This is a genomic window from Vibrio sinaloensis, from assembly GCF_000808535.1.
GTDB lineage: Bacteria > Pseudomonadota > Gammaproteobacteria > Enterobacterales > Vibrionaceae > Vibrio > Vibrio sinaloensis_D.
The window spans coordinates 1-45,348 of sequence record NZ_JWLV01000027.1 but is presented as its reverse complement, the minus strand read 5'-3'; the positions used below and the strand labels follow the sequence as shown (position 1 = coordinate 45,348).

Below are 45,348 nucleotides of genomic sequence, written 5' to 3'. Positions count from 1 at the left end.
TTGTGGCGAACAGAGGATACCAATGATAACGCCGAGGCTTTTGCAAAGCCTACCAATCGTGATGGTAAAGAAACACAGTACCCTCAGCTACGTATGGTGTGCCAGATGGAACTAAGCAGTCATCTAATCACAGGCAGCGCTTTCGACTGTTATACCGTGAATGAAATGACGCTGGCCGAGCAACTAATGGAAACGACTCCCGACAACAGTCTAACCCTTTTCGATAAGGGCTTTTACTCTCTTGGGTTACTTCAAGAGTGGAGCGCTAAAGGTGTAAATCGACATTGGCTCATCCCAATGAAAAAGGGATTAAATTATGAAGTCGTTCAGTCCCTTGGTCGACAAGATAAACTCATTAAACTGAAGAGTAACCCGCAAGCTCGCAAGAAATGGCCAACGCTAGAACATGAAGTTGTTGTCCGTCTAATTACGAGGGTCAAGAATGGCAAGTCATATGATGTTCTTACCTCAATGACCGACCCGATGCTTTACCCAAAATCAGACATAGTTGGTCTTTATGGATACCGCTGGGAAATTGAGCTCGGATACCGAGAACAAAAACAATATATGCTTGGCAACCGACTTACACTAAGAAGTCGACTTCCAGAATTAGTGAAGCAAGAGCTTTGGGGGATCTTGCTAACGTATAACTTAGTCAGGTATCAAATGGTTCAAATGTGTCACACGTTGAATGGAGATTACCTGCCATACCAACTAAGCTTCAACGGTGCATTAGCCCATATTATGCGCTTGCTAGTCGGCCTTCCATACTCGTCACTAGGAGCAATACCTAGGCAACTTCAGAACTTTTACTCAATAAGCGAGAGTTTAATATTAGAGCCAAGACGGGAAAGATCCTTCCCTAGAGTAGTGAAGAAAAAACCAAGCCGATACCCTAGAAAAAACAATGCCGCTCACCTTAAGTGAACGGCATTAGCGTGGTGCTCCCCTTTTTTATGCAATGCTATTTACTCACGAGCATTAAATCACACGGCGGGTTGGCCAGTAACACATCCACGGTACTGCCTGACCAATACCGAGAGAGCGCGATACGTTTGCAAGCGCCCATGGCTAGAATGGATGCGCCAATGGCATCGACGGCATCGGGTAAACCTTCTTCAGGGTTGGCTTTAATCAACCGCAAAGGCAGTTGGTAGAACTTGTTGCTATTGAGAAACTCTTTGATGGCGTGCTTTTGATTGGCGAGAATTTCTTGTGAATAGCGATTTAAGTATGGCGCGACATATTGGCAATATACCAGTGTGGTCGAGGCATTGAGCTTTGCGCCAGTCTCTAAGCTGCGGTCAATAATCGCTTTATCAATGTCCGCATTTTTGTCTCCGCGGTGGAGTGGATCAATGGCGGCGGCAATTTTTATCTCTTGTCCCCATTTGTTCTCCGTCAGTAACAAGACATCGTGACTTTGACGCGCCAACTCCCTAAGTAGCTGCGGTGCTAATACGCCTCGAGAATAATCGACCAAGAACACGTCGGCGCAGTTTTGGTGGTCTTTCGAGAGCTTCTTCTCCCAATTGTTTCCAGAGAGTAAGTCGAAATTAACATCCATTTCTGGGAACTCTATTTCCGCGCAAATTTCTTCAACTAACTCTATTACGGAGGTGCACCACTGCATGAAATAGTCATTATATCGGGCGCTGCTCTCTTCGCCTTTGAGCAAAAAATCGATAAAGGTATGTTCCTCGCTTCGACGGTAATCTTCGGCGTAAATATGAAGCGCTTTATTTGCTGCGTGGGCAAAACGAACGGCTTTTCTTAGCACCCGTCTTGAAGGCTTGGAGGTAACTCTGGTTAACAGATAGATTGAATCCATTTCAATGTCCATATCGTATGAGGAGTCCCCATAACTCCCTATCAATTGATGTATGCGATCGGTTAAGTTTAGTCAAGCCTTATTGAATCTGATGATAAGAAAGCCCGCTCGAACGCAGGCTTTTGAAGAGGTTGGGTTATTTGATTGCGGTGCAGAAACTCACATCCGCATGGTGGGTTTGCGGATCGTAGCTGTGGTAGAGCTCAAAGCATGGTCTGCAGTCGTTTTCCAGTCCAGACTCAATGACTTTGCCCATTAGCTCATCCCACATTTGCGCATATTGATTGACGTCCGTGATGCTCTGGCGCATTACCGCGTATTGGCCGCCTGGGAAGTCTTGCAGTTCGATACCGTTTGCCACTTGTGTATCTTCTGGCACCATCAAGCAGATGTCGGTACGACACTTCTCATCAGGGGTGATTTCTGGGTTGTCATGGTAGATGAAGATGCAGGTATTTCCTGCCAAGCCTTTCATCCCTGCCCATTGATACAAGCGGCCAGATGGCTCTTCATAACCTTGGCCGTAAGGGCCGTTTACGCGAATGTAAGCCAGTTTTGATTTTTCAAAGTTTTGCGTTTCCATTGTGCTGCTCCATGTTGTTGGTGTAGAGCCAGTATATGGATCGCTTGTTGATACTTCGTTTCCATTCTTGCGCAAGGTGTGTCCAATCTTGCTGTTTCGAGCCAGTAAGGCAAACTCTTGATAGTTATCGCAATCTCGAAATGCAGTAGGGGTCACGCCAAAATGCTGTTTGAACGCTTTCGCTAGGCTTTGGGAGCTAGAAAATCCATATTCTAGTGCGACATTTAAAACCGGTTGCTTGGATTTAAATAGCTCATCTGCCGCGGCTTCTAAACGCAGTCTGCGAATAAAATCCGCCAGCGTTTCACCTTGAACTGCTTTAAAGGTGCGATGAAAGTGATACGGTGAAAGATTGGCAAGCGCGGCGACCTCTGGCAGATTTAACGGCTCGTTAAAATGCGTTTCTAGATAGCGAATAACAGGCAATAGTCTTTTTTGGTAATCAACGCGCATTGGTTAGCTCATCCTTGCTAGAGTTGCTCAAAGCCTACCGAATTGAATCAATGTTTCAAGAGTGGTTAGTGAGAAATGCGTGATAGAAATTGGTTGAGTTTGGAGCGCAAAAAGCCGTTAACCCAAATGTTCGGGCGAACGGCTTTTTCTTGATTGAGCGCTAAATGGCTAAGACTTAATTGCGAAAAATTAGTTGCCTTGGCTTTGGCTCTGAAGTTTCTCTTTTGCTTCTTCAACTTTAGAGAAGTCTAAGCCTAGTTCGTCAACGGCTTCTTTGATGAGCGCAGGGTTTTGCATCACTTGTGTCATCAGCATTTGTAGCTTCTCTTGTGGCAAACCCAGTTGGCTGATGGTTGCCATTGCCGCAAGCGGGTTCTGCGTCAGAGTCTGGAAGATTTCGTTGATCTGTTCATCGCTGATGTTGTTCTCTTTCAGCAAGGCGATAATTGGGTTCATCATATTTCCTTTCAATCATTGGATGATACTGCAGCGCAGTGTATGACTTGGTTGCCAGTATTTGTTCTAGCAGAATAATTGGGGCTCCTGCTCAACATTTCAATACCCCGTTAGTTCCATATAGCCAGTCCCAGAATGAGAGCCCTCAATACGTACTGGGCCCTCCCAATAAGGCACTGAAAGCGGCATTTTCGCGTTCTGGTTGAGAGCAGAAACCGTAAGCTCAATTTGTTGATTTGGAATCGACACTTGCCACTGGGTTGGATACGTTCGCCCTTGGATTTCTGTTTGCTTAGTCGCCTTTAACTGAATGTCTTTTTGTGGGATAGCAATGCCAGAGCCCTCTTGGTGCATCAGCTTTGCGCTGGAGTAACTGGCTTGACCGGTTTTGGAATCTCGCAATTGGAACACCACCAAGCTGGTGTCGTCACTCAACCTTAGGGCAAACCAGTCCCAGCCTTGTTGTGAGTCGAGTAAGAATTGCGAGCTCCACTCTCGGTCTATCCAACCTTTGCCGGATACTTGATGGTTTTTGCCGTCGATGGTGACTTCACCGGAGACTTCAATAAACGGTTGGCTGTAGTAATACGAAGCCACCTGACCATCGGCGCTTTTGGTGCTGTACCCTTGCTCGCCTTGCTTTTGATACGGTGCGCTGCTGGTCAGTTTTAGTGAGTAGCCAAACTGCTCTGAATTGGCATTTAGCGTAGCAGGGAAGAGGTCGTTGCTTGAAGAAGTCCACTGCCAATCATCGAGATAAACCCGAAATGGTGAAGTGTCGACGCCGGCTAGAGAGGCTTGAGCGCGTGACCATTTTTCATCGGCGTAGTGTTTGTCCGCGGTCGTGACCGCGCTGTGTGCCATGTAGATTTGCTGAGTCTGCCATTCGGTTTTCTTCACGTCATCTTCGCCCTTTGGCGATGGCGGTGGCGGCGGCGCAGTAGCAAAGCGAAATTGTGTCCATTGAATGCCAAGTGGGTTGCTGTCTTCATCAATTAAGTTAGCGGTTAAGTACCACCATTCATGACGAAAATTCGGGTGCGCTTGATGGTCTGCTGGGAAGGTGAGTTCAACCCCTTTTTCCACGGGTGTGAATAAGTTGCTCTCGCTTTGCGTATCTCCGCTTCCCAGCAACGTGCCCATATTTTGTGTGCTCATATTTTTTTGTTGGGGATCTTCACATCCAAATAGGAATAAGCTGCTTATAAGTAGAGTAAGTTTGCTTGCTAATCGAACCATCACAACACCTCGCTTTGCAAACTGGAGACGACAGGCTTACTGACCAATCGCCACAGCGGAATCAAGGTTGCAATCACTGCCACCAAGATGGTGATCGCCGCAATGCTGAGGGCATCACTCCAATTCCACAGATAATTTAAGCTCCAACCAAAAGCGCGCAAGGTGACGATGTCTGTCAGCACGTAACCCACCATCGCACCGAGGGGCAGGGCGATAACCAGAGTAAAACTGACCAAAGCAACGATCTGTCCGACTACCATGGTCATTAATTTACGACGGCTGACGCCAAGTGCATACAGCCTTGCAATGGCGGCTTTGCGCGCGTCGAGTAACATAAAACAAGCACTGAACAAGCCAATCACTGCGACCATCAACGTCACGCCGTTGAGTGCGCGTGTAATGGCGAAGGTCTGCGAGAAAATATCCAACGCGATGGATTTGATTTGCGCCTGATCGTAGAGCTGACTTGGATGCAGATTCAGTTGCTCGCGCAGTTGGTCGTATACGATTTGTGGGTCACCCGAGACTTTAATGCCAAGGCTTGTCGGCAAGTCGGTAAATCCGCTCTCTTGCCATAATTTAGGTGCTAATAACACTTCACCGTTGGGTGAGCCGTAATCATGGAATACCGCACCCACAAGCAGGTTCTTACTTGGAACGGCATCAAGCGTGAGCTCGCTACCCAGTGATAGACCCAGTTTGACCGCGGTTGGCTCACTGATAGCGACTAACTCACCTTGGTAAAAGCGTGACCAGAAGTTCTCCAAATGCGATTTGAACACCATGGTTTGCTCTAAGGTGTCTTTGTCTTTGGTGCCAAGCAAAATCGGTAAGCCTTGCAGGTTATCGTCGACGTAGTATTGCTTGTAGACGGTCTCAACCTTGTCGAACTGCCCTAATGCGCGCTCTACATCTGCGATTTCCCCTTGGGCAGGGCTGACGTAAATATCGGCGTGCAGTCTTTGTTCTAACCACTGTTTTAGGGTGGATTCAAAGCTGCCCACCAAGGTGTTCATCCCCATATTGGCCGTAACGGCGAGTAACAGCGCCATCATGGCGAGAGAAAGCGGAGAAATCAGCTCACGCAGCTCAGCAAACAGATACTGCATCAAACCAGAACTGGTGCGCTTTTCACACCAATTGGCTAATACGCTGAGTGTTTTGGGCAAGTACAAAGGAATCGACACCACAAGCACGCCGAGCCACGCCATGGTGAAGCGGTGGTGTTCACTCAGCCATAACCCTGCGAGAGCGAGAGTTGTCAACGCAGCACCTATCAAGAACAATTGGTTTTCGTTAGAGGCTTCAGGTGCTTGATAGAATCCACCATGAGAAGAGAGCGGCTGGCGCACTCGCTGTTTAAAGTGCTGCCAACATGCCAATAGGGTGGCAGCTAAAGTGAGCAGCAATGCTTGCGCCCACCATTGCCACTGCCAAGTGCCGGGCAGCAGTGTCGCGCCATAAAGTTGTTCTAGAGTCAGTGCCACGGTCGGATGTAACCAGTGGCTAAGCTGCATGCCCAACACAAAACCTAGCGAAGCACCGATGGTAACCAGAATTGTGAGTTCAACTAACAGCGCAGAGAACACAATGCTCGGCGCAACGCCTGCCTGTTGAATCTGCACTAACAGGCGATTGCGCTTAAGCAAGCTGTACTTTACGCCGTTGTAAGCAATGAACAGCCCGACTAAAAAGGCGAGTAAGCTCATTGCCGTGAGATTGAGGTGAAAGCTGTCGGTCAGCGAGCCAAGGTCGGTACTTTGATTATTGGAAATCCATTGTCCTTGCTCACCAATGATGCTTTGCCATTTTGCTTGCGTGTCTTTATTCCCCTTATCACTCGAACGGAAAACTGCAATATAACTGAGCTGTCCTTGTTTATTGAGCAGTTGCTGGGCAAAGCCAATGTCCATCAACATTCGGCTACCTAACTGCCATTCGTCAGGTAATACAACCACTTGGGTTGGGATGTCGTCTAACGTTATGGTTTCTACCTCTCCTAAGTTTTGATGTTGAGATTGGCTCATCATCACGATTGGCGTGCCGACCAAAAGCTCAGGCAAAGGTAAAGCACTGTCGAACAAAGAGACGTTTTGTTGGTTTTCTGATGACTTTCCGTTTGCAGAGTACCGAGAACGCGATGAGATGGCGGCAATCAACTCGCTGCCTTGTACTGACCAGCGACGCCCTTGTTCATCTCTCACTCGCCCTTCGATTACAGGTAGCGCTGCACTGAGCCCGTTTTGTCTAAGGGTGAAGTAGAGCGATTCAGGCAGATAGTTTTGCCCTGCGGGTGGAATGATTAAGTTCTGAGCTTGTGCGCTAAGCTGCTCGGTAGACTCCGCATAACTGCGCTTGGCATTGAGGTTGATGGCTTGCACCGCAACAAATAAGGTCACAGCCAGCACGATACCGATCAGAATTGCGGCGGCTTGCAGTGGCGCTTGTCGGTAATGTGCCGCAAACAGATTCAGGGCGAGTCGAGTATGAGTGAATCTGGTGTTTGATAGCTTAGCTTGCTTCATGGCGAAGCTCGTGTTTGTCTACTTGATGACTGTTCTGTAGCTGGCTATTTTCCAAGCGCCCATCCTTCAAACATAATTGGGTTTGCATGAACTCAGCGCACTCATGGCTGTGGGTGACTAACAGCACGGCAGTGTTACCTTGGGTGGTGATTTCACTGAGTAGTTTCATCACTTCTAACCCTGCTTTTTGGTCGAGGTTTCCTGTGGGTTCATCAGCAAGCAGAAGTTTGGGTTTGTGGGCAAGTGCACGGGCAATAGCGACGCGTTGTTGTTGACCGCCTGAAAGAGCAGAAACATGCCTGTCGAGAAGTTGGCTGATGCCTAGAGTCTCGACTAAATAATCGCACCAGTCGTTCCATTTCTGTTGATTCAAATTCAGAGGGAAGGCGATGTTTTGCTGCACGTTGAGCGGCGTTAACAGGTTGAATTGCTGGAAGATAACACCGAGTTTTTGGTGTCGAAATCGGCTCCATTGTGGGTCTTTCCAAGCCGCTGTGTTATCACCATCTAACCACAATTCACCATCGGAAAGTGGCTCAAAGCCAGCGATGACATTGAGTAAGGTACTTTTGCCACTACCACTGGCGCCCGTCAGCGCAACACTTGCTCCTGTGTTCAACGTAAAGTCGACGCCTTCCAACACGCGATGTGTCTCTTTGCCATCGACAAAACTTTTGCTGGCGTGTTTAAGTGTGACAAGTGGGCTTTCCATTTCCTCTCCTGACTCTTTTAAGTGTGGCGATCAAAAACTCTTATACTGGCTTTAAAGAAACGTGAGTCACAATCGATGTTAGTTTAAAGATAACGTAGCACACTATGTAGACATGAGAAGTCATTGATTTGCTGGTGATGTTGAGTGCGGTTGCCGACGATGACTAAGTTTATTCCCAACTCTTTGCATGCTTTCACATCCCAACTCGCGTCACCAAAATAGGTCACGGGCAGTTCAGCGCTTTGGTCAGCCTTAGATTGCGCCACGCGCATAATTTGAGTGCGGGAGTGATGATCGTTAGAAGAGGCTATCATTAAGCCATTCGGGTTGAACCCCGCTGACTCCAACTTGAGTTTAGCGGTTTCTCCCCAGCCGCCTGTGGCGATTGACACTATGTGTTGGTCGCTTTGCAGTAGATAAGAAACAAAATCTCTTGCACCTGGGATTTCTTTAGCCGGCTCATCTCGTAGCGTATTGGCGATGTTGCGAATGAAGACGGGTTTTACTAAACGTTCTAACGTTTCGAAAGAGTAGTGGGGAGCCTGTCTTTCGACAAAGGTTTGCAGAATGCCTTTGTCGGTTGCGTGGGGATAAGCCTCCCAATCGCTCGAAAGGGTTAGGCCTGTGACTTCTTGTACCGCGGACACAAAACATTGCTCATCGAGCTCGTAGGACTGAATCAGCGTACCATCAATATCTAGCATGACATGGTTCATAGCGGGCTCCTCTAATTATCGAGCGACGGAGTAAGTCAAAAGATCGTCAAACTCGCCATAGAGTCCGGTATTGGGATCTGCTGTCATTCCTAGTTTTTTGATGATCGCCAATGAGGCTAAGTTTTGCTTTAAGGCGACACCATAAATCTTGTCTAGCGCTTGGGTCTTGAAGGTTTCCGAAATCACGGCGTTGGCGGCTTCAAAGACATAACCTTTGCCCTGATAACGGGGAAGGATAGCGTAGCGCACATCACTAAACCTTGGATCGGCGCATTGTTCTACACCGACATACCCAATCTTAATGTTAGGTTTTGCTTTCTCATAAATGATGTAGGTGCCATAGCCATGCTGCCAATGAGCAAGGCGTTTTTCCGTGTATAACTTAATTTCATCTTCCGTATACGCGCTGCCTTTGGGAAGGTATTTGGTTAAAGCATCTGAACCTAGAATCTCAAGGAAGATATCGAGATCACCTTCTGTTGCAGGTTTGAGAATTAGGTGCTGAGTGAAGAGCATAGATGTCCTTATTATTACTGCTAGAGCGCTGGGCTATGGATAGAGTTCTAGCTCGTGCTCAAATTTGTTTTCACCTACTTTCTCAAAACCGAGTCGTTGATACAACTTGTAAGCGGGATTGGTTTTGATAACGCTTAAACCAACCACTGCATTGGTTATTTTTGCTTTTTCTATCAGTGAGTAGATCAGTTGGCTACCAACTTGTAAGTTCTGATAGCCTGGGTGGATTTGAATTTGGATCAGGTACCACAGGTTTTGTTCTTTTTGGTACTCGGTTTTAAACAACCCAATCGGAGTGTCATCAAGGTTGATGATCTGCGCGCAATCAAATTTGTATTGAATTCGGTCTACATAGGCTTCGTAAGTGGTTGGCATACCGGCATCTTCGAGGTAATCGCGCATGGTTGCATGGCGTAGATTGATCAGAAAGTCCAAATCTGAGGGGAGCGCTTTTCTCAATGTAAGCTTCATATCTTCGTCCGTAAAGTTAATATTCATTTTGGTGCATATTGCCATCATTGAGTTTGTGAAACAAATTTTGTTTGAAATCTGACCAAAGAAAAAGCGCACGTAGACGAGAGCCTAACATGCGCTTTGTGCTTTTTGCTGAGATGACTGCTGCTTAGTTTGGAGCGTAGTCGAGTGAGTTTACTGTAAGTGGCGACGCTTGCGGCTTACTTAGCTTGAGTGTCTCTAGCATAGTTAAGGCCGCTTGGCTTATAGGACCTTGATACACTTTATGACCATCTGGGTTGGTCATTGAGGTTTCACCAACGTTCCATGCGTTGAAAAATTCACTCAAATCGTAGCCTGATACGTAAGAGCTACATACCATCATTAAGTCCCCGCCAGACAAGCCGGTTTCTGAAGAACTGCAGTAGTTTTTGCCTTCATCTCCTTGCGAATCACCACGCGCTTTACGGTGCATTAGCTTGAACATGTTCCAGCCTTCATCGCTGCCATACACCGCTGGTTTTTCGGCGTCTGGGTACCAGTTATCGATTTTGAAATGGTGTTTAGCCCAGATTTTCAGTTGACCGAACATCACCAGACGCATACCCGCATCGCCGTGAGACCAAGCGTGTCCATTGTTAGAGCTTAGCCAAATTGGTGCTTTTTTGATGTCGGTGCGAATACGATCCATCTCTGGGTTGTTGTTGCGACCTTCAAGCTCTTGCATGTACAGGGCCAGCACATTGTTGGTTACCTCTGTACTTCCAGCAGCCGTGAAAGGTGCGGCAGCGAGGTTGTGACCGACTTCATGCCACAACAACCAATCGTCCATTGCGTTGGTCGGGACGTTAGTGCTATTGGCATTGAAACCAGAGTTCATGACCGGATAGCCCGAGTGAGCGGCGCCGATAGAAATCTGCACGTCATTGACGAATCGATGTCGAAACTCTTTGAGCTCTGGGTAGGTGAAGCGGCGATGTAGGCCGTCTGCCGTGGTCTCATCCCTGCCATAGAAGTCACTTGCCGCATCTGCGAAGCGGTTCATCTCCTTGGCGAATTTATCCAAATCTAGGTTTTCTAGATTTTTAACCGCCGTGGTGTAGATGAATGAACCCGTATCCACTTCGGCGATCGGTGCCGTTGCCAAATCTGGAGAGTTTATCCACTCGCCTTCTTTCCACCACGCTGCTTTTTCTACGCCTTCGAAATTGAAGGTGACTTCACCCAGTTCTGTCTCTTTGGGTTGAACATAGATCAAGCCACCGTATGGAGCCTTGAAGGTCAACGTTGAACCATCGTAGTGATAGCTTGTTTGCATTCTCGGCGGGCGTTTCAAGCTTACTTCATGGCGTGGTTTACCCGTTAAATCATCGGCCATCATTACGGTAATGGTTGCCGCTACGCCGCCGCTTACAGAAACGTCTTGCAACTGAGGTGCCCATAGACCTGTGGATTGTCGGTTGCCTGCCGAGTAGGAGACCGCTTGCCCGTCGGTTTGGATATTGATTGATTCATTGCCACCAAAGCCCGGCGTTTTCCCTGGGTATTGAGTGGTGTCTACCGTAATGTCGAAGTCCCAGAATGAACGCCCTAACATAATACGAGTCAGAGGTTTTTCCATGTAGTTAAGGGGGTAGCTAGGGTTGAGTTGTCCTGCAAACTCACCTTCACCATGAAGCATGTTGTTTGCAACCAGCGATGCTTTGAGATCAACGGGGCAGTTTGCTTCGCCAGCGTTTGGCTGATGTTTGCCATCGGTATAACAGTTGAGGAACTGAACGGCTTGCTTAAAGCCAAGTTCGTCTTGAATATTACTCTCGTAGCGGTAGGGGTTGTCGTTCCACATCCAGATAGAGAGGTTGTCGTAAGTTTGGTTTAACTCTGTACTTGATAAACGCACGCCCTGTTTACCTTTAGTTCGGTAATAGATCTCGTGGTTGTACAGAGCGGTAAAGTTTGCCCCTAGATTCGCGGCTTTAACCATGCTACTGATAACCGATGGGCTGACTTCATAACGGTCGAAATCGGCACGATAGTAGTTACCACGAACAGTGAAACCATCCCCTTGGCGTGTCTCAATACAGTTAAACTCGTATTGATAGTCGTTACTACAAACGGGTGTCCCCTCGAAAGCGGTTTGTAGCTCTTCAATGGCGGCTAAGCGTTCTGCTTCGCTCTTAACAAAAATACGAGCGTGCTTAGTTATTTTGACTATTTGCCCTTCATCATCCAGAACAGGCTTGCCGTTTTCGTCCAGCTTGACCACTTCATAAGTCGGAATTTCGAACTTGATCTTGGTTTCATCTTTTATCCATTCAACACTGCCATTTTGATGGACGGTGAACGGCGGTTTGCCATCCACATCTTGGAATCGCTCTAACACCACCATATCGTGTTGGCTTTTAACATGTAGATTTGGGTACATGCTTTGGCAATAGTAAGACGAGCCGCAGAAAGCTTGGTTGGTTGGCGTCACGTTTTCTCCGCCAACGGATATACCGGCAGCGTCCGCTAAGCGGCCAATTGGCTCAGGGTTTGCGGTTTGCAGCGCTTCCATAAACAGCACGTTGCCGCCATCGTTGATGTACTTAATCAACGCCGTGATGTCACGTTGGCTGAGGTTGGGGTTGTCTAAGTCTGCAACGAACTGGTAGGTCATACCGTCGCCGATGATGCGTTTTGGATACGCCTGCAGCAACAGGATAGGTGTTTGCTTTGCATCAAGCCCGCTGAGTCCATTTTTACCCAAGGTGGTCAATGCGCCAAAGCCAAATTCTGGATTAACAAAGAAGTCGTATTCTAAACCCGACTGTGAGTTATGGTGTGCGGCGTACGCTTTGGTTATGTTGGTCGCAATGTTTAATCCGGCTACCGATTCGCCTTTGTTAAACCATTGGAACAGGTTAGAGAAGAACCGCTTCATTGCCCCGTTATCGTCATGCAATGTATTCACTGCACTGTTGATAGAACATGTTTGTGTTTTGCTATCGATCTTTAAGGCGCGATCTGCCCAATAACTCTCAGGGCACGACAATATACTCGGGTACAAGCCGTTACCCATAAATACCACTTTGCCTTGGCCAATTTCACCCGCTGTAACGAATGGAAATCCGTAAGTTGCATTGTCTTCAGACACGGTTGGGATCGCTGGCATGTCTATGGTTGGATGCTCCGCAATGTATGGTCTGCCCTCGCGTGTCCATGCTTGTTGCTCGCCAAAATTGAGTTCTCGGTTTTTGTCCGCGCGAGGCATCATGATTGGGAAAGCACGGTTAGACAGGTTGAGAGCACGCATACCGCGTGTGTAACCCGTTGCCCCATAGAAGCTGCCGTTGTCATTGAATACATGGAAGGTGTTCACGTTGCGAAAGATAGCATTCAAGGATTCAGTCACGTATTTACCACTGTCCAAGGAAAGCACCGCTGGCTGGTGGAAAGCTCTGCTAAATGGCGTGGTTTGATTGAGCTCCCCATCAATATCTGCGGTTAGCCCGCTACTAAACTGGGCTTCAAATTCGTTAGGTAGCGCAAAATCAGAACCGTCAATAATGCCGCCATTCGGTAGGCTTAGATTAATGAGTTCGTTGATGACATTTGGATAGCGAGCAAAGGTTTGTTGCACCTTCTCGCTAATTTCCAAATTGTTTGTGTTAGAGGTGGCGTAACGATCAAGTAGCGATTGGATGTTGGCTTTTACCACCTGATTATCGGTGACATCTGTGAGTTTATAGTCGATTTGGTTGCCTGTTAGTTTGCCAAATTCAAACGTATCGATACCGAATGTGATGGTATCGCCCCACAAGTATTCGAATTCGCCATTTTCGTCCGTGATGCCTGTAGAGTTGGCTGAGAAATAACTGATACCACTGATGGCTTGGCCGTTTTCATCCGTCAGCTTGCTTCGCGTCAGCACTTTACCTTCGCTGCTTGGCTTATAAACGTAGCTCTCTTCCGCAGATGCAGAAACAAAGTTAGAGTGCAGGTTGTTACTTGCGTCTGGATCGACTGCTGGCACGACATCTTCATCGACGTGAGAGCTTGGCGCTTTATCCACTTCATCGGTCGACTCTTGTTTCTTATTGTCTAGGTAGTCATCAACAACTTGATTGTCATTAAGGTGCTGATAAACATCTTCAATATCGAAAGCGTCTATTTCGTTAAGGCAGATTTCACTGTTGCTGTCGCAGGCATCGATCGATTGAAGGACTTTGGTTACGTTTTGGCCATGTAACTGACTTAAATCAAACGATGTTGTGATGTTGTCATTGAATGTGGCGTTGCGCGAATCACTTGGGAAAGGTGCAATAAATTCACCGAGTTGGACATGTCCCAAAGTACAACTGAACGAGGTGCCCTGTTTAACTTCAAACGTACCTTGGCTAAGAACGCTGCCATTACACTCCACTTCTCCCGATACCGTTTGACCTGAAGCAAGCAGTGAGCCGATGTAAGTGACAGGAGGGATGATGTCTGTCGGAGGAATGGTTTCTATTGGCGGTTGAGGATCAGGAGAGACAGGAATGTCGTCTATGGTGATTTTGTCGTGACAGCCTGTCATGGTGATGGTGGCTATCGAAAGTGCAAGTAAGGTTCTTTTCATAATCTACTGGTTTTATAACGTGAACCAGTATTCTAAGTGCTTATTTTATCTATATTTATCAAATGTTTTAATCATCACAAGTAAAGATCTTTATGGTTTGAAAAGATGGCTTTTTGCGACGAACAAAAAAGCCACTCAACTGAGTGGCTTTCGTTAAATTAGGCTAAGTCTGACTTAGATGTAGTACGCTTCTACTTCGCCTTTAAGTTGGATAAGCATAGGGTTACCGTAGCGGTCTTTTGCTTTTGGAGACGCAATTTTTACCCAGCCTTCGCTTACGCAGTACTCTTCAACGTCTGTGCGCTCTTTGCCTTTAAAGCGAATACCGATCTGGTGATCGAAGCACTCTTTTACAAAGAATGGGCTACGTGGGTTGCCTGATAGGCGATCTGGTAGAGCTGGTTTAGCTGTATCTGTCATTTTTTGTGACCTTGAAGTCCGTAGAAAAAGTGCGCCATTGTAGTCATAGCTTGGTCTTGGTTCAAGCCATCAAATGACGCGAATTAGAAGCGAGCAAAGCTTTTGTTATAACCCCTTTAAATATTGTGCGTTTGCCGTAGGTTGAATTATATCGTTGAGCGTTTGGGCACGCTCTGAGTTTGGTTCTTTTAGCGCAAGTAAAAATGCATCGACTAACTCTGGCTTACTCACCGATACTTTGGTTTCTGTTTGAATATCGCGCAGGTCAATCAACACGTCAGTCAACAGCTGCGGTAAATCTTGCAGCACTTGCAGATTGAGGACGTTGTACTCGCTGTAGATCGCGTTATGACTGCCTTTTTGCTTTTGTACCACGTACGGGTTGTCTTTTAGGTTGATGATGGACGTGCGCTTGTCGCAGCGCTTCAAACAGCCTTTATTGACTTTAATCTTGCGACAGCCTTCGGTTTGTTGGAACAAACATTGGCGACTGGTGAGCAGAGTGTTTGGGTGGTAAATGCTGTAGTAGCTGCGCATGTTGTGTGGTCGCTTAATGTGGCGCATCTGCTTCATGTTCAGCTCGTTAGAGATAAACGCACCGCTTGCGGCGAACTCTTCTTGTAAACACTTGAACGAGTACGAGTTCACCGTGTTCATTTGCGGGCCTGCAACCCAACCTAAACCTAGCTCTTGAGCCAACATGCCCACGCCAGAGTTATTGGTGATCGACAGCGCTGGTTTTACGGCTTCTAAGAATGCACGTGCGGCTTGGTAATCGTCACCAATCAAAATGGCGGGGAACCAAGGTTTCAATCTTGGGTTTGCTTGGAACAATTCAATCATCGCATTCAGCTCACCGGCCAATCCCATTGGTAGCTGGAAGTAGACATCGACATTGCTGTTTTCGCATAGTGCGGTATCTTCTACTGATGAAATCAATACCGATAGCCTAGGAGCGCCTTCGCGCATTTGTGGCGCAGGCAACGTTGGCAAAGTGGGGACATCAATTGCGCCTTTTAGGCTGCTGGCATAGCCTTGCGTTGAAGTCACATCAAAATCTTGAGTCTTCTCTGCAACCTTCTCAATGATCGCGGTTTTGTCGTCGTAGAGCTTCTTCTTCACGCCTTGTACATCATCGGCGGATTCGCATTTGTAGATCTTCGAGAAATGTTTCACCGCGTGGTCACGAGGGTTGTCGATGTACATCGCTTTACCAAAGTCGCCTTGCAAAAACGCGTTGGAGAAATCGCGATTGAAAACGGTGTAAAGCTCAGTGGTGTCGCTTGACAGTTCTACTCCATCACACAAGCGGTCAATCTGTTTACGCCAGTTATCGACCACGGTGTAAACGTAGTGAGATTTCTTAATGCGGCCTTCCACTTTCAACGAATACACGCCCGCATCGGCAAGGGCTTCTAAATCGCCAAATGCCGAGTTGTCTTTCATATTGAGTGGGTAACTATTGCCTGTTTTGGTGGTTTCGTACTGCTCACGACAAGGTTGGCTGCAACGACCACGGTTGCCCGAAGCGCCGTTACGTGCCGAGCTGATGTAACAGATGCCAGAGAAACCAATGCAGTATGAGCCGTGGACAAACACTTCCATCATCACATCGTGTTCACGACCAAACTGAGCTAAATGCTTAATCTCATTGATGTTCAATTCACGAGAGAGATTCACGCGGCTGGCCGTTAGCTGGTTAAGAAACAGGATCTGACCTTCATTGTGCGTATTGAGCTGGGTCGAAGCGTGTACGTCTAGATCTGGGAAATGATTCTTGAGGATGTAAGCCAAGCCAAGATCTTGCACGATGACGCCATCAATTGCGGTTGTGTTTAATTGGCTGAGCAAACGCACGATGGCTGGAATTTCGCTTTCCAGAATCAACACGTTTAGAGTCAGGAAGATCTTACAATCGTGCTGATGCGCGATCTGCAACACGCCATTTAAGTTATCTAAAGTGAGGTTGGTCGCTCGGTTGCGGGCATTAAAGCGGTCTAGTCCGCAGTATATGGCATCGGCACCTGCAGCAATAGCGGCTTTGATGGAATCCAGATCGCCACCCGGGGCTAATAACTCAAATTGATCGCGTGTCACTATTTATCTCTTACTCAACATGAACGTGAGCACGCATTCTACGGGGTTCAAAAATGTGATGTTGGTCTAGTTCACTTTTTATTAATCTGGGTCAATAAGATTTTATTGCTTCTGCAGTGTCAATGAGAGGTAAATCATAGCTAATAACTTTGTTTGAGCAATCTATGGGTAAAAGTGTATGGTGTCTGTATCCCCTTATCGAGAGTGTAAACAGTAGCAATGATGAACCTAAACTTTATCAAGCATTTCTTAGCGGTTTATGATTTTGGCAGCATTACCAAGGCAGCTGAACATCTGGATATGACCCAACCTTCTATGAGTAGTGCGATCAAAAAGTTTGAAGAGAGTTATGGTCAACCATTGTTTGTGAAACTTGGCAGGACAATCCAGCCAACTGCGGCAGCGGATTCCCTTGCTTATCAAATGCGGCCGATTATGGAGCAACTGAATCAAGCGCTTTATATGCCGCGCCAACTGATTGTTAGTGGGCCTGAGATTATTCTCCAGTCACTGCCGAACATGCAGGGCGTATTGTTAACAGAAAGCCCCGCGATTGAGTATCGCATGCTAGATAAAATTCGCTCTGGTGAAGTGGATATGCTGTTTGATGATATCACCGTGGATGATCATACCTTTGTAACAGAAGAGGTTCGAGACTATAAGATTGGTTTTGCTTGTCGTAAAGATCACCCATTTATTGGGGGCACACTCTCTATGGCGCAGTTCGATCAAGCTGATCACATCCGCTTGAGGCTCCAAGACCGAAATGTCGGCGCACTGGAGGCTCGAACCGAGCAATCTTTTAGGCGGCGTATTGTGCGAGAAGTCACTGGGCCGTCGAACCTTCTACTGAGTGTTAGAAATACGGATGCAATCTGTATTGTGGCGGAAAGCATGTTTGGTTTAGCGCAGGAGCTTGGACTCAAGGTTTTAGAGCCACCATTCCCCATCCGCCCGTATCAACTGAAACTCATCTATCATCGCCGGAATCTGACCAATCAAGCTCATAAGGATGCCCGAGAGAGCATCAAACGCTGCCTAAAACAGCCACTCAGTTGAGTGGTTTTTTTTAGCCGAGTTAAATAACAACACATAGATAATAACTATGTATTGAATAGTCGCTGGTCAATGGTTAACCACACGTCACCATCTTAATATTACCTCATCAACAACGCAGACGGATTTGAAGCGAATTGGTAAGGACACCCGAATCGATTAATCCAAAATTATTGTTTCAGGGTAATATTATGAAAAAGTCTATCGTTGCTTTATCTATCTTGGTTGCTTTTGGCGCATCAGCACATTCTCATGAAGCGTCAGAGCGTTTGACTCATGGCGACCACAGCCACGCTTTCGACATCAGTGACTACAACATCATCATTTCAGATAACTATGACCCAGTGAAAAATGGTGTGAAATTTGTTGAGCCTAAGTTCTCAGCAGAGAAAAACAGCTATGTTCAGCTTTCTGATAAAGATGTCTCTGGGCAGTTCCCTGAAATCATCTGGCGCGGTGAGCCTCTGTTTACACCTCAGTACTCAGAAGAGAACATGCAAGCGGCATTGAAAGAGGGCAAAATCCACCCAGAACTTGCTGAGATGGAACAGCACCTGACACAGCCTGTTATCTTCAAACTTAGCGACCGTATGTACAACGCCTATGGTTTTGAAGGCGCATCAATTACCTTTATTCAAGGTGATGAAGGCTTGATTATTGCTGATGCTGGTTCGGCGAAAGAGACAGCAGAAGCCATGCTAGCGGCTTATCGCCAAGCAACTGGAGATGAGCGTGAAGTGCACACTATTTTCTACACACACCACCACCCAGATCAGTGGGCTGGTAGTGAAGGTTTAACGACTCGTGAGCGTTTTGAAGCGGGAGAAATCAATGTAATTGCTCATGCCGATTTCCAACGCAAAATGAACGAAGAGTCGGGTATTTACCTTAACCAACAATCAATTCGTACTGGCTATGCATTTGGTGCATTCCTACAGCGTGACAACGAGTACGACAAAGGTGTGAACCAAGGCGTAGGCTACCCGTCAGAAGTGATTATGCGCTCTCAGAATAAGAACTTCTTTGCGCCAAATATCTTAGTTGATGACTTGCTGATTCTTGAAGTGGATGGTTTAACGCTTGAGTTCTTCCATACCCCTGGTGAAGCACCAGATGGCGTAGGACTTTATGTTCACGAAACTGGCGACATGGTTGGCGGCGATACTATCCAAGGTGAAACGCTACCAAACCTCTACACCATTCGCGGTGCAGAATACCGTGATGGTCTAGAGTGGGCAGATTCTATCGACCGTATGCGTCGTTACCACCCGTCAGCTTTGTCTTTGCACCATGGTCGTTCGGCGGTAGGGGTTGACCGTGTAGAAGATGTGATGAAGGCGTATGCAGACAGCTTACGTTACATGCAAGACCAAACCGTACGTTTCATCAACAAAGGTTACACCATGCATGAGCTTTCTGACTCTATCCGTTTACCAGAAGAGCTGAAAGACCATGACTACTTGCGCCCGCTTCGTGGCTCTGAGTACCAAAACGTTGCCAACATCTATGCAGGTAATGTGGGTTGGTTTAACGGTGACGCATCAGAGTTTGCTAAGCCTGCTCATAAAGATATGGCACAAATGTACGTTGATATGATGGGCGGTGATGCCAAGATCAAGAAAGCGGCAGAGCAGTTCATCAAAGAGCACAAATACGGTGAAGCGATGCAAGTGCTTACTCATGTTATTCGTGTTGACCACCAAGACATGGACGCTCGTGAACTGAAAGCACAAGCGATGGAAAACTGGGCGTGGGAGCAATCGGTACCAGGCTGGCGCCACTGGGGTTTAACCGGTGCAGCTGAGCTACGTGGCCAACTTGATGGTGTGCTCGATACGATGAACTTCTTTGGTGACGCGAGCAAATTTGTCGATGCGCCAACCGATGATGTGATTAGCTTAATCCCAACTCGCCTGAAAGCGGAAGAGTTAAAAGCTGATGAAACCATCGTTATCAATATTGATATTGAAGGGGCGAGCTACTTGATTAATGTGTCAAATCGCACCATGGCAATCGACAAGATGCACGCAGACAATGCCGACTTAACGGTGAAAGTATCGAAAGCTGATTTTGTTCACCTGTTCTTAGTCAAAGATTTGAGTGTTAAAGAGTCATCGGCAAAAGCAGTCAAAGGAGACTTAAACAAGCTGCAACGCCTAGTGGATGTGACAGACGTATTTTCTCCATTCTACCTACACGTTCGATAACCCAATTATCGGATACCAGATGAGGCAGGGATGCCTCATCTTTCTTTTATTGGGAAATCAAATGGGGTAAGACAGATGAAATTTGATAAAAACACCTTCGTTCCACGTGCTACCTTCGCCGCTATATTCGCCACGCTCATCATCGCACCACAAATTAAGGCCGAAGACGTTCAAGACATGAGTGACCCACTTGCGGTTTATACCCAAGCAGGAGCGGGTTGGACCACAAAAGGGGCCAACATTAAGCTGGGCCAATCTTATGATACAGGCCATGAAGAGACGATGGCTCAACATGTATTAGAGTTAAAAGGCATTGGCGGTGATTTACTGGGCACATCATCTCAGGCAACTGACTCGGTTGACTCGATGCGCTATCGTCATTTCCATGTTGATACCACTAACGGTCGAGGCAACCAAATTGACCTCAATTGGAACTTTGAGGCAGGAGTAGGTAACGCGTCTTACAGCTTGATCCAATCTTTGCCTAAACTGGGTGCGGTACAGCTTTATCCTTTAGCGGGACTTGGTTTAACGGTTGATGAAAGTGACTCTGGTTACTCGGTACCGTCATCATTTGGTTTAGTCGGCATGTACGGTAAAGTTGAGATCACCGACTCCATTTGGCTTAACTACAACCCTATGTACACCACTCAGCTTGGCGGTAATGACGGCTATCAAGAGAGCTATGGATTCGTCAACGAAGCGGCGATCGGCTATCAAATAACACCGAGGCAAAACATCCGCGCATTTTGGAACTGGGGTGAGACTCTAGATGGAACAGACTTTCGCGTCGAGATGAACTATCAGTTTTAACTCAGCTATCAGGCTTCGCATCGAGTGTGCCGAAGTCTGATATTTCTTTATCGGCTCCTTTAGCTTGGAAATTGAACAAGTGCCTATCGTCCGCTCTATCCTAGAGCTCTGGACTATGCCTCAGTATCAGCCTCTCTATTATCAAAAAATAATTGATAATAATTCAAAAATTAGACGCTTTATCGCGCTCTTATCCTGCCTTAATATCACTCTCAAGCAAACATAAAGCTGAAGCAATCAAAGTGGTTGCGGACGATAAATATCAAGGCTAAGTCGATGAGCAAATTGACAATTGTGGCAAATATTATTGCTAAGCAAGACAAAATCGAAGTGGTGAAAAGTGAGCTTATCAAGCTGATAGAGCCAACTCGCTTGGAAGAAGGCTGCATAGATTACAATTTGCACCAAGACAACGAGAATCCAGCGCATTTTGTCTTCCTGGAAAATTGGACATCACGCGAGCTGCTGCAAAAACACCTGCAAAGCGAGCACATTGCCGCGTACAAAGCCGCAACAGAAGTCGCGGTTGAACGGTTTACTCTCGACGAATTGACCCATATTGCGTAACGCAACCCCTATTATATTGAGGCACGAACATGACACATCCAATCATTAAAGACTTAAACACTCGTTACACCGCGAAAAAATACGATGCGACGAAACGCATTTCTGCTGACGATATCCAAGTGATCAAAGAGGCGCTGCGTCTATCGGCTTCGTCTATCAATTCGCAGCCTTGGAAATTCATCGTATTGGAAAGCGACGATGCGAAACAGCGTTTCCACGATACGTTTGCCAATAAGCATCAATTTAATCAACCGCACGCGAAAGAAGCTTCACACACTATTCTCATGGCTTACGATCCAAAATTCACCAAAGAGAAATATGCCAAGCGTGTCGATGCCGAAGTGACATCAGGCCACTTACCGGAAGAGCGTTACCACATGATGCTTGATGGTGCCTACGGGTTTGCAGAAGCGAATACCGACGAAAATGGCTTTAACGGCAATTGGACAAAAGCACAAGTCTACATTGCACTGGGTAACTTACTGCACACTTTGGCTCGCCTTGGTATTGATTCAACGCCAATGGAAGGGGTCGATCCAGAGCTTATCGGCCAGATCTTTGAGCAAGAGTTAGATGGGCATGTCTGTGAAGTGGCATTGGCGATTGGCTACCACCAAGGTGGGGAAGATTACAACCACGGCCTACCGAAAGCGCGTATGCACATGGATGACGTGATTGAAGTGCTTTAATCACAATATCCCTGAAAAAGACGACAAAGCCTGACCTTAGCGTCAGGCTTTGTCGTCTTTGCAATACTCAACACTTAAAACGGGTGATGAGTAAAAATATCGTCGATCATTTCTTCAAGCAGCGTGTCATCGTCGTTGGCTTTCGCGTAGGTACGCAAACCCGCAATTTGCACTTGGAGATGCCGAGCAAGTTTGTTGGCATCTTTCTCTGGAGAGAGTTCACCATGCTGCTGCGCTTGAACAATCACTTGTGCAAATGTCTCTTCCATCTTGCGAAAACAGGCTTGTGCTTGTTCTAGCAGTGCTTGGTGTTCATCGGTCAATTCTGCGATGGTTTTGGCCAACATGCACATTCCATTGGGCGCATGATGTTTCGTATTTATAACCACTTGTTTCACAAACGCTTTCAGACCATCCAGTGGCGAAGAGGAAGCTTCTAGGCAGGCGTTTAAGTTCTCAATACCCATCTGCGTGTAGTTGTTCAACGCTTCCTTAAACAGCCCATCTTTGCTGCCAAATGCTGCGTAAATGCTGCCTGGGCGCATATCGATCACGTCTTGTAAGTTTCTCATTGAGGTGGCGTGAAAGCCTTTTTGCCAATAGAGATCGGTGGCTTGATTGATGACCCACTCTCGGTCGAATTTTGCGGTTTTGCCCATGCTGTAGAAACTCAATGTTGAACGACAGTTCAAATTATAGGTGGTTTGTTAGGGGCGGTAAAGCTGTGATCAAGCATCTTTATCGTCTGTGATACTAGGCACATAAAAATAAATTACTGATTTTTAATGGCTTTAAAATTATTTGAACGATTGTTCAAATTAATTATTGAACGTTCGTTCAAATAGATCTATCGTATGTTCATCGCTAGGGCGTATCTAGCACTGAAAAACAAAGACAGGAAGGAAAGAAAATGAACGAGTTCAAACGCCACACTATTGAATCAGCACCAGAAGAGTCGAAAGCCATCTTGCAAGGTGCGCAGCAAAACATGGGCGCGGTTCCGAATTTACTTGCGACATTGGCTGAATCACCAGAAACGCTTAAGGCGTACAATCAGCTTCATGCTCATTTCGCCAACAGCTCATTTACCGCTGAAGAACTCACTGTTGTTTGGCAAACCATCAACGTAGAACACGAATGCCGTTACTGTGTTCCTGCGCATACATTGATCGCTAACTCAATGAAGGTGGATGAGAATATTACACAGGCGCTGCGAGACGGGACTCTGCTACCAACAGACAAACTTCAAGCCTTGCACGACTTTACCTTGAGCATGGTTCGTGCGAGAGGTAACGTGACTCAGGCTGATCTGGAAGCGTTTTATGCAGCGGGTTACGGCCAGCAGCAAGTTCTAGAAGTGATTCTGGGTTTGTCGCAGAAAGTGATCAGTAACTATGTCAATCACGTGGCGAAAACGCCATTGGATCCTATGTTCCAACCTTTTGCGTGGGGCAACTGATTCACTCGATTACTGGTCATAGATCAGTAATGCATATTTTTAGTAAGGCCCAAAGAGTTTGGGCCTTTTTTTGTATTTGCTCGATCAAGATTCAATCGGTACCACGAGTATATCCACAGGAGACTTGTTGATGAGGTGCTGCGAGTAAGAAACAATGCGACTCCAAAAGTCTTGGTGGTGGCCGCATATTAAAAGATCCACTCGGCTGTCTTGAATCACACCATGCAGCTTGTCGCTCAAATCCCCGGTTCCGATAAAAAACTGGCTGATGGGGAAGTTGGCATTGTCTTCAAATGCCTTGAGCTGCTCCATTTTATGGCTATCGAGTGGTCTTAGATCTGGGGTCGCTTTGATGTCGACAATATCAGGGTAGATTTCGCCGTGCGTCCCGTCGATATGAATAAAGGAGATACGTGAATCAAGCTGCTTAGCAAGAAAAACAGCGCGCTCAATAAGGATGTTACTCTCTTCTGAAATCTCTAATGCGACAAGGATATGTTTGTAATGCATAACCAGCCTCTTCCTAATCAATACACACATATAGAGAATAGACGCTCCAAAGAGCAAAGATTGCTAACTCGATCTCGCTCCGAATAAATACTCAATCTATTTCATTTGATATTGATCTTTGTCAGCTTGAGCTTTTCATCAAAGGCGGTGTAATCTTTCGATAATTATCAAACAGGAATAGATAATATGTTGCTTGAAGATCTGCACGTAGTACTGAAAGTGGCTGAGATGCGCAGTATTACTAAAGCTGCCACCGCGCTAGATATGAGGACTGCAACGGCGAGTGCAGCTGTGAAACGTGTTGAAGCGTCACTTGGCAGCGAGTTGTTTATCCGCACAACACGGCAATTGAGGCTCTCAAGTGCAGGTGAGCGCTATATCCCAGAGTGCGAAAAGGCGCTGGAGCTATTGTCGCAAGCGAAGCAGCTTATGCGAGAAGAACAAGGGGAGATCGACGGCGAGGTGAGAATTTCACTCTCCTCAGACCTTGGGCGTAATGTTGTTGTCCCTTGGTTGGATGAGTTTTTAGACGCGCACCCTAAGTTGTCGTTGCGCACCCACTTGAGTGATAGCAATGTCGATCTCTACCGTGATGGCGTGGATATCGCACTGCGTTATGGTTCACCGACAGATTCAAACCTGTATGGATTTAAGATATGTGATATTCGAAAAGTATTGTGTGCCAGCCCTGAGTATTTAGCCAAACATGGCGAACCCAAACACCCTGATGACTTAAAGCATCACAATGGGCTGTTTTATCAGTTACGTGATGTGCTGAAAGATGAGTGGGAATTTGTCAAAGATGGGCAAGAGATCAAAGTAAAAATGTCGGGAAATCGGGCATCAAACGATGCGGATTTGGTAAGACGCTGGTGCGTGGCCGGAAAAGGGATCGCGATAAAATCTTATTTGGATATGTCGAACGATTTGCTGGCGGGAAATGTCGTGGAAATCATGCCTGACTACCAGCCCACAAGCAGTGAATTGTGGTTGGTCTGCCCAAGTCGTCGCTCTATCACACCCACTGTGCGCTTGCTGCGCGATATGTTCCGCGAGAAGACACAACACGTGTGCGACCTGCTTAATCAACGGGGCATTATACGCTCGTAATCGTCTTTTTGCTTAGGTCTTGCTTTGAGTCAGAGAAACGCGAAAGTGCTTGTGTTACATGTGAGGTTTATTTCGCTTAAAACGGCACGACTATGTTTCGTAAAATTATTCAAACCATAAAACGCTTAGGCTCAACGAACAATAACTATGAGCAAGAAGTCACCGAGATCGTCGACGCGATTGGCGGTCTTGACAATATTTTGGAACCTGGCGCGTGCGCGACTCGCCTTCGACTGACACTTAAGCAGACCGCTTTGATTGATAAAAAACGTCTGACGGACAGCGGCGCATTTGGCGTTGTGATCTTAGATGAGCAACATGTGCAAATCATTTACGGGGTTAAGGCGAATAGCTACTCTCAGATCATTGAAGAGCGTCTACAAACTAGGAAAGGGTAATCTAAAAAACCGGCCCTATTTTGCGTCGAATATCGGCGTAGACTAATCCAAACAATCATTCGAAGAGCACAGATTATGTCATTTCCAAAACACTTTCTTTGGGGCGGCGCGATTGCTGCCAACCAAGTCGAAGGCGCCTTCAATCAAGATGGCAAAGGCTTGTCTACCTCAGACATGTTGCCAAACGGTATTTTGAGCCCTCACCAAACACGGGAAGAACGAAACGAAGGAATCAAAGATCTCGCCATCGACTTTTACCATCGTTACCCAGAAGATATTCAGTTGTTTGAAGAGATGGGTTTCAACTGCTTACGTTTGTCCATTGCTTGGACGCGCATTTTTCCAAATGGTGACGAGTTAGAACCCAATGAAGCCGGTCTTGCCTACTATGACAAGTTGTTTGATGAGTTAGCCGCACACGGGATGCAGCCGTTTGTCACCTTATCGCACTATGAGATGCCTTACGCATTGGTGGAAAACTACGGCGGCTGGGGGAGCCGAGAGCTCATCACCTTTTTCGAACGTTACGCACGCACGGTGTTTGAGCGTTATAAAAACAAGGTCAAACTTTGGCTAACCTTCAATGAAATCAACATGTCTTTGCACGCGCCTTTTACCGGGGTTGGTCTTCAAGAAGATGCGAGCGAGCAAGCGATCTACCAAGCGATTCATCACCAACTTCTTGCCAATGCCAAAGCGGTGAACCTGTGTCATCAAATCATCCCAGATGCCAAAATCGGCAATATGCTGTTGGGGGCGCTTTATTATCCGTACACCTGCAACCCAGATGATGTTCTGGCAGCGAGGCATGAGAACAATCAATGGCTGTTTTTCGGGGATGTGCAAACACGTGGTAAGTACCCTGGGTACATGCAACGTTATTTCCGCGAAAAAGGGATTACCATCGATATGCAAGAGGGCGATCTCGAACTGCTGGCCAGCGCGAGTGTCGATTTTATTTCGTTTAGCTATTACGCCAGTGGCTGTGCTAGCGCCGATCCCAAAGATAAAGAAGTCGGCAACATCGTTTCAGGTGTGCCGAATCCTTACCTTGAGAAAAGCCAGTGGGGTTGGTTGATTGACCCGAAAGGGCTGCGAGTGTTGCTCAACTTTTTATACGACCGATACCAAAAACCGTTGTTTATTGTTGAAAACGGGTTGGGCGCGCGTGATGAAGTGACACCAGAAGGCGAGATTATTGATGACTATCGCATCGCGTACTTAAATGATCACCTCGTACAGGCTCAAGAGGCGATACTCGATGGTGTTGATTTGATGGGCTTTACCAGTTGGGGACCGATTGACTTAGTCGCGAACTCGACTGCCGAGATGAGTAAACGATACGGCTACATTTATGTGGATCGCCATGATGATGGAAGCGGCACGCTTGAACGTAAGCGCAAGAAAAGCTTCTATTGGTATCAGGACGTCATCCGCAGTCATGGTCAGACATTGAGCAAATAAACGAATGAGGAGCCAATTGGCTCCTCATTTTGTTTTTTGGCAGGACAGAAAAAAATCAATGGCAGATTCTAAGTTGCGTTGTCGCTCGCTCAGATCATTGGGTGCCATTCCCAAGAAAACAGGAAAAAAGGTTCGCCCTTTGATTAACGCCCATAAATTGGTCGCCAGCTCTGCACTGTTTTGCTGCGGCAGAGCACCATGATGAATGGCAGAATCTAACCAAGCCTCCATTGGGCAGGTTTTAATGCTCTCAACATTATTCAAATGACATTGACCTTGGCACATGGCTTCAATCGTAATGGCAACCAGCAAACGGCGTCTTTCGCACTTCATCACTCGCTCAAGCTGAGTGGAAAAAATGTCGATCAGCTGTTGGCGTAAACTCTGGTTGGGGTCGAACGGCGGCAATGCGTGATTAAGCTTCTCTTCTTCCATGATGTGCTCAACAACCGCTTGGTAGAGATTCTCCTTTGACCCAAAGTGAGAATAGACCGTTGGTTTGGTTGTTCCTGCTTGCTTGGCGATGACCTCCAAAGAGGCGCCTTGAACGCCAAGCTCTTTATAACATTCAATTGCCGCTAAAATAATACTCAGCTTGGTTCGTTCGCTGCGTTGACTTCGTTTATCCATACCTTTATCCGTACAGGATGGGGAAAGCTGAGAAGCTACCATAGTTTGTCGTTCCTTCTACTATTGGCGCGGTGTTTTGAGAGTTTTTTCATCTTTTAGTCGCTCGTTCGCTGCTTTTAGCATCAAGGTGCGCGATTGAGTATTTCGTTAAGCTGGTTGACGATATTGACCATAGGGTCGATTTTTTTACCAACGAGTTGCGGCGCATCAGGTGTCGATAACACAAAGTCGGTCGCTTCAATCCCCTCGGCGATGGGCACATAACCTGTATAGCGCTCTTTGATTGTTGCAAGAGTCACTTGCTTTGGCCGCACAATCCGTTGTTCGTCAAGGACAAAGAGAGTCGGGATGCCGTCCTCAGTATGTAGCGCGATTTCTGGCACAAACAGCTGGGGTTTTGGCTCTGGGCTATTGAGGTAGAGTGTCGTCTTCGAGCCAATCAGGTGTTCGCCATTACCATTGTCAAACACCGCATAGGCGGATAACTTTGCATGTTGTTCAGAGAGGCTTGAGTCGACGTACTTGAGCTTGCCATCAATAAAGCCCCCCTCCGCTGATTGAAGCGACGCTTTTAAGGTGTCGGGCTCGTTATTCAGGACTTGGCGGAAGGTATTGAGCACCTCTGGTGAGGCCATAAAGTGCACTTCAACCGTATCAGTGGCCACCAGTTCAGAAATTAGATCTCCCGCATTGACAAGGTTGCCCGTATTAAAGCGAATTTGGCCCATTTTGCCCGAAAATGGCGCGTAAACCGTGGTCGACTTCAGCGCCTTTTGCGCATTGAGTAAATTGTTTCGTGTTGCGTCGACGGCTTTCACAGCGGTATTGATCCTTGGATCGTTTTCATGAGCGGTACGGGTGAGCTCTATGATGTTTCTTGTCGCCATTTGATACTCATACTCTGCCGCCTTAACTGCGAGGGCGGGCAAAGCATCATCAAAGCTAAATATCGGCTCTCCTTGGTCAACGTATTCGCCATCCTGAACATAAATCGTATCGATTTTTGCGCTATGCTCAGCAATGATTTGGGTGAATTGCGATGGCTTAATTTCGCCATCGAGTGGGGTTAACTGGGTGACTTGGCGCTCGATTGGAAACTGAACCACGTAAGCGGTGGGCTGCGCGTTTGGTCCAGCTTCTGAACGCTGACAAGTAAAAAACAGAATCGGAGCAAGAGTAAAAGTAAGGCCAACAGAAAGGGCGAGTTTGTTCATGTCTGTCCCTGGATTATTATTGTTCTGGCTTATTGGATTGGTAAATGGTGCTGATTTTATTATCGCTCCCAAGAATATTTTAACTTTACCGTTAAGTAAAGTTATTGGCAGGTTCAAGAGTGAGACAAGGTTAAGACCAGAAAACAGCGGTACGGGTTAATTCTCGGATTATGAGAAACTATTGTGACTAATGCTTATTAATTCCTACAGGATAAGAATACAATTTGATCATCAACCAATTCTAGCGATACAACAAGAGCGTGAACTCTATGAAGCAGAGTAGTGGACAAGTAAACGAGAAGGTTCTGCAGTTATTAATGCAAGTGGCGGTGAATGATGAGCCGGTGACTGCCAAACAGCTCAGCGAGCAGGTAGGAACACCAATCAGTAGCTTATATCGCCATCTTAAACTGTTAAAAGAGTGGAACCTGATTGAAGAGAGTCCATCAGACAAGACCTTGATCATCGGTCCGGCTGCATTGATGCTAATGCGCAGTTACGAAACCAGCCAGCACGATTTGGATGCGGTTGATGTGGTGCTAAATCGGCTGCAAAAACAGACCGGTGAAATGGCGGCGTACATGGTGCCTGTAGGCTACAGAGCGCTGTGTGTGAGTCGTAAAGAGAGTATGCAGGCGCTTCGTTGCAGCTACGTCCAGGGTCAAAGTCAACCTCTGCTGCGAGGCGCCTCATCAAAGGTGATGCTTGCGTATATGCCTGCGCAGCGATGCGAAAAGATCTTACGTTACTTTGGCGAATACAACCATATTTCGCAGTGGCAAGAAGAGTTGGCGCAAATCCGCAATCAAGGATACGCGCTCAGTACTTCGGAGATCGACTCAGGGGTGTCAGGGATCAGCGCACCAGTGATGAAAGGAACAAAATTGGTCGGAGCGATTTCGGTCATGGCGCCTGCCCATAGGGTAGAACAAAACCGGCAAAAGATAATTTTGCACGTTCTTCAAGCAGCAAGGGCTTTGCCCCCAGAAAGGTAATGCGATGTTTGGGCTATTTCGACGTAACAAAACACACAGTATCACAGGTATTTCTTCACATCGGTTAGCGTTGTTGACCGTATCGGAACGAATTAAGCCAATGAAACAGGTGGACTTTGAGATAGCCGATCAGAGCTTAGAAGAGATGTTTGACTGGCTAATGTCGTTGGATCAATCGCACTGGTTAAATGGTGGTCACTACAATCTCATGGAGCAGTCTGCCAATCAGTTCCAGTTGCACCTCAGCCGTTTTCTAGGCTCTGATACTTTGCCCGTTGTGCTGACAAACAATAGCGAGAGTTTGCTCTACAGCTTGCCTCTTCTTCATTCTTCGCAGCGAGATTTAGGCATAATTCATATTGGTCGGCAGTTTGAGTTAAAAGCGTCACTAGAGCCTGACCAAGGCTCGGCCTTTCACTTCGCATTGTCACGCTACAATGAATGCCGATTGTTCTGTTTGGGGATTGACAGTGCCAACATTGACGAGCGAACCATTGAGTATGCAGAAGATCTTGGCTGTGATTGGTTAACGTTGCCAGAGTGCAATTTTAGTCATCGTTTTCAAGTGAAGCAGCAGATCGCGACGTATCTTACCCATTGTGAAGAGGTGATACTCAACATTGATCTTGCGTGCTTATACCCAGTTTCTCGTTTGGAGCAGGGTAGCGCATTGGATATTCAAATGGTCAGCCGTATGTTGAGACAAATCTTGATTTCAGGAAAGGTGCGCCAAATTCAGTTGGTCGGCTATAAAGATAAACACCTGTTCTCCAAACAAACTCAGGCCATTTTCCATGAGCTTGCCCAAATGTTTCCATCGAACAACTGCGCAGCTTAATGTTACTTTCTAACATCGCAATTTTCTTGTGCGAGGCAAGGCTAAGCGATGTTAGCGCTAAGCGTAAGTGATGAATTGATGAGTAATAATGAGCCTTGCTTGTCGGGGCTCAAGCCATTCACGGTTGCACATTCTTCTTGTTCAGTTTTGTCCCTTTTCCCATCATTCCCCGTCCTTTTCGAGTGTGACCAAATTCACTTTTTAGCAACAAAGTCCTTACTCTTTGTGCCGTGTTACTTTTCTCCCAACTAATTATACCTTTGTCACTAACCCTTTGATCTGGCGTGTCTCGCGCAATGTTACTTTTTAACAATCAAGTTAATCTTCATAAATCGCCCAAAAACTAAATTTATTTAAAAACAATAGTTTAAGTTTGATTTGTTGGTCTCGTGTTAGAAACTATCACACAAATTTATTTTTGTGATCGTGAACACTTCACCACAATTATCTTATCGGTATGGTTAATTTATCCGCACTTCAGTGAGCAAAACTTATGCGGAAGCGCCTCCAAGGAATGCTGTCAAAAAGGAAGGACAATGGGTTTATGACATTACCGAATAACATCATTGCAACAACAAAAAATCGGCTAAATAAAGCCAATCAATTTGCAGTGGGAATTTTGACTGTCTTATTGATATTGGATGTTTGGCTAGGCGTGTTGGATCGCTACGTACTCAAGCTGCAATTGGTGTGGGTTGAAGAGCTGGCACGTTACATCATGATATGGGCAATCTTAATGGCGGTGCCATGCTGTACCGCAGGAAGAGAACATATGGGGTTAGAATTTGTCACTAAGCGTTTTCCCTATGTCGCCCAACAAGTGGTTAAGATTGGCGTTGGCGCGCTGACTTTTAGCTTCTTTGGCTACATCGCCTACTTGGGCTATACCTTTGCAGAAAAGGGCGCAAATCAACTTTCAACGGTTTTCTCTATGCCAATGGCTTATGCCTATGCGGCAATCCCCGTCACTTTTGCTCTGTCCAGTTTCCAAGCTTTGTTGGTCTGGCTTGAAGATATCTACGCGCTGAAGCTGTACTTAGCGTCTGAAAAGTTTGATGTGCAAGGAGAGCAGTTATGATTGTCGGCGTAGTGTTTTTATTATTAATGCTGATTGGCGCTCCGATTGCTATCGCGTTAGGTGTGGCAGGTATCACCGGGATGTACGATATGGGCGGTGCACACTTTGCGTCGCTGGCACCAAGTAAGATCTTTAATGGCTTAAATATATTCCCTTTCTTAGCGATGCCGTTTTTCATCTTAGCGGGTGAGATCATGAATCACACAGGCATCACTAATCGACTCGTCTACCTGTCGGAAGCGTTGGTTGGTCACTTTCGTGGTGGTCTCGCGCATTCAAACATGGTGGCATCGGTGTTTTTCTCAGGTATTACCGGTTCAGCCACCGCGGATGCCGCGGCATTTGGTCGAACGCTGGTGCCAGCTATGGAGAAACAAGGCTATTCGAAAGATTATGCTTGCGCGGTGACGGCGGCGGGCTCAATCATCGGCCCTACCATTCCCCCATCAGGGCTTATGGTGGTTTATGGCTCCCTTATGGGGGTGTCGATTGGCGGCTTATTTGCAACGGGTATTTTACCGGGCATCTTGGTGTGCCTAGTATGTATGGCAATCATTGGCGCAATGGGTAAACGCAAAAACCTACCAAAGATGAGCCAAAAAGCGACGCTCGCTGAAGTACTGGATCACTTTAAAAACTCAGCCTTAGCATTGCTGATGCCACTTATTATTCTTGGCGGGATTGTGTTTGGCATTGTGACGCCAACGGAAGCGGCATCAATCGCGGTGGCTTACGCGCTGGTAATTGGTACCTTCATCTACCGGAATCTAACGCTAAGTGCACTCTTTCAAATGGTGATTCGCACGGCACAAATCTCGGCGGTTATCTACCTCATCATTGGTTCCGCTTCGATTCTTGGCTGGTGGTTGAGCTTTAATCAGATCCCACAGATGATTGCGGACATGTTTATTTCATTGTCGGACAACCCACATGTGATTTTGGCGCTGATCATCGCGCTTCTACTCACGGTTGGCATGATCATGGATATCAATGTGATGTTGATTATCCTAGCGCCAATCTTAGTGCCATTGACGATGGAAATCGGTATGGACCCGCTGCATGCAGGTATCGTCTTTATTCTTGCTCTTAATATCTCATTGATGACACCGCCAATAGGGGCTTGCTTGTTCGTCCTTTCATCCGTCACAGGGGCAAAAATAGAAGGCATATCGAAAGAGTTAATGCCGTTCCTTATCGGCCAACTGCTGCTGTTATTCGCTATCGCATTTTTCCCAGACATAGTGCTGTTTATCCCACGACTGCTGGGCTACTAGCACTGCAACACCCTGACCCTACAAATCCTGGCTATTGCATTAGCCTAGCCAGGTAATAACTAAAATTCATACATAATGGAGTTATTATGAAAAAGCTAACCAAATCACTGATCGCAACTGCTCTGGCAACCAGTCTTTTTACCGCCCCTTTTGCTATGGCAGAAAAGGTCCTGCGTATCGGCCATGACAATAAAGCTGACATCATGGAGAACCCTGCCCACGCATTTACTGGGGTGTTTAAAAACATTGTTGAAACGGCAACCAACGGTGAAATTAAGGTTCAAGTATTTCCTAGCAACCAATTAGGAACGGCGAAAGAGCACATTCAGATGGTGCGTGATGGTCAGCTGCAAGGAACACTTTCGCCCGTTGGTCCTCTTGCCGGCTACTACCCACGTATTGGTGTATTAGATGTGCCTTTTGCATTTGATAACAACGCGTCTACCTATGAAGTGCTTGATGGCAAGTTTGGTAAGGCGTTAGCGGGCGACATTGAGGCAGAACTGAAAGATGTCAAAATCTTAGGCTTCCCAGATACAGGCGGCTTCTTCTCAGTGACTAACTCTAAGCGCGCCATTGAAGATCTCGATGATTTTAAAGGTTTGCGCATTCGTACCATGACGCTGCCAACACACCAAAAAATCATTCAGTCTCTGGGCGCAGAAGCGTATCCGCTCTCATGGGGCGAAGTCTATTCATCTCTGCAAACAGGCGTGATTGATGGTCAGATGAACCCTGTACCTACGGTCTCTTTCGCTAAGTTTAACGAAGTGCAGAAATACCTCACCCTGACGAATCACTTGTTTGCCCCATACACTTTCATGGTGAACAAAAGCTTCTACGATGGGTTAACGGAAGAAGAGAAGAAGATTGTTTCCGATGCGGTCGAGATTGCATTGAGCGCTAACCGTGGTCTATCACGGTTGATTGAGGCATCAAGTGATCGCGGTCTAGAAGGGCTGAAAAAACGTATGAAGGTCAATTCACTAAACGCTGAGCAGCGTGAGTCAATGCGAAAAGCAACGCAGCCTGGTGTGATTGCTTACGTGAAAGAAACACACGGTGATAAAGGTACTGAACTTCTGAACCTATTCCTTGAGGAAGTCGATAAAGCCAACCAATCTACCTATTTGAAATAGGCTCTCTCCAGCCACTTGCCCCGACACGCGTTGGGGCTTTTTTTGTTTTTAAGGGATAAGTATCCCGTCGTGCTGTCGATAGTGAAGTTCTGCTTTCTCATTTTACAGAGCCTAAAAACGCAAAAGCTGGCGATTAAGCCAGCTTAGTTTTTTGGGTTAGCACATTAAGATTCTTTGTTCGCGTTTTTGTTCGACTCTTTCCAATACTGAATACGAACGCGATGCAATTGTGCTTTTCTCATTTTCTTCATGATATTCCCTCACGTAAATACAAATCCGCTCTTCACTGAGCTAATGTGAATCAAGTTCCTCATGAACAAGACTCAATTTAGCCGCCAATTTTCAAAAAAGCTAGGGTTTGGTTCACAATTTTTTGCATGTATGCCGTACCTTATTTACCAAAATTGAACCATAGCGCACTTTAATGAGTTTGCCATGTAAGTGTCGTTTTTCTGTAAAGGGTTCTTAACCCATAAGAAACAATAAGTTAATTTCTCTGTCATTTACGGCTTCTACCATTCCTTGGCAATTTTTATTAAAACTAAGCAAGGAGTCAGCAATGTGTCCAGTTTCAAGCGATAAGCGTGATAATCAGGATTCTGAGTTCAGCCAAATGATCGATGCTCGTCTGTCGAGACGCCGATTTTTAGCTGGAACAGCGGCAGTAAGTGCAAGTGCATTTCTCTCGCTAAACCCGATCACAAAGGCTTTCGCTGCAAAAGGTGAAAGTGCTCTGCTCAACTTTGAAGCGGTTCCAGCATCGACAGCTGACGCATTCATCGTACCTAAAGGTTATAAAGCGACCCCATTACTTTCTTGGGGAGACCCAATCTTTAATGGCGCGCCTGAGTTTGACCCAAGTGGTAAGCAAGGCTCTGACGCACAGCTTCGTCAGTTTGGTGACAACACCGACGGCATGAGCTTTTTCCCAATCAATGACAACCGCGCAGTGATCGCGGTAAACAACGAGTACACCAATTACGATTTGCTGTTTGATCACGGCGGAAAGGCGATGACAGCAGACGACGTTCTTAAAGCGCAAGCAGCGCATGGTGTTACCGTGTTTGAAATTATCAAATCCGATAACGGTTGGACGCTCGACAAGAGCGGCGCACGCAATCGACGCATCACCGCAAACACGCCTATGAGGCTAACCGGCCCGGCTGCGGGGCACGATCTGATGAAAACCGAGCTAGACCCTTCAGGTATGACGCCGCTTGGCACATTCAACAACTGTGCGAATGGCCAGACGCCTTGGGGAACTTACCTCACGTGTGAAGAGAACTTTAACGGCTACTTTGGTACTAGCGCGAGCGCAGAGCTAAGTGATGATCACAAGCGTTATGGTGTGAAAGCGGCGAAGAGCAAGTATCAGTGGCATGACAGCGACGAGCGTTTTGATGTGGCAAAACATCCGAACGAACCACATCGCTTCGGCTGGGTTGTTGAGATTGACCCGAATGATCCAACATCAACGCCGCTAAAGAGAACAGCTTTAGGTCGTTTTAAGCATGAAAATGCAGCGCTACTGATCAACGATGACGGTCACGTGGTTGTGTATCTCGGTGACGATGAGCGCGGAGAGCACTTATACAAGTTTGTATCGAAGAACAAATATCAGCCAGGCAACGACAAAGTAAACCGCAACCTACTAGAAGAGGGCACTCTGTTCGTCGCCAAATTTGAAATGGATGATAATGAGCTCAAAGGCAAAGGTCAGTGGATTGAGCTGACACATGGCAAGAACGGTTTAACTAAAGAGAACGGTTTTAATGACCAAGCAGAAGTGATGATTTTTGCTCGCCGCGCTGCGACACAAGTTGGAGCCACCACGATGGATAGACCGGAGTGGGTTGCGGTGCACCCAGACAACAACCATGTGTTCTGTACGCTAACCAACAACAAAAACCGAGGTGTGAAAGAAGGTCAACCTGTTGGTGGTCCTAACCCTCGTAAAGAAAACCACTATGGCCAAATTGTACGTTGGGTACCGCAAGCCGGTGACCATACCAATGCGGGATTTGAGTGGGACCTTTACTTAATTGCAGGTAACCCTGAGGTCCACAAAGGCAACCTATATGCAGGAAGTGCCAACATTACCGCAGACAACATGTTCAATAGCCCAGACGGGATTGGTTTCGACTCTGCGGGACGCTTGTGGATTCAAACCGATGGTAACTACTCGAACAAAGGGGACTTTGCAGGACAAGGCAACAACCAAATGTTGTGTGGTGATCCAATGACCGGCGAAGTTCGCCGTTTCTTGACTGGACCAATTGCGTGTGAAATCACGGGGCTGACTTTCTCAGCAGACAACAAAACGATGTTTGTGGGTGTCCAGCACCCAGGTGAAAAAGGCGCGCCTTCTCACTTCCCAGGTGGTGGTAACAGCAAGCCGCGTTCAACGATCATGGCGATCACCCGTGAAGATGGTGGCGTGATTGGCGCATAATCACAATTAAAGTGGTGTAATCAAAGCTTCAGAGTGCCTGACTCTGAAGCTTTTTTTATTCTCAGTTCCTTAAAAGTTGATACCAGCGCGACTATCTATACTGCACAAAGCCTAAAAGCCAAAAATGGATAATATCTCCATTATTGAAACAGCAATGGCTAGGCTGTTTTTTACCAATTACTCACCGTAAAGACAGGACAACATTGAAATATCGCGCCTTGTTGGGAGTTAATTACGTGCTAGATTTGGTTTTTTACAAGGTTGTAACGTCAACTCTCAGTCACTTTTTTGTCAATTAATTGCTCTCTTAAGTGGAAAGGTAGCGCAAGTTTAAGTGGTAATTTTACCGTCTTGAGTGGGATGCAAGCTCAAAAGCAAGAAAAGTGTGACTTTGTATAAATTTGCTACTAAATCTAGTTGCTTCATTTGTACGGTATGTCTATATTGAAAGAGTACCCAAACTAACCAAAGGTGTTTAGACCAAGTCGATTTCAATAGTTAATACGAATACACTGCACGATACAGAAACACAACTTTGCGCGATTTCGCGCTGTGTGATTCCAAAACGTAAAAGAATAAAGTATTGCATGACGGCCTTCGCGATTTAGCGGCATCTTATGGTTAGCCAGGTATTGGTGATGTTAACCATGGAGGAGATTAGGCTATGATATCAGTGATTCTATTCGCATTAGCAATTGTGGTTTTCTTCTGTTGTTGGACTGCCCAACACGGTCTACCTGTGTTAGGAATGAAGCTCGATGAGACCGACCAACTTCTATTGTCGGAAGTGCTCGGTGAAGAAGTTCTAGAAGCATAAGCTACCCACTCAGTCGCGCAGGGGGCACCTACGGGTCCTCCTAGTGCCTGCCTTACTATATATACTCCCCGCTATTCTCTCTTTGCAATGCTGTGCTCAATGGTCTCCTTAACGGTCTTAAACCTTGCCGGCCAATCGCGGTTCTTTTTTGAAAGTAAGTAGAGGCTCTCGGTTATTGAGCTTGGTAATGGATAGACCGTGACCTGCTCTCGGTGGGTAAAACTTTCCAACGTGCTTTTTGGCAAAATAGTAAACCCTAGCCCTTTCGATACAGGCAGAAGAATTTGCGCGAGCTGATTGACGTAGCCCGTCATTGGGACGTCATTCATAGCTAAGCTAGCGAGCTCGGGATCATCGAACTGTGAAAAATAGAGCGCGAAATAGTGGGCAGCATCAGGGTGACGAATAAACCCTAGCTGCTTGAGTGTATCTACGCTTAGTGGCTGCTTACTCGCAGGATGACTGGCGGGTAACATCAAGCACAGAGGCTCATGCCCGAGTTTTTCGCTGTGGAAGCGAGCGTCATTCGGCACTCGTGTCACAATCCCAAGGTCGGCGCGATCGTCGAGTATGTCATTGAGGATTTTATGCTCCGGCGCTGCCTCGACTTGTGGAATGAGTTTTGGGTAGTGGCTTTGCAACTCCAGCAAGGCGGGGTAAAGCATCAGGGCCATTGAACCGGAGCAAGAGAGCGACACGGCTCCAGCATAAGGATCGTCTTCGCCCAATGAGGCAAGGAGCTGCTGTTCACTCTTCTTAAGACGTTTGGCGTAGTCGTAAACGGCGCTTCCTTGCTCGGTAATCGAGAAACTTTTCTTATCTCGCTTAATCAATAGATAGCCGCATGCTTCCTCAAGCTTTTTTATGTGTTGAGTGACGCCAGGCTGAGTCATGAACAGCTTATCTGCCGTTTTGGTAAAGTGACCTGTATCGATAAGAGTGGTAAACGTTTTTAACCAAATAGGGTTGAGCATGATGCTGACTTCATAAAATACCATTATGAAAATTAGGTTAAGCGATAATTGCTAGTTTGTGTAGCAACCTTCGCCTGAACGGCAAAATTATTGTGTGCATCGTGCTTATGATTGCTGTTATTATTCTCAGCAAATAGTCGGGGGGCCTGACCATCATTGATGGCATGGCTGAGATCGCACTGCGAGACCCGTTGAACCTGATTCAGTTAACACTGACGTAGGGAACTATTCGCGTGACACTGGGTAGAGTGTCCGCACTCGCCGGCGGTTTTTCTGCTGGATGAGAGTTCCTGTACGTCTTGTAATAGGAGCACTCATGCCACATTCACAAGACAATATCCCCATCGTATTGACCATTGCTGGCTCAGATAGCGGCGGCGGCGCGGGCATTCAAGCCGACATCAAAGCCATCTCTGCAACCGGCAGCTATGCGTGTTCGGTCATTACTGCCATTACGTCACAAAACACCCTCGGCGTATCCGCTATACATCCAATCCCTGTTGATCATATTGAAAGTCAGCTCGATGCCGTTTTTTCAGATCTCAACATCGTTGCCGTAAAAGTGGGGATGCTCGCTGACATCGAAATCATCGACATGGTTGCGCGAAAGATTCGTCAATATCAACCAAAGCATCTTGTGGTAGACCCTGTGATGGTGGCGACCAGTGGCGATTTGTTGCTAAAACACCGCGCGATAGAGGTCTTGAAGCGTGAATTGCTGCCATTGGCCGATCTCATTACCCCTAATTTGCCAGAAGCGGCCGCCCTTATTGGTGGGCAAGTGCCTAAAACTGAGGATGATATGGGGGCGATGATTGAGCAACTGAGAGGGCTCGGAGCGGATGCTGTTTTACTCAAAGGAGGGCACCTTGAGAGCGATGACAACAGCAACGACCTACTGATTGAAGCCAAAAGTAGTGACTTATTGCGCGCGCGACGCTTTGCGACGAAAAATACCCACGGCACTGGTTGCACCTTGTCATCAGCGATTACGTCTTATCTCGCTCAAGGGAATCGTCTTCACAAGGCGGTGTATCTTGGCAAGCAGTATATTTCTCAAGCGATCTCTCATGCAGATGAGCTCACAGTGGGTCGTGGCCATGGCCCAGTCCATCACTTTTTCCCCGGTCATATCAATGTGAGATAGCCCCCCACTTCAAACACCTACATAGAAACGAAGCTATTGCCTGCTAAGCTGATAAAAGATGCCAACACAGGGAAATGGTAATGAAAGAGCCAGCAAAGCCAGACAATGAAGAGCAGCGCATCGCTGACTTACAAGGGCTGAATATATTGGATACTGAGCCGGAAGAAAGATTCGATCGTGTAACTCGTCTGGCTAAGCGACTTTTAGATGTCCCGATTGCGGTCGTTAGCCTTGTTGACAGCAATCGGCAGTGGTTCAAGTCGTGTCTTGGTCTTGATGCGACCGAAACGCCGAGAAGTATCTCATTTTGTGGTCATGCAATTCTTGGAGATGAGCCTTTTATTATCCCCGATGCCAAACAAGATACGCGGTTTATGGGCAACCCATTGGTTGAAAATGAACCGCATATCCGATTCTATGCCGGCATTCCATTGGTCTATCACGACAATAGCAAGCTTGGGACGCTGTGTGTCATCGACACCAAACCCAGAGAGTTGCAGCCTCATGAAGTCCAAGATCTGGTCGACTTAGCAAAAATTGCCGAGCAAGAACTCGCGAACAGTCTAGAGGCGACCCTTGACTCTTTAACCAAGGTGTCAAATCGACGTGGCTTCAACGTGTTGGCTCACAAGTCTATCGAGTACTGCCGTTTTGGCGGTCTAGCGGTGTCGGTTGCCTACTTCGACCTCAATGACTTTAAACTAATCAACGACAATTACGGTCACCAAGTGGGTGATGAGGTGTTAAAAAACTTCGCAGGATTATTGAGAGCATCTTTTCGAGACTCAGACGTGCTTGCCCGAATGGGGGGCGATGAGTTCATCGTCTTGATGTCAGGGGCTTCGGAGATTGTTGCGAATGTTGCAGTGGAACGTTTTCGCCGCTGTGTAGCGCAGTACAATGAGACGGCTGAGCAAGAGCAAAAGATTCAGTTTAGTGTTGGATTGGCCGCGGCAAAGGTCACGTGTGATTTCTCACTCAATAACCTAGTCGAATTGGCCGATCAGCGAATGTATGACGCAAAAAAAGCTCAAGCTAACAAGCGCTAGGCTAAGCGTTTTGCGATCATCTTTGGCTGCTGAAATGAACTTTCATCGAATTGACATAGTGTTGATAAAGCTCGCAACAAACAGGCGTTAAATACGGTTCATGTTGAGTTGTGGAGCGGTGAATTCGAGTGAAAAACTATCTGATGAAAAAGCAGTATGGCTTGGGGTTATTGGCCATCTTGGTGCTATTGGTTTCTCCAATGTCACTGCTCGTTAGTCATATCGATTTACTGGGTGACGTCTCTTTCGAAGAAGGGCTTTTTTATACTCTGCTCACTGATTCCGCTGGCTCACAAGGCTTTCTCATTACCTTGCTAGTGCTGTCATTGTTGGTCTGGAGAAAACGCCCGTCTACTCAAAACTTGCTTGCCAACGGCGTCCAACTGGGGGTGATTTTGTTGATTGGTTTTGCGGCTAAAACCGGGCTGAAAATCATGACAGAAAGCCCTCGACCTTACACGGAACTTTTGTCTCACCAGCTTCTCATTCCGCAGCCGGAGCATTTTTACAAGCTCAACTCGACACAAAAAGCTGAAGTTATTGATGGCATTTCGACTCAAGTAAGCCAATGGAGAACTCGTCATTGGCAAGGCGAAAAAGATTATTCGTTTCCTTCAGGTCATACGATTTTCGTGGCCATCTGTATCGCGTTTTTTGGTGGGCTATTTGTGCAATCAAGAGAGTACGGACTCGCCGCTGCGCTCATGTTGTGGGGGCTCGGTGTTGCGTATAGCCGACTGTGGCTCGGAATGCACCGACCAATAGACCTTGTAGGTTCTATCGTCTTTGTTTCCGCGGTTTATCTATTGGTGCCTCAGTTCCATACATTGAGCGAAAAGATCCTCCTCAAGCTTCCAATCTTGACTCACAAATAGACCAGCTCAAATACAGCGTTTGTTTAGAGATCCCGCATTAGCGTCTCTAACTCTTCGTTGGCTGAATCAATCAAGCGGTTGATTTCTTCCGCGTCTTTGTTGGTTAGCTCAAGTTGCCAAGGTTTTTGCTCGCCCTGAGCAGACAATCGAGTATATTGGCCAACTTTTCTAAAGCTCAGCTCAGAAAATTCGGCTTGGTGATGAACCTTGTTTTCCTTAATGTCGACATCGAGTAAGCCGACAGGATTGATCTCCACATGAGCATGGTTTTGGTCATGAAGTTGATAGTCTCTATGTACGGAAATCATAAGCGGCTCCTTACTATGGTGAACGGGTGTTTAAACAAGTGTAGGATAGGGAATTTGAACGCTACTCGAAATAAATACCAAGATTGATCTGGCTTAATAAACGCGACGATTTTTGCTGACAACGTCAGCATTGGCATTAAAAAAGCTGCCAGAGGCAGCTTGTTCGTTAGGCTTGACTGAGGGGGCTCAGTATTTCTCTGTGGTTAGCTCTGACGATAAAGATCACGCCGATCAAAGGGACCACTACAGCGGCAAATGGAATCATGCCTGCGCCAAAGTGACTGTCTATCACCACACCTCCTAAGAACCCGCCAAATGCGTTGGCCAAATTAAACGCGGAGATGTTTGCTGTTGCCGCGAGCTCTTGTCCTTCGCCACCGTGGTTCATGACTCGTAACTGCATAGCTGGAACATTCGCGAAAGAGGCGATACCGAATACAAAGGCAGCAGCGATAAAGAGCCAAGAATGGCTAAGGCTTAGCCCAACCAAAAGCAGTGAAACAATCATTGCCAGAGCCCAGTAGATGGATGCGTTATGAAGATTTTTATCTGAGGAACGTCCACCCATATGGTTGCCGATGATCAAACCAATCCCAACGATAACCAGAATCCATGTTACGTCTTGCGCATCGAATCCGCTAACGTGCATAGCGATAGGCGCTAAGTAACCATACAAGGTCATGAAGCCCGACCAAACCAATACGGTAACCGTTAAACTGATGAGAAGTAGAGGATTCTTAAATGCAATTAACTGAGTTTTGACCGCTTTTGCTTGCTCGTGTCCATTTGATTGAATCACAACCGCAATAAAGAACAAAGCGATGGCACCGAAGGCCGCGACGGTAAGGAAGGTAGTATGCCATCCAAATTGCAGACCAATCCAAGTGCCCCCTGGCACCCCTAACACGTTTGCTAAGGTTAAGCCTGCAAACATCTGTCCAACGGCGCGACCAGCCATGTTTTTGGCAACCAGTCCTGTCGCAACCACAGCACCAATACCGTAAAACGGACCTTGAACCAAACCTGTGATTACGCGGCTGGTCATCAATATCCAATAGTTTGGGGCGTAAGCAGAAAGTAGGTTACCAAGAATAAATAGCACCATTAGCCCAGCCAGCACCTTCTTCTTATTGAAACGAGCGAGGTATATCGTGAGGAGTGGGCCGCCAAACACAATCGCAAGTGCGTAGCCACTAATTAGGTAGCCCGCTTGACCTTCAGTAATTGAAAGAGTGTGAGCAACTTGAGGCAATATGCCCGCGATAACAAACTCTGCTGTGCCAATTGCGAAGGCAGCTAAGGTTAGAATCCACATCTGCAGTGGCATCTTTTCATTTTTCATAGCAATCTCATTTTGGGTTTCGATGGCAAGTCGAGGGACTTGTCTGAATAGCGTCAGTATATTGATTCGAAAAAATTTGATAATTGGCTATTATTTGAATTTATTATTCAGTTATTCCAAATAATGAGGTAGGAGCATGGATAAGTTCGCCGATATGGAAATGTTTGTTGCCATTGTTCATCACAGAGGCATGGCATCAGCTGGGAGAGCTTTGGGGCTATCGCCCGCGACCGTGACGGCTAGGCTGCAAAATTTAGAGCAGCGCTATGGTGTGAAGCTGCTGAATCGAAGCACTCGTCATTTGTCTTTGACGGATGCAGGGGCGCTTTATCACCAATCGTGTATTGAAATATTGGAAAGCGTTCGAGCGACTGAGAATGTGCTTCAAACCGGGACCACAGAGGTAAAAGGACCGCTTAAAATCTCAGCTCCGAAAGACATAGGTAAGCAATACATTGCGCCATTGCTGTCTTCTTTTTGTCGTAAGTACCCAGATGTGATTCCCTTTCTCTATTTGAATGATGGGTTAAGCAACATGGCAGAGTCTGGGCTGGATCTGGTGATTCGCTATGGGGAGCTAGCAGATAGCCAACTGATTTCGCGCAAGTTAGCAACTAGCCAGCGAGTGCTGTGCGCATCTCCTCAATACCTTGCAGATTACGGAGAGCCAGAAAGCCCGACAGAGTTGATGGCTCATCAATGTCTTGCATTGATAAGAGGGAATGAAGCGCTGCAGCATTGGTATTTTGCCGCTAATGGGGAGCAGCAATCCATTTCTATCATGCCAAAACGGTATTCAGATGATGGGGAGGTGCTTCGTCAGTGGGCGATTGACGGTGAAGGGATCGTCATGAAGTCGATTCTAGATGTCCAACAAGACATTGCTCAAGGCCGTTTGGTCACCTTGCTTGATGGCTATACGAAGAATTTTAGTCAGGTTAGTGTCGGCCAAAGCGCAGATTTACACGTTATCTATCAAAGCCGCGATTATCTACCCAAGCGAATGCGACTGTTTTTAGATCACTTGTATACTGCATTCGATGCCTAGAAAAATGGTCTGTGATAAGCAGAGTGGTCTGCTTATCACGATTTGTTTAACCAAAGAGCACGCTATACAGGAAGCCTGCGCCTATCGCCATCCCTAAAATGACAGTCAAGAAAGCCGCGATCATTTGGTTTTTGAAGATCGACTTAAGCAAAATCACTTCCGTCAAACTAGCTCCTGCACTACCAATGATCAATGCCATCACAGATCCTAGCGCCATGCCTTTTTGTACCAGAGCTGCACTTAATGGAATGACGGCTTCAGCACGAATATAGAGTGGAATACCGATAACCGCAGCAACAGGAATCGCATACCATTTACCTGCACCAGCGTATTCAACGATCAACTCCGTCGGAATGAAGCCATAGATAAATGAACCGATCGCAATACCTAGCATCAAGTACGGAAAAACTTGTTTAAAGTCTTTCCAAGTGGATAACCAGATATTCATCCAACGGCTTGGTTGTTTGCTTTCAATGAGCGTTGCAGTGGCGCTGCCATCTGGACCACAGCAACTGACTTTAATTTTAGGTTCGGCGTTGGTGCTACAGCAAGTGCTCTGCGCCGCCACTGGCAAAGTTGGTTCACCACAAGCGGCTTTTTCACTGCATGAATTGGCTTCTATTTTTATAGGCTTGCGCTCTTCACGGCTTGCTCTACAACTCGAGTTTTCAACAGCTTGATAGGCTTCTGGTTTTACGTATTTTTCAAAGCCAAGTTTTTCTAATACATAGCCAGCAACAACCGATACCGTCATTGCGATCAGGAAGTAGAACGCGGCGACTTTCCAACCGAAAGTCACGACAAACAAACCAATGATGACAGGGTTAAGCAGTGGACTACCAAACAAGAAGACCATCATCGGGCCAAACCCGGCTCGAGCTCGCAATAACCCTTTTAGGAAAGGAATGGTTGAACAAGAGCAAAAGGGTGTAATTGCGCCTAAAAGCGCTGCAACAATATAACCTTTGCCATTACGTGAGCTTAAGATTGACTGGATCTTTTCTGGGGTTAGAAACTCTTGTAACACGCCAACAATATAGCTAATGGCCAAAAACAGAATGATCAACTCTGCTGCGAGAAAGGCAAACATATCGAGGGCTTCGCTTGCCATGGTCATAAATTCATTGTTCATTGCTTGACTCCATAATGAGTAGGACGAATATATTTCGATTATTTTGGAATTATAGAAATCAAAGGAAAGACAGGTCAATGTTTATTTCCATAAATATCGAAATAAAGGCATCGAGTCATGGCGAGCCGTTGTTGGCTAGGTAATTAGGGTCTGTTGACCTTT

The 45,348-nt window shown here is 46.6% G+C and carries 41 protein-coding genes and 1 riboswitch; of the genes, 21 read left to right on the top strand and 20 right to left on the bottom strand.

Features of this window, described 5'->3' with window-relative positions; all coding sequences use genetic code 11:
• On the top strand, positions 1 to 927 hold a 927-nt coding region (locus tag RJ47_RS14595), incomplete at its 5' end, for an IS4 family transposase (protein ID WP_039484675.1).
• Between the two features lie 37 nt (positions 928 to 964).
• Here the strand turns inward: RJ47_RS14595 and RJ47_RS14590 are convergent.
• From RJ47_RS14590 to RJ47_RS14535, 12 genes are all read right to left on the bottom strand, one after another.
• A complete protein-coding gene (locus RJ47_RS14590; protein WP_038188897.1) occupies positions 965 to 1,831 on the bottom strand; it encodes a universal stress protein in 867 nt (288 codons plus the stop codon).
• A gap of 136 nt (positions 1,832 to 1,967) precedes the next feature.
• On the bottom strand, positions 1,968 to 2,867 hold the full coding sequence (locus RJ47_RS14585; RefSeq protein ID WP_039484672.1) for an AraC family transcriptional regulator: 900 nt from the start codon (positions 2,865 to 2,867) through the stop codon (positions 1,968 to 1,970).
• 189 nt (positions 2,868 to 3,056) lie between these two features.
• A complete protein-coding gene (locus RJ47_RS14580; RefSeq protein WP_039484667.1) occupies positions 3,057 to 3,323 on the bottom strand; it encodes a DUF2999 family protein in 267 nt (88 codons plus the stop codon).
• A gap of 99 nt (positions 3,324 to 3,422) precedes the next feature.
• Positions 3,423 to 4,562 (bottom strand): lipocalin-like domain-containing protein, encoded by a 1,140-nt coding sequence (locus RJ47_RS14575; RefSeq protein WP_039484664.1) that lies wholly within the window; start codon positions 4,560 to 4,562, stop codon positions 3,423 to 3,425.
• A complete protein-coding gene (locus RJ47_RS14570; RefSeq protein WP_039484661.1) occupies positions 4,562 to 7,087 on the bottom strand; it encodes an ABC transporter permease in 2,526 nt (841 codons plus the stop codon). Before RJ47_RS14570 ends, RJ47_RS14575 begins: the two co-directional genes overlap by 1 nt.
• Positions 7,074 to 7,799: an ABC transporter ATP-binding protein gene (locus tag RJ47_RS14565; RefSeq protein ID WP_039484658.1), complete on the bottom strand. Its 726-nt coding sequence runs from the start codon at positions 7,797 to 7,799 to the stop codon at positions 7,074 to 7,076. The genes RJ47_RS14570 and RJ47_RS14565 overlap by 14 nt, the downstream gene beginning before the upstream one ends.
• An 83-nt stretch (positions 7,800 to 7,882) precedes the next feature.
• Positions 7,883 to 8,515, bottom strand: a complete 633-nt coding sequence (locus RJ47_RS14560; RefSeq protein WP_039484655.1) for an HAD family hydrolase — start codon at positions 8,513 to 8,515, stop codon at positions 7,883 to 7,885.
• Positions 8,516 to 8,530: 15 nt separating this feature from the next.
• Positions 8,531 to 9,031 (bottom strand): GNAT family N-acetyltransferase, encoded by a 501-nt coding sequence (locus RJ47_RS14555; protein ID WP_039484653.1) that lies wholly within the window; start codon positions 9,029 to 9,031, stop codon positions 8,531 to 8,533.
• A 33-nt stretch (positions 9,032 to 9,064) separates the two neighbouring features.
• Complete coding sequence (locus RJ47_RS14550) at positions 9,065 to 9,502, bottom strand: GNAT family N-acetyltransferase (protein WP_038136152.1); 438 nt, start codon at positions 9,500 to 9,502, stop codon at positions 9,065 to 9,067.
• Positions 9,503 to 9,653: 151 nt separating this feature from the next.
• Positions 9,654 to 14,084, bottom strand: a complete 4,431-nt coding sequence (locus RJ47_RS14545) for an SslE/AcfD family lipoprotein zinc metalloprotease (protein ID WP_039484651.1) — start codon at positions 14,082 to 14,084, stop codon at positions 9,654 to 9,656.
• 174 nt (positions 14,085 to 14,258) lie between these two features.
• Positions 14,259 to 14,504 (bottom strand): DUF3297 family protein, encoded by a 246-nt coding sequence (locus RJ47_RS14540; RefSeq protein WP_038135750.1) that lies wholly within the window; start codon positions 14,502 to 14,504, stop codon positions 14,259 to 14,261.
• A 105-nt stretch (positions 14,505 to 14,609) separates the two neighbouring features.
• A complete protein-coding gene (locus RJ47_RS14535; protein ID WP_039484648.1) occupies positions 14,610 to 16,601 on the bottom strand; it encodes a peptidase U32 family protein in 1,992 nt (663 codons plus the stop codon).
• 219 nt (positions 16,602 to 16,820) lie between these two features.
• Between RJ47_RS14535 and RJ47_RS14530 the strand changes: the two genes are divergently transcribed.
• The 5 genes from RJ47_RS14530 to RJ47_RS14510 all read left to right on the top strand — a co-directional run bounded on the left by RJ47_RS14530 (position 16,821) and on the right by RJ47_RS14510 (position 21,933).
• Positions 16,821 to 17,660 (top strand): LysR family transcriptional regulator, encoded by an 840-nt coding sequence (locus tag RJ47_RS14530; RefSeq protein WP_231565957.1) that lies wholly within the window; start codon positions 16,821 to 16,823, stop codon positions 17,658 to 17,660.
• Between the two features lie 188 nt (positions 17,661 to 17,848).
• Entirely contained in the window at positions 17,849 to 19,864 is a 2,016-nt protein-coding gene (locus RJ47_RS14525; protein WP_052237960.1) for an alkyl sulfatase dimerization domain-containing protein, read from the top strand.
• A 75-nt stretch (positions 19,865 to 19,939) separates the two neighbouring features.
• Positions 19,940 to 20,677: a hypothetical protein gene (locus tag RJ47_RS14520; protein ID WP_039484641.1), complete on the top strand. Its 738-nt coding sequence runs from the start codon at positions 19,940 to 19,942 to the stop codon at positions 20,675 to 20,677.
• Positions 20,678 to 20,953: 276 nt separating this feature from the next.
• Complete coding sequence (locus tag RJ47_RS14515) at positions 20,954 to 21,244, top strand: putative quinol monooxygenase (protein ID WP_039484640.1); 291 nt, start codon at positions 20,954 to 20,956, stop codon at positions 21,242 to 21,244.
• Between the two features lie 29 nt (positions 21,245 to 21,273).
• Positions 21,274 to 21,933: a nitroreductase family protein gene (locus RJ47_RS14510; RefSeq protein ID WP_039484636.1), complete on the top strand. Its 660-nt coding sequence runs from the start codon at positions 21,274 to 21,276 to the stop codon at positions 21,931 to 21,933.
• Positions 21,934 to 22,007: 74 nt separating this feature from the next.
• On the opposite strand, the gene RJ47_RS14505 is transcribed toward RJ47_RS14510, so the two are convergent.
• Positions 22,008 to 22,592 carry a TetR/AcrR family transcriptional regulator gene (locus RJ47_RS14505; protein ID WP_005473883.1) on the bottom strand — a complete coding sequence of 195 codons (585 nt, stop codon included), beginning with the start codon at positions 22,590 to 22,592 and terminating at the stop codon, positions 22,008 to 22,010.
• A 251-nt stretch (positions 22,593 to 22,843) separates the two neighbouring features.
• Here RJ47_RS14505 and RJ47_RS14500 point away from each other — a divergent pair, with 251 nt between their 5' ends.
• Positions 22,844 to 23,392, top strand: coding sequence for a carboxymuconolactone decarboxylase family protein (locus RJ47_RS14500; protein ID WP_038135768.1), 549 nt, complete (start codon positions 22,844 to 22,846; stop codon positions 23,390 to 23,392).
• 84 nt (positions 23,393 to 23,476) lie between these two features.
• Here the strand turns inward: RJ47_RS14500 and RJ47_RS14495 are convergent, their stop codons facing one another.
• Positions 23,477 to 23,902 (bottom strand): universal stress protein, encoded by a 426-nt coding sequence (locus RJ47_RS14495; protein WP_005473951.1) that lies wholly within the window; start codon positions 23,900 to 23,902, stop codon positions 23,477 to 23,479.
• A gap of 186 nt (positions 23,903 to 24,088) precedes the next feature.
• Here RJ47_RS14495 and RJ47_RS14490 point away from each other — a divergent pair, with 186 nt between their 5' ends.
• From RJ47_RS14490 to RJ47_RS14480, 3 genes are all read left to right on the top strand, one after another.
• A complete protein-coding gene (locus RJ47_RS14490) occupies positions 24,089 to 25,012 on the top strand; it encodes a LysR family transcriptional regulator (protein ID WP_039484633.1) in 924 nt (307 codons plus the stop codon).
• Positions 25,013 to 25,104: 92 nt separating this feature from the next.
• On the top strand, positions 25,105 to 25,410 hold the full coding sequence (locus tag RJ47_RS14485; protein WP_005473891.1) for a PTS transporter subunit EIIB: 306 nt from the start codon (positions 25,105 to 25,107) through the stop codon (positions 25,408 to 25,410).
• Between the two features lie 72 nt (positions 25,411 to 25,482).
• Complete coding sequence (locus RJ47_RS14480) at positions 25,483 to 26,874, top strand: glycoside hydrolase family 1 protein (protein WP_039484630.1); 1,392 nt, start codon at positions 25,483 to 25,485, stop codon at positions 26,872 to 26,874.
• A 24-nt stretch (positions 26,875 to 26,898) separates the two neighbouring features.
• On the opposite strand, the gene RJ47_RS14475 is transcribed toward RJ47_RS14480, so the two are convergent.
• Positions 26,899 to 27,504: a TetR/AcrR family transcriptional regulator gene (locus RJ47_RS14475; protein ID WP_039484678.1), complete on the bottom strand. Its 606-nt coding sequence runs from the start codon at positions 27,502 to 27,504 to the stop codon at positions 26,899 to 26,901.
• Between the two features lie 122 nt (positions 27,505 to 27,626).
• On the bottom strand, positions 27,627 to 28,718 hold the full coding sequence (locus tag RJ47_RS14470; RefSeq protein ID WP_039484627.1) for an efflux RND transporter periplasmic adaptor subunit: 1,092 nt from the start codon (positions 28,716 to 28,718) through the stop codon (positions 27,627 to 27,629).
• A 269-nt stretch (positions 28,719 to 28,987) separates the two neighbouring features.
• On the opposite strand from RJ47_RS14470, the gene RJ47_RS14465 reads away from it, so the two are divergent.
• The 7 genes from RJ47_RS14465 to RJ47_RS21450 all read left to right on the top strand — a co-directional run bounded on the left by RJ47_RS14465 (position 28,988) and on the right by RJ47_RS21450 (position 37,311).
• Entirely contained in the window at positions 28,988 to 29,713 is a 726-nt protein-coding gene (locus RJ47_RS14465) for an IclR family transcriptional regulator (protein WP_005473990.1), read from the top strand.
• A gap of 4 nt (positions 29,714 to 29,717) precedes the next feature.
• Positions 29,718 to 30,551 (top strand): arginase family protein, encoded by an 834-nt coding sequence (locus RJ47_RS14460; protein WP_039484626.1) that lies wholly within the window; start codon positions 29,718 to 29,720, stop codon positions 30,549 to 30,551.
• A gap of 544 nt (positions 30,552 to 31,095) precedes the next feature.
• On the top strand, positions 31,096 to 31,629 hold the full coding sequence (locus tag RJ47_RS14455; RefSeq protein ID WP_039484624.1) for a TRAP transporter small permease: 534 nt from the start codon (positions 31,096 to 31,098) through the stop codon (positions 31,627 to 31,629).
• The gene (locus RJ47_RS14450) at positions 31,626 to 32,903 is read left to right on the top strand and encodes a TRAP transporter large permease (protein WP_038135785.1); all 1,278 of its coding nucleotides are present in this window, start codon (positions 31,626 to 31,628) and stop codon (positions 32,901 to 32,903) included. The genes RJ47_RS14455 and RJ47_RS14450 overlap by 4 nt, the downstream gene beginning before the upstream one ends.
• A gap of 86 nt (positions 32,904 to 32,989) precedes the next feature.
• Positions 32,990 to 34,042, top strand: coding sequence for a DctP family TRAP transporter solute-binding subunit (locus RJ47_RS14445; RefSeq protein ID WP_038135787.1), 1,053 nt, complete (start codon positions 32,990 to 32,992; stop codon positions 34,040 to 34,042).
• 559 nt (positions 34,043 to 34,601) lie between these two features.
• On the top strand, positions 34,602 to 36,494 hold the full coding sequence (locus RJ47_RS14440; protein ID WP_039484621.1) for a PhoX family protein: 1,893 nt from the start codon (positions 34,602 to 34,604) through the stop codon (positions 36,492 to 36,494).
• Between the two features lie 664 nt (positions 36,495 to 37,158).
• Positions 37,159 to 37,311 carry a hypothetical protein gene (locus RJ47_RS21450; protein WP_005473982.1) on the top strand — a complete coding sequence of 51 codons (153 nt, stop codon included), beginning with the start codon at positions 37,159 to 37,161 and terminating at the stop codon, positions 37,309 to 37,311.
• A 71-nt stretch (positions 37,312 to 37,382) separates the two neighbouring features.
• On the opposite strand, the gene RJ47_RS14435 is transcribed toward RJ47_RS21450, so the two are convergent.
• Positions 37,383 to 38,285, bottom strand: a complete 903-nt coding sequence (locus tag RJ47_RS14435) for a LysR family transcriptional regulator (protein WP_039484619.1) — start codon at positions 38,283 to 38,285, stop codon at positions 37,383 to 37,385.
• 128 nt (positions 38,286 to 38,413) lie between these two features.
• A riboswitch (TPP riboswitch) is annotated at positions 38,414 to 38,526 on the top strand.
• 75 nt (positions 38,527 to 38,601) lie between these two features.
• Here RJ47_RS14435 and thiD point away from each other — a divergent pair.
• From thiD to RJ47_RS14420, 3 genes are all read left to right on the top strand, one after another.
• Complete coding sequence (gene thiD / locus RJ47_RS14430; protein WP_039484616.1) at positions 38,602 to 39,432, top strand: bifunctional hydroxymethylpyrimidine kinase/phosphomethylpyrimidine kinase; 831 nt, start codon at positions 38,602 to 38,604, stop codon at positions 39,430 to 39,432.
• Between the two features lie 80 nt (positions 39,433 to 39,512).
• On the top strand, positions 39,513 to 40,481 hold the full coding sequence (locus RJ47_RS14425; RefSeq protein ID WP_039484614.1) for a sensor domain-containing diguanylate cyclase: 969 nt from the start codon (positions 39,513 to 39,515) through the stop codon (positions 40,479 to 40,481).
• Positions 40,482 to 40,609: 128 nt separating this feature from the next.
• A complete protein-coding gene (locus RJ47_RS14420) occupies positions 40,610 to 41,356 on the top strand; it encodes a phosphatase PAP2 family protein (protein WP_038212335.1) in 747 nt (248 codons plus the stop codon).
• Between the two features lie 23 nt (positions 41,357 to 41,379).
• Here RJ47_RS14420 and RJ47_RS14415 read toward each other — a convergent pair whose 3' ends face one another.
• Entirely contained in the window at positions 41,380 to 41,664 is a 285-nt protein-coding gene (locus RJ47_RS14415; RefSeq protein WP_038135803.1) for a hypothetical protein, read from the bottom strand.
• A gap of 166 nt (positions 41,665 to 41,830) precedes the next feature.
• Positions 41,831 to 43,006: an MFS transporter gene (locus RJ47_RS14410; RefSeq protein WP_039484612.1), complete on the bottom strand. Its 1,176-nt coding sequence runs from the start codon at positions 43,004 to 43,006 to the stop codon at positions 41,831 to 41,833.
• Between the two features lie 136 nt (positions 43,007 to 43,142).
• On the opposite strand from RJ47_RS14410, the gene RJ47_RS14405 reads away from it, so the two are divergent.
• Positions 43,143 to 44,054 (top strand): LysR family transcriptional regulator, encoded by a 912-nt coding sequence (locus RJ47_RS14405; protein ID WP_039484609.1) that lies wholly within the window; start codon positions 43,143 to 43,145, stop codon positions 44,052 to 44,054.
• Positions 44,055 to 44,100: 46 nt separating this feature from the next.
• Here RJ47_RS14405 and RJ47_RS14400 read toward each other — a convergent pair whose 3' ends face one another.
• Positions 44,101 to 45,186 carry a permease gene (locus RJ47_RS14400; protein ID WP_039484606.1) on the bottom strand — a complete coding sequence of 362 codons (1,086 nt, stop codon included), beginning with the start codon at positions 45,184 to 45,186 and terminating at the stop codon, positions 44,101 to 44,103.
• Positions 45,187 to 45,348 lie beyond the last annotated feature (162 nt).

What these genes read in the sequence shown, in the direction of transcription:
- RJ47_RS14400 (WP_039484606.1), bottom strand. Translation starts at nt 45,186, where the DNA reads ATGAACAATGAATTTATGACCATGGCAAGCGAAGCCCTCGATATGTTT.
- RJ47_RS14440 (WP_039484621.1), top strand. Translation starts at nt 34,602, where the DNA reads ATGTGTCCAGTTTCAAGCGATAAGCGTGATAATCAGGATTCTGAGTTC.
- RJ47_RS14560 (WP_039484655.1), bottom strand. Translation starts at nt 8,515, where the DNA reads ATGAACCATGTCATGCTAGATATTGATGGTACGCTGATTCAGTCCTAC.
- RJ47_RS14450 (WP_038135785.1), top strand. Translation starts at nt 31,626, where the DNA reads ATGATTGTCGGCGTAGTGTTTTTATTATTAATGCTGATTGGCGCTCCG.
- RJ47_RS14425 (WP_039484614.1), top strand. Translation starts at nt 39,513, where the DNA reads ATGAAAGAGCCAGCAAAGCCAGACAATGAAGAGCAGCGCATCGCTGAC.
- RJ47_RS14520 (WP_039484641.1), top strand. Translation starts at nt 19,940, where the DNA reads ATGAAATTTGATAAAAACACCTTCGTTCCACGTGCTACCTTCGCCGCT.
- RJ47_RS14555 (WP_039484653.1), bottom strand. Translation starts at nt 9,031, where the DNA reads ATGCTCTTCACTCAGCACCTAATTCTCAAACCTGCAACAGAAGGTGAT.
- RJ47_RS14465 (WP_005473990.1), top strand. Translation starts at nt 28,988, where the DNA reads ATGAAGCAGAGTAGTGGACAAGTAAACGAGAAGGTTCTGCAGTTATTA.
- RJ47_RS14405 (WP_039484609.1), top strand. Translation starts at nt 43,143, where the DNA reads ATGGATAAGTTCGCCGATATGGAAATGTTTGTTGCCATTGTTCATCAC.
- RJ47_RS14500 (WP_038135768.1), top strand. Translation starts at nt 22,844, where the DNA reads ATGAACGAGTTCAAACGCCACACTATTGAATCAGCACCAGAAGAGTCG.
- RJ47_RS14580 (WP_039484667.1), bottom strand. Translation starts at nt 3,323, where the DNA reads ATGAACCCAATTATCGCCTTGCTGAAAGAGAACAACATCAGCGATGAA.
- thiD (WP_039484616.1), top strand. Translation starts at nt 38,602, where the DNA reads ATGCCACATTCACAAGACAATATCCCCATCGTATTGACCATTGCTGGC.
- RJ47_RS14410 (WP_039484612.1), bottom strand. Translation starts at nt 43,006, where the DNA reads ATGAAAAATGAAAAGATGCCACTGCAGATGTGGATTCTAACCTTAGCT.
- RJ47_RS14590 (WP_038188897.1), bottom strand. Translation starts at nt 1,831, where the DNA reads ATGGATTCAATCTATCTGTTAACCAGAGTTACCTCCAAGCCTTCAAGA.
- RJ47_RS14530 (WP_231565957.1), top strand. Translation starts at nt 16,821, where the DNA reads ATGATGAACCTAAACTTTATCAAGCATTTCTTAGCGGTTTATGATTTT.
- RJ47_RS14575 (WP_039484664.1), bottom strand. Translation starts at nt 4,562, where the DNA reads ATGGTTCGATTAGCAAGCAAACTTACTCTACTTATAAGCAGCTTATTC.
- RJ47_RS14585 (WP_039484672.1), bottom strand. Translation starts at nt 2,867, where the DNA reads ATGCGCGTTGATTACCAAAAAAGACTATTGCCTGTTATTCGCTATCTA.
- RJ47_RS14525 (WP_052237960.1), top strand. Translation starts at nt 17,849, where the DNA reads ATGAAAAAGTCTATCGTTGCTTTATCTATCTTGGTTGCTTTTGGCGCA.
- RJ47_RS14565 (WP_039484658.1), bottom strand. Translation starts at nt 7,799, where the DNA reads ATGGAAAGCCCACTTGTCACACTTAAACACGCCAGCAAAAGTTTTGTC.
- RJ47_RS14550 (WP_038136152.1), bottom strand. Translation starts at nt 9,502, where the DNA reads ATGAAGCTTACATTGAGAAAAGCGCTCCCCTCAGATTTGGACTTTCTG.
- RJ47_RS14540 (WP_038135750.1), bottom strand. Translation starts at nt 14,504, where the DNA reads ATGACAGATACAGCTAAACCAGCTCTACCAGATCGCCTATCAGGCAAC.
- RJ47_RS14475 (WP_039484678.1), bottom strand. Translation starts at nt 27,504, where the DNA reads ATGGATAAACGAAGTCAACGCAGCGAACGAACCAAGCTGAGTATTATT.
- RJ47_RS14415 (WP_038135803.1), bottom strand. Translation starts at nt 41,664, where the DNA reads ATGATTTCCGTACATAGAGACTATCAACTTCATGACCAAAACCATGCT.
- RJ47_RS14505 (WP_005473883.1), bottom strand. Translation starts at nt 22,592, where the DNA reads ATGGGCAAAACCGCAAAATTCGACCGAGAGTGGGTCATCAATCAAGCC.
- RJ47_RS14495 (WP_005473951.1), bottom strand. Translation starts at nt 23,902, where the DNA reads ATGCATTACAAACATATCCTTGTCGCATTAGAGATTTCAGAAGAGAGT.
- RJ47_RS14455 (WP_039484624.1), top strand. Translation starts at nt 31,096, where the DNA reads ATGACATTACCGAATAACATCATTGCAACAACAAAAAATCGGCTAAAT.
- RJ47_RS14545 (WP_039484651.1), bottom strand. Translation starts at nt 14,084, where the DNA reads ATGAAAAGAACCTTACTTGCACTTTCGATAGCCACCATCACCATGACA.
- RJ47_RS14435 (WP_039484619.1), bottom strand. Translation starts at nt 38,285, where the DNA reads ATGCTCAACCCTATTTGGTTAAAAACGTTTACCACTCTTATCGATACA.
- RJ47_RS14485 (WP_005473891.1), top strand. Translation starts at nt 25,105, where the DNA reads ATGTTTCGTAAAATTATTCAAACCATAAAACGCTTAGGCTCAACGAAC.
- RJ47_RS14445 (WP_038135787.1), top strand. Translation starts at nt 32,990, where the DNA reads ATGAAAAAGCTAACCAAATCACTGATCGCAACTGCTCTGGCAACCAGT.
- RJ47_RS14490 (WP_039484633.1), top strand. Translation starts at nt 24,089, where the DNA reads ATGTTGCTTGAAGATCTGCACGTAGTACTGAAAGTGGCTGAGATGCGC.
- RJ47_RS21450 (WP_005473982.1), top strand. Translation starts at nt 37,159, where the DNA reads ATGATATCAGTGATTCTATTCGCATTAGCAATTGTGGTTTTCTTCTGT.
- RJ47_RS14470 (WP_039484627.1), bottom strand. Translation starts at nt 28,718, where the DNA reads ATGAACAAACTCGCCCTTTCTGTTGGCCTTACTTTTACTCTTGCTCCG.
- RJ47_RS14515 (WP_039484640.1), top strand. Translation starts at nt 20,954, where the DNA reads ATGAGCAAATTGACAATTGTGGCAAATATTATTGCTAAGCAAGACAAA.
- RJ47_RS14570 (WP_039484661.1), bottom strand. Translation starts at nt 7,087, where the DNA reads ATGAAGCAAGCTAAGCTATCAAACACCAGATTCACTCATACTCGACTC.
- RJ47_RS14510 (WP_039484636.1), top strand. Translation starts at nt 21,274, where the DNA reads ATGACACATCCAATCATTAAAGACTTAAACACTCGTTACACCGCGAAA.
- RJ47_RS14460 (WP_039484626.1), top strand. Translation starts at nt 29,718, where the DNA reads ATGTTTGGGCTATTTCGACGTAACAAAACACACAGTATCACAGGTATT.